Annotated in this window: 52 protein-coding genes and 1 tRNA gene (1 of these 53 running past the window's edge); 6 read left to right on the forward strand and 47 right to left on the reverse strand. The window is 35.4% G+C overall.

Features of this window, described 5'->3' with window-relative positions; genetic code table 11:
• Positions 1-442: 442 nt before the first annotated feature.
• From H8718_RS08185 to H8718_RS08230, 10 genes are all read right to left on the reverse strand, one after another.
• The gene (locus H8718_RS08185; protein ID WP_249332533.1) at positions 443-2,446 is read right to left on the reverse strand and encodes a hypothetical protein; all 2,004 of its coding nucleotides are present in this window, start codon (positions 2,444-2,446) and stop codon (positions 443-445) included.
• A gap of 618 nt (positions 2,447-3,064) precedes the next feature.
• Positions 3,065-4,894, reverse strand: a complete 1,830-nt coding sequence (glmS, locus tag H8718_RS08190) for a glutamine--fructose-6-phosphate transaminase (isomerizing) (protein WP_249332534.1) — start codon at positions 4,892-4,894, stop codon at positions 3,065-3,067.
• Positions 4,895-4,961: 67 nt separating this feature from the next.
• Positions 4,962-5,129 carry a hypothetical protein gene (locus tag H8718_RS08195; protein WP_177671550.1) on the reverse strand — a complete coding sequence of 56 codons (168 nt, stop codon included), beginning with the start codon at positions 5,127-5,129 and terminating at the stop codon, positions 4,962-4,964.
• A 107-nt stretch (positions 5,130-5,236) separates the two neighbouring features.
• Complete coding sequence (locus H8718_RS08200; protein WP_177671551.1) at positions 5,237-6,160, reverse strand: DUF2935 domain-containing protein; 924 nt, start codon at positions 6,158-6,160, stop codon at positions 5,237-5,239.
• A 78-nt stretch (positions 6,161-6,238) separates the two neighbouring features.
• Positions 6,239-7,294, reverse strand: coding sequence for a Gfo/Idh/MocA family protein (locus tag H8718_RS08205; RefSeq protein ID WP_249332535.1), 1,056 nt, complete (start codon positions 7,292-7,294; stop codon positions 6,239-6,241).
• A gap of 29 nt (positions 7,295-7,323) precedes the next feature.
• A complete protein-coding gene (locus tag H8718_RS08210; protein ID WP_249332536.1) occupies positions 7,324-8,289 on the reverse strand; it encodes a sugar phosphate isomerase/epimerase family protein in 966 nt (321 codons plus the stop codon).
• 15 nt (positions 8,290-8,304) lie between these two features.
• Complete coding sequence (locus tag H8718_RS08215; protein ID WP_249332537.1) at positions 8,305-9,027, reverse strand: sugar phosphate isomerase/epimerase family protein; 723 nt, start codon at positions 9,025-9,027, stop codon at positions 8,305-8,307.
• A 13-nt stretch (positions 9,028-9,040) separates the two neighbouring features.
• Positions 9,041-9,817 (reverse strand): sugar phosphate isomerase/epimerase family protein, encoded by a 777-nt coding sequence (locus H8718_RS08220; RefSeq protein ID WP_249332538.1) that lies wholly within the window; start codon positions 9,815-9,817, stop codon positions 9,041-9,043.
• Positions 9,818-9,951: 134 nt separating this feature from the next.
• A complete protein-coding gene (locus H8718_RS08225; RefSeq protein ID WP_249332539.1) occupies positions 9,952-11,037 on the reverse strand; it encodes a Gfo/Idh/MocA family protein in 1,086 nt (361 codons plus the stop codon).
• A 55-nt stretch (positions 11,038-11,092) separates the two neighbouring features.
• Entirely contained in the window at positions 11,093-12,094 is a 1,002-nt protein-coding gene (locus H8718_RS08230) for a LacI family DNA-binding transcriptional regulator (protein WP_249332540.1), read from the reverse strand.
• A 223-nt stretch (positions 12,095-12,317) separates the two neighbouring features.
• Here H8718_RS08230 and H8718_RS08235 point away from each other — a divergent pair, with 223 nt between their 5' ends.
• Together H8718_RS08235 and H8718_RS08240 are read left to right on the forward strand one after the other, a co-directional pair.
• Positions 12,318-13,622 (forward strand): LysM peptidoglycan-binding domain-containing protein, encoded by a 1,305-nt coding sequence (locus tag H8718_RS08235; protein ID WP_249332541.1) that lies wholly within the window; start codon positions 12,318-12,320, stop codon positions 13,620-13,622.
• Positions 13,623-13,807: 185 nt separating this feature from the next.
• A complete protein-coding gene (locus H8718_RS08240; RefSeq protein WP_249332542.1) occupies positions 13,808-15,547 on the forward strand; it encodes a right-handed parallel beta-helix repeat-containing protein in 1,740 nt (579 codons plus the stop codon).
• A gap of 88 nt (positions 15,548-15,635) precedes the next feature.
• Here the strand turns inward: H8718_RS08240 and H8718_RS08245 are convergent, their stop codons facing one another.
• From H8718_RS08245 to H8718_RS08255, 3 genes are all read right to left on the reverse strand, one after another.
• Entirely contained in the window at positions 15,636-17,009 is a 1,374-nt protein-coding gene (locus tag H8718_RS08245; RefSeq protein WP_249332543.1) for an MATE family efflux transporter, read from the reverse strand.
• 101 nt (positions 17,010-17,110) lie between these two features.
• The gene (locus tag H8718_RS08250) at positions 17,111-17,662 is read right to left on the reverse strand and encodes a TetR/AcrR family transcriptional regulator (RefSeq protein ID WP_177671560.1); all 552 of its coding nucleotides are present in this window, start codon (positions 17,660-17,662) and stop codon (positions 17,111-17,113) included.
• A gap of 106 nt (positions 17,663-17,768) precedes the next feature.
• Complete coding sequence (locus H8718_RS08255; protein ID WP_249332544.1) at positions 17,769-20,135, reverse strand: FN3 associated domain-containing protein; 2,367 nt, start codon at positions 20,133-20,135, stop codon at positions 17,769-17,771.
• A 200-nt stretch (positions 20,136-20,335) separates the two neighbouring features.
• Here H8718_RS08255 and H8718_RS08260 point away from each other — a divergent pair, with 200 nt between their 5' ends.
• Positions 20,336-22,177, forward strand: coding sequence for a family 20 glycosylhydrolase (locus H8718_RS08260; protein ID WP_249332545.1), 1,842 nt, complete (start codon positions 20,336-20,338; stop codon positions 22,175-22,177).
• 95 nt (positions 22,178-22,272) lie between these two features.
• On the opposite strand, the gene H8718_RS08265 is transcribed toward H8718_RS08260, so the two are convergent.
• Positions 22,273-23,931 carry a ribonuclease J gene (locus tag H8718_RS08265; RefSeq protein ID WP_249332546.1) on the reverse strand — a complete coding sequence of 553 codons (1,659 nt, stop codon included), beginning with the start codon at positions 23,929-23,931 and terminating at the stop codon, positions 22,273-22,275.
• 219 nt (positions 23,932-24,150) lie between these two features.
• Here H8718_RS08265 and H8718_RS08270 point away from each other — a divergent pair, with 219 nt between their 5' ends.
• Together H8718_RS08270 and H8718_RS08275 are read left to right on the forward strand one after the other, a co-directional pair.
• Positions 24,151-24,858: a DNA alkylation repair protein gene (locus tag H8718_RS08270; RefSeq protein ID WP_249332547.1), complete on the forward strand. Its 708-nt coding sequence runs from the start codon at positions 24,151-24,153 to the stop codon at positions 24,856-24,858.
• A gap of 199 nt (positions 24,859-25,057) precedes the next feature.
• Positions 25,058-25,975 carry a DUF2935 domain-containing protein gene (locus tag H8718_RS08275; RefSeq protein ID WP_249332548.1) on the forward strand — a complete coding sequence of 306 codons (918 nt, stop codon included), beginning with the start codon at positions 25,058-25,060 and terminating at the stop codon, positions 25,973-25,975.
• Positions 25,976-26,120: 145 nt separating this feature from the next.
• Here H8718_RS08275 and H8718_RS08280 read toward each other — a convergent pair whose 3' ends face one another.
• Genes H8718_RS08280 through H8718_RS08290 form a run of 3 tightly spaced genes read right to left on the reverse strand, consistent with a single transcriptional unit; the run spans position 26,121 to position 29,038 of the window.
• A complete protein-coding gene (locus H8718_RS08280) occupies positions 26,121-27,203 on the reverse strand; it encodes a Gfo/Idh/MocA family protein (protein WP_249332549.1) in 1,083 nt (360 codons plus the stop codon).
• A gap of 12 nt (positions 27,204-27,215) precedes the next feature.
• Positions 27,216-27,938 carry a ThuA domain-containing protein gene (locus H8718_RS08285; RefSeq protein ID WP_249332550.1) on the reverse strand — a complete coding sequence of 241 codons (723 nt, stop codon included), beginning with the start codon at positions 27,936-27,938 and terminating at the stop codon, positions 27,216-27,218.
• An 11-nt stretch (positions 27,939-27,949) separates the two neighbouring features.
• On the reverse strand, positions 27,950-29,038 hold the full coding sequence (locus H8718_RS08290; RefSeq protein ID WP_249332551.1) for a Gfo/Idh/MocA family protein: 1,089 nt from the start codon (positions 29,036-29,038) through the stop codon (positions 27,950-27,952).
• Between the two features lie 116 nt (positions 29,039-29,154).
• Here H8718_RS08290 and H8718_RS08295 point away from each other — a divergent pair, with 116 nt between their 5' ends.
• Positions 29,155-29,958: a helix-turn-helix domain-containing protein gene (locus H8718_RS08295; protein ID WP_249332552.1), complete on the forward strand. Its 804-nt coding sequence runs from the start codon at positions 29,155-29,157 to the stop codon at positions 29,956-29,958.
• A 47-nt stretch (positions 29,959-30,005) separates the two neighbouring features.
• On the opposite strand, the gene H8718_RS08300 is transcribed toward H8718_RS08295, so the two are convergent.
• The 30 genes from H8718_RS08300 to H8718_RS08445 form a co-directional block, all read right to left on the reverse strand.
• Positions 30,006-30,078 (reverse strand) — tRNA-Ala (locus tag H8718_RS08300).
• Positions 30,079-30,165: 87 nt separating this feature from the next.
• Positions 30,166-30,339: a hypothetical protein gene (locus tag H8718_RS08305; RefSeq protein ID WP_249332553.1), complete on the reverse strand. Its 174-nt coding sequence runs from the start codon at positions 30,337-30,339 to the stop codon at positions 30,166-30,168.
• A 42-nt stretch (positions 30,340-30,381) separates the two neighbouring features.
• The gene (locus H8718_RS08310) at positions 30,382-31,212 is read right to left on the reverse strand and encodes a hypothetical protein (RefSeq protein WP_249332554.1); all 831 of its coding nucleotides are present in this window, start codon (positions 31,210-31,212) and stop codon (positions 30,382-30,384) included.
• Positions 31,213-31,500: 288 nt separating this feature from the next.
• Positions 31,501-32,961, reverse strand: a complete 1,461-nt coding sequence (locus H8718_RS08315; RefSeq protein WP_249332555.1) for a sulfatase-like hydrolase/transferase — start codon at positions 32,959-32,961, stop codon at positions 31,501-31,503.
• Positions 32,962-33,093: 132 nt separating this feature from the next.
• On the reverse strand, positions 33,094-34,068 hold the full coding sequence (locus tag H8718_RS08320; RefSeq protein ID WP_177671569.1) for a substrate-binding domain-containing protein: 975 nt from the start codon (positions 34,066-34,068) through the stop codon (positions 33,094-33,096).
• The gene (locus tag H8718_RS08325; protein WP_249332556.1) at positions 34,043-35,824 is read right to left on the reverse strand and encodes a cache domain-containing sensor histidine kinase; all 1,782 of its coding nucleotides are present in this window, start codon (positions 35,822-35,824) and stop codon (positions 34,043-34,045) included. The genes H8718_RS08320 and H8718_RS08325 overlap by 26 nt, the downstream gene beginning before the upstream one ends.
• A complete protein-coding gene (locus H8718_RS08330; RefSeq protein WP_249332557.1) occupies positions 35,821-37,410 on the reverse strand; it encodes a response regulator in 1,590 nt (529 codons plus the stop codon). The genes H8718_RS08325 and H8718_RS08330 overlap by 4 nt, the downstream gene beginning before the upstream one ends.
• 267 nt (positions 37,411-37,677) lie before the next feature.
• The gene (gene fucU / locus H8718_RS08335; RefSeq protein ID WP_177671572.1) at positions 37,678-38,109 is read right to left on the reverse strand and encodes an L-fucose mutarotase; all 432 of its coding nucleotides are present in this window, start codon (positions 38,107-38,109) and stop codon (positions 37,678-37,680) included.
• A 326-nt stretch (positions 38,110-38,435) separates the two neighbouring features.
• A complete protein-coding gene (locus H8718_RS08340; protein WP_249332558.1) occupies positions 38,436-38,990 on the reverse strand; it encodes a BMC domain-containing protein in 555 nt (184 codons plus the stop codon).
• Positions 38,991-38,993: 3 nt separating this feature from the next.
• Positions 38,994-40,337 (reverse strand): 4Fe-4S dicluster domain-containing protein, encoded by a 1,344-nt coding sequence (locus H8718_RS08345; protein ID WP_177671573.1) that lies wholly within the window; start codon positions 40,335-40,337, stop codon positions 38,994-38,996.
• A 13-nt stretch (positions 40,338-40,350) separates the two neighbouring features.
• On the reverse strand, positions 40,351-40,629 hold the full coding sequence (locus H8718_RS08350) for a EutN/CcmL family microcompartment protein (RefSeq protein ID WP_177671574.1): 279 nt from the start codon (positions 40,627-40,629) through the stop codon (positions 40,351-40,353).
• A 20-nt stretch (positions 40,630-40,649) separates the two neighbouring features.
• Positions 40,650-41,243 (reverse strand): phosphate propanoyltransferase, encoded by a 594-nt coding sequence (gene pduL, locus H8718_RS08355; RefSeq protein ID WP_177671575.1) that lies wholly within the window; start codon positions 41,241-41,243, stop codon positions 40,650-40,652.
• Between the two features lie 107 nt (positions 41,244-41,350).
• Positions 41,351-41,626 carry a BMC domain-containing protein gene (locus H8718_RS08360; protein WP_177671630.1) on the reverse strand — a complete coding sequence of 92 codons (276 nt, stop codon included), beginning with the start codon at positions 41,624-41,626 and terminating at the stop codon, positions 41,351-41,353.
• Positions 41,627-41,773: 147 nt separating this feature from the next.
• Positions 41,774-42,064 (reverse strand): BMC domain-containing protein, encoded by a 291-nt coding sequence (locus H8718_RS08365; protein ID WP_177671576.1) that lies wholly within the window; start codon positions 42,062-42,064, stop codon positions 41,774-41,776.
• 21 nt (positions 42,065-42,085) lie between these two features.
• A complete protein-coding gene (locus H8718_RS08370) occupies positions 42,086-42,364 on the reverse strand; it encodes a BMC domain-containing protein (protein WP_249332600.1) in 279 nt (92 codons plus the stop codon).
• 41 nt (positions 42,365-42,405) lie between these two features.
• A complete protein-coding gene (locus tag H8718_RS08375; protein ID WP_177671577.1) occupies positions 42,406-42,711 on the reverse strand; it encodes a BMC domain-containing protein in 306 nt (101 codons plus the stop codon).
• Positions 42,712-42,719: 8 nt separating this feature from the next.
• Positions 42,720-43,919: a zinc-dependent alcohol dehydrogenase gene (locus tag H8718_RS08380; RefSeq protein WP_249332559.1), complete on the reverse strand. Its 1,200-nt coding sequence runs from the start codon at positions 43,917-43,919 to the stop codon at positions 42,720-42,722.
• Positions 43,920-43,929: 10 nt separating this feature from the next.
• The gene (locus H8718_RS08385) at positions 43,930-45,360 is read right to left on the reverse strand and encodes an aldehyde dehydrogenase family protein (protein ID WP_334299080.1); all 1,431 of its coding nucleotides are present in this window, start codon (positions 45,358-45,360) and stop codon (positions 43,930-43,932) included.
• The gene (locus H8718_RS08390; protein ID WP_177671580.1) at positions 45,332-46,243 is read right to left on the reverse strand and encodes a cob(I)yrinic acid a,c-diamide adenosyltransferase; all 912 of its coding nucleotides are present in this window, start codon (positions 46,241-46,243) and stop codon (positions 45,332-45,334) included. The genes H8718_RS08385 and H8718_RS08390 overlap by 29 nt, the downstream gene beginning before the upstream one ends.
• Entirely contained in the window at positions 46,240-46,575 is a 336-nt protein-coding gene (locus tag H8718_RS08395; RefSeq protein ID WP_177671581.1) for a glycerol dehydratase reactivase beta/small subunit family protein, read from the reverse strand. Before H8718_RS08395 ends, H8718_RS08390 begins: the two co-directional genes overlap by 4 nt.
• A complete protein-coding gene (locus H8718_RS08400) occupies positions 46,572-48,377 on the reverse strand; it encodes a diol dehydratase reactivase subunit alpha (RefSeq protein ID WP_249332560.1) in 1,806 nt (601 codons plus the stop codon). The genes H8718_RS08395 and H8718_RS08400 overlap by 4 nt, the downstream gene beginning before the upstream one ends.
• Before the next feature lie 8 nt (positions 48,378-48,385).
• The gene (locus tag H8718_RS08405) at positions 48,386-48,787 is read right to left on the reverse strand and encodes a diol dehydratase small subunit (protein ID WP_249332561.1); all 402 of its coding nucleotides are present in this window, start codon (positions 48,785-48,787) and stop codon (positions 48,386-48,388) included.
• A gap of 12 nt (positions 48,788-48,799) precedes the next feature.
• Positions 48,800-49,429 (reverse strand): propanediol/glycerol family dehydratase medium subunit, encoded by a 630-nt coding sequence (locus H8718_RS08410; RefSeq protein WP_249332562.1) that lies wholly within the window; start codon positions 49,427-49,429, stop codon positions 48,800-48,802.
• Between the two features lie 11 nt (positions 49,430-49,440).
• Positions 49,441-51,105 (reverse strand): propanediol/glycerol family dehydratase large subunit, encoded by a 1,665-nt coding sequence (locus H8718_RS08415; RefSeq protein ID WP_177671584.1) that lies wholly within the window; start codon positions 51,103-51,105, stop codon positions 49,441-49,443.
• Between the two features lie 16 nt (positions 51,106-51,121).
• A complete protein-coding gene (locus H8718_RS08420) occupies positions 51,122-51,916 on the reverse strand; it encodes a class II aldolase/adducin family protein (RefSeq protein WP_249332563.1) in 795 nt (264 codons plus the stop codon).
• Between the two features lie 189 nt (positions 51,917-52,105).
• Positions 52,106-52,888, reverse strand: coding sequence for a DeoR/GlpR family DNA-binding transcription regulator (locus H8718_RS08425; RefSeq protein WP_177671586.1), 783 nt, complete (start codon positions 52,886-52,888; stop codon positions 52,106-52,108).
• A 219-nt stretch (positions 52,889-53,107) separates the two neighbouring features.
• Positions 53,108-54,160 carry an ABC transporter substrate-binding protein gene (locus tag H8718_RS08430; protein WP_249332564.1) on the reverse strand — a complete coding sequence of 351 codons (1,053 nt, stop codon included), beginning with the start codon at positions 54,158-54,160 and terminating at the stop codon, positions 53,108-53,110.
• Positions 54,161-54,224: 64 nt separating this feature from the next.
• Complete coding sequence (locus H8718_RS08435; protein ID WP_177671587.1) at positions 54,225-55,262, reverse strand: ABC transporter permease; 1,038 nt, start codon at positions 55,260-55,262, stop codon at positions 54,225-54,227.
• Positions 55,263-55,275: 13 nt separating this feature from the next.
• A complete protein-coding gene (locus H8718_RS08440) occupies positions 55,276-56,790 on the reverse strand; it encodes a sugar ABC transporter ATP-binding protein (protein ID WP_334299081.1) in 1,515 nt (504 codons plus the stop codon).
• A gap of 182 nt (positions 56,791-56,972) precedes the next feature.
• A protein-coding gene (locus H8718_RS08445; protein ID WP_249332565.1) for a transposase crosses the window boundary here: on the reverse strand, positions 56,973-57,671 show its 3' portion. 414 nt of this gene lie beyond the right edge of the window; 699 of the gene's 1,113 nt are visible here — the last part of the coding sequence; its start codon lies beyond the right edge, outside the window; its stop codon occupies positions 56,973-56,975.

A 57,671-nucleotide genomic window follows, 5' to 3' on the forward strand; every position in this document is an offset into this window, starting at 1 on the left:
TTTTAACAACATCTATTTTTATTTCATATGAAATTTTTGATTTTCTTCCCATGAAAAATGCTCCTCCTTAAGATAACAGTTTTATTATTTAAACTGTCTACCTTAAGGGGAGCATATCAATTTTCTATGTGACCTTCTTTTTTATATGTCAAAGGAAGCCATCATAGATACAAAAGCTGTAACAGTTTGTACCTATGATAAAAGCCTTTCAAATCATAAATACAAACTTATCTATAATAGCCATAATAAAACTTATTCATTTCGAAAGTTTTGTAATTAATAGTTAAGTTCATTTTTATTCTCCTATAAATAATATTTACATAAGTTTAATCTATTCTAACTATATTGTCAAATGTTTTTTTAATTTATTTTTAATCTATCAAAAAGGCTACATAGTTTCCTATGTAGCCCCAAAAAAGGAATGGTTAATATGTGTTTGTTATTACTCTACTGTTACTTCAATTGTTTGAGTTGCTTCATTACCTGCATAATCCGTTACTGTAAGTGCAACATTATATGTACCAGATGTTGTTGTATCAAGTTCTGATAAATCTGCTACAACATTTGCTTTAAGATCTAGACCATCTTTATCTGTTGCTACTTCAACAAAATCATTACCCCAATTTACTTTTGATGTATCTTCATCTTTTGCAAGAGCTCTGTATCCTTCTTTAATAGTTAAAGTTGGAGCTTGTGTATTATTAGCATCATAAATAACAACATTAATTTTTACTGTACCTTCATTATCACTTGAATCTTTAATTGTTCCAACTACACCAGCTTTATAAGCACCTACTGTATTAAAGTCTGCTGCTGTTGTATCAAATACGATTTGTTCTTTATCAAGTTCACCATCTATATTGTCAGCTACAGTATAGTTTTCATTCCACTTGATGCTATTTGGATCTGTTCCCACTGGGAAGCTATATGTTTTACCTGCTTCAATTTCAGTGAAAGCTGGTGCAATATTATCTTTAACTTCTGTTGTATTTAAGAGTGCTTCTACGCTACTAATCTTATCTGTAACAATGTTTTTCTTAGCTTCAATGGCTACATCGTAGCTTGGTGAACCACCAATACCATAAATAGCATCTCCAGCAATACCCATGAAATCCCAATACACGCCTGTCATATTAGAGAATTCATTAACAAATGATTTTTCAATACTTTCAAAGTAGATTTCTTCCATGTCAGTACCAATTTCTGGATGGAAAAGGTCAATTGATAAGAATACTTTTTGCTCTTCACCCTTTACTTCTTTAGTAATTTCAGATTTCTCTTTCATATACATTTCATAAGTTTGAATAGCAAGAGGAATTTTTTCTTCATCCACACCTCTTAAGATTGCCCAAGTTTCTCCACCTGTACGTACTTGGCGGTAGTTAGGATCATCAAATTCCATATGATCTGGTCTTGGGAATGGAATGAAACCGATTGATTGTCCACGATCTGCTGCTTTAGCTGCTGCTTCACTTGAACGCCAGTCTTCAATATTTGTAAATACTGACTCCCCTTTATTAAATGGTTCTCCTTGTGCATTATATGGTCTGTTACTTGTACCTTCTTTTAATTCGCAAACTAAAAGTTTTTTATCAATAAGCTTTTGGACATAGGCTACGGCATCTTTTGTTGCTTGAGACTCTATTCCAAGGCCATCATCACCGTAGATGCTACCACCTGCAGAATGCATAGCTTGAATAAGGGTTTCTGTGTAGTCTGTTCTATAGGCATCAATACGTTTTTCTGGTCTTTCTGGAGCTTGGCTATTTGCATAGTGTGCTTCGATTTTTGCTAAGTAATCTTCAAATGTACTCCATGTCCATTTACCAGCTTTGTAAAGATCTGTTGGATAAACAGTTTTCCCATTTTCTTTTAACGCATCTACTTCTTCTATGTAATTGATATTATAGAAAAGTGGTGATAATGGTGTACAATGATCACCTGCTACAGCAAGGAAGTAATGTTTTCCATAAATAGGCGCTGGTGCATCCCCTTCAAAATATTCTAGATATTCATCAAGTGGTTGAAGAATATTTTGACCTAAAATAATCCCTTGTGAGTTTGCATAAAGGTTAACAACGTCTGCAACTGGATCATTTGCCATTACGCTTTGAAGTAATACTTCTGTTGTTTCTCCTGGGAACTGTACCCACTCGATTTTTACATTTAATTTATCTTCAACTCTTTGCATTGCCTCGAGTGCAATTTCACGATCTTCATCATTCATTGCATAATTCCCTGTAACAGGGTCTTTATAATCTGGATTCATACTATTACCAGCATGTGAACCAATACGAATGACTACAGGATCTCCCTTTTTATTATCTGCTTCTTGTTTTGTATCAGTTTGTTCCTTACTTGTAGGTGATCCACTTGGACTACATCCTGTTACAGTTACACCCACTGCTAAACCTAATACCATAAGTTGTTTTAATTTTTTTACCATGTATCTTCCCCCTTGTACTCATAGTGTGTTTTAAATTAAGTAACTTTCTATAAATAATATACCATAAATTATTAATAATTTAAACTAATTTTGAACAATATTTTATATTTTTTTATAAATTTTAAACTATTTATAGTAAAACTAAGTAAAATTTGTACATAATAAATTATACACTAAACATTTATATAGTTATTTTGTATGTTTTATATTTGTTTTTTTAAGCACTTTACCAACTATCATTTAAACACGCTTTTACAAATGTTAATTTATATAAAATTTAAAATATTAATTCAAGTCTATCTAGAGTTACTTTTGTTAAGTTGCTTTTATTAAAAACCTTAGCTTATTTTGCTTTAGCACTTTCTATCAAGCATTTCATATCTCTTTTACTTTAATAAATCTTTTATATTCACAATTCGCAAAATACCTGTTAATCCGAAAACATACCCTCGCAGTATCCTAAAAAAGAGGTATAACATATTGAATAGAATATGTTATACCTCTTTTACATTCTCTGTAGACTTTAGCAATCTATTACACTTGCCATTTCTTTAAGATCTCATTGTGCCTTATCTAGCAGTTGAAAAATGGTTTCCGTACCTACATTTTATTTATACTTTATTCCACCGTAACTGATTTAGCTAAATTACGTGGTTTATCTACATCATTATTTTTAAGCGTTGATACATAGTACGCAAGAAGCTGACTAGGTACAACAGAAAGAATAGGCATAAATAAATCTGGGGCTTTAGGCAATTCAATAACCTTATCTGCTACTTCATGAATATGCTCTATGCCTTCCTTAGCAATAGCAATCACGTAGGCCCCCCTTGCCTTAACTTCCTTCATATTGGAAATCATTTTCTCGGCAAGCCTATCCTGTGTCACAATGGCAAGTACAGGTATACCTTCTTCTATAAGTGCTATAGTACCATGCTTCAATTCTCCCGCTGCAAAAGCTTCCGTATGCATATAGGAAATCTCCTTAAGCTTAAGTGCAGCCTCCATAGCTGACATATAGTCTAAACCTCTACCGAGATAAAAGGCACTTTTAGCTTCTAATAAAGTTTGTGCAATTTCTTTAACTGTTTCTTTTCTACTTAGTATTTCTTCTACTGCTGGTGTAAGTTTTTCAATTTGCTCTACTTTTTCTCTATAGTCATTATAGGCTATAGTATCCTTAATACGTGCAAAGTGAAGTGCCAGCATATAAAAAGCTATTAGTTGCGCTGTATAAGCTTTCGTAGAAGCTACTGCAATTTCTGGACCAGCCCAGGTATAGAAAACATCATGTGATTCTCTTGCTACGGAAGAACCTACTACGTTAGTAATGGCAAGCACTCTTGCCCCTTTTCGTTTAGCTTCTCTCACTGCTGCAAGTGTATCTGCTGTCTCACCAGACTGAGAAACTGCAATAAGTAAGGTATTCCCATCTATAAAAGGATCACTATATCTAAACTCTGAAGCAATATCTACTGTAACAGGCACATGTGCAAGCTTCTCAATAGCATACTTACCTACTAGTCCTGCATGATAGGCTGTACCACAAGCTACAATATAAACTTTCTGTATCTGCTCAAACTCTTGCTTTGATAGCTTAATATCATCTAATTGAATCATTTTGTTAGAGTCTAATCTTCTTGCAAGTGTTTCATGAATAGCACTAGGTTGGTCATAGATTTCTTTCATCATAAAATGGTCGAAACCATTCTTAGAAGCTGCTTCAATATCCCAGTCAATATGGGTAAGTGTTTTTTGTACTAGGTTTCCTGCATAATCTTGTATACGTAGTTTACCCTTCTCAATAATAGCAACCTCACCATTATCCATATAATAAACATCTCTTGTTACCTTTAAAAGGGCTGGAATATCTGATGCTATCATATACTCCTGGCCTTTTACACCAATAACAAGTGGACTTTCATTTCTTACTGCTATAAGTGTATCTGGCTGATTGCTACTGATAATCCCAAGTGCATAAGCTCCTTTTAAACGTTTAGCTGCATTATAAACAGCGTTTACTAAATTACCTGCTTCATAAAAATCTATAAGGTGAGCTATCACTTCTGTATCTGTATCAGATACAAACTTATACCCATATCCTATTAGTTCTTTTTTAAGCTCCATATAATTTTCTATAATCCCATTATGCACCACGGCAATAGTACGGGCCTCATTCAAATGAGGGTGTGCATTTACTTTAGAAGGTGCCCCATGGGTTGCCCATCTTGTATGACCAATTCCAATATGCCCTTCTAAATTTTGCACGTGCATGGTTTCTTCTAAGTTCTTTAAACGTCCTTTTTCTTTCGCGTAGATTAAATGACCTGAGTCTTCTATAAGGGCAATACCTGCTGAATCATAACCCCTATATTCAAGCTGTGAAAGTCCATCTAAAACCATTTTTGCTGCATAGTCTTTTCCATAATAACCTACAATTCCACACATATTTCATACCTCCTGATTATTTATATCAGGGGGAATTCACTCAAGATGTTTTGTCCTATAAGTCACCTTATAGATTTGTCATCTTGTAAGGGTGTGATCCCTCTAGAGCATCCGCCGAATTTTCGATAACTCTAGCCCTCGTCAACTTAATTTTTCTTATTTGATTAAGTTCTGGCGCTTCATTATTTTCTGTTCCCCCTTGTGTAATAGTAATGTACTCTAACATTTTATGCAAGATTTTCCCCGTTGTTCCTTCTAGGAAATTACATCCATCTACGTAAAAATACAAAAAAGCACTTACTAGAATCAGTAAGTGCTTGAATAAGTCATTTCATATTTGGCTTATCTGCGTCTATTCATAGGCCTTTGCCTTAATAATCTAATATAATGATTGGCTTCTCTTAAAACATGGTCTGCAAGGAGTGGTAAGATGATAGAGCGTATCTTACACGCTGCTATCCCTTCTGTTCCAGCTTGCTTAAAGTCTTTAAATCTCATTGTTTCCCTTAAAGTTTCATCTGTTACACTTGCTAGCGTTTGATCTGTAGCATTTCTCGCTCTTTCAAGTAAGACCGCATACTCATTTGCAAAGTTATCTGATGTATCAATTAATTGATTCTCAGTCGGGTCAAGTAAGCCTCTTATAAACAAAGCATGCTCCATCATAATTTGATCCCAAAATAGCTCCGTTTCGCGAGGGTCCTTATTATCAATATCTTGACCATTTTCAATATCATTTAAGTAATCACGATATAACCTTGCCTCTCTTAAAATATGTTCAATAAGTAAGGGGTAATTAACAGTAAAAACATTACAAGATAATACGTCATTTAATAATTGGGTCTTAAAGTTAATGAGTCCATTAAGCACGCCACTTATACCTTGATTGATCCTCCTCACACTATCTACCATTGCAGGTGTAATATTAGGATTAGTACCGCTGTGCAGCTGTGCCTCTCTTACAGTAATACTCTGATTGATTGGGATCCCCGTAAAATTTTGTGTTTTTTGTTCAGATCCTAAAGTAAAATCAGTAACAATTTCACCTGAAGATAATACCATTGGCCTTATTACCCCACTACTAAGGTCTACAGCACGGGATAAAAGCCTTTCAAAATTTGTTTTATACCTATCTGCTTCTCTTGCTAAGTTTGCATTCTTTGGTGTAAAGCCCGCTTCTAAAAATAAAGCATGCTCCTTCATTATTCTTGCAAAGAATAAGTGTAGTTCAAGTGATAAGACTACATAGCGTTGATCACTAAGCATTTAATCACCTCAGCATAATATCTATACTATTCTATTAATCTTCTGAGTATGATATGCCCTTCTTTATCAAAATCTCTATTAAATATAGCACTCTACACTGGTATTTTTTTCAGCAGATTCAAAAATAGCATCAATGACGTGCATAACACGTAGACATTCTTCTGGTTTTACAATAAGCTCTTCTTTGCCTTCTAGTACGCCTACAATATTTTTGTAATAATCTGTCCATTCTGTTTGTACCTCAGGCAACGGAAGTGTAATCGTTGTCTCACTTGGTCTAGGAGCCATAGTACGTGTAGGTCCGGCTTCTGTATAAACAATAGTATCTGCCCATTCCATTGCTTCTTCACTATTAAGCTTAACAATCTTACCTGTGCAGCTCCAGTCTTCAACGACAGCTGTTCCTTCTTCACCAATCATATGCCATCTACACTGATTGATAAAGCAGTTAGTTGCCACTTCTACAATGGCTGATACACCATTTCCAAATTTCAGCATTACTTTTAGGTTATCATCTACTTCTTCAGAATAAATAGATTGAAGATCTGCATATACACCTATAACAGGTGCTTCTACCATCCATAACAGCTGATCAATAAGATGTACACCCCAATCTAAAAGCATACCTCCTCCGTTTCGTTTAAATGCACGCCAGCCATGCATAGCTTGCCTAGAACCTTGTACACGGTTTTCAATCATACATACTTTTCCTATTGTATTATCTTCTACAATTTTTCTTACAATCGCATAATCTTTATCCCATCGTCTATTTTGATGAACAGAGAAAAGCTTACCTGTCTCATCTCTAACAGCAATAAGTTCCTCTAACTCCTTAGCATTCATCGTTACAGGTTTTTCACTTACTACATTTTTGCCTTTTCTTAAGCACTTAATCGCAATCTCTTTATGTACATCATTTGGTGTAGCAATAGTAACTAAATCAATAGATTCATCTTCTAGCACTTCATCTAAGCTCTTATACCATTTAAGTCCTGCTGCTTTTACATTTTCCTCTACTTCAAGTCTAATATCATAAGCTCCTACTACTTCAATATCTTCTATACGTTTTGTAATATTTTCATAGTGCCATGTACCCATGCCACCAAACCCTATAATGACTAATCTATGCTTCATACAGTTTTCTTCTCCTTAGCTTTTTTTATTTAAGCCCACCACATTTGTCCTGTCTCTTCATAAACAAGCACTTGTTTAAGAAATTCTACTGCTTTTGTTAAACCTTCATTTTGACTCATGAGTCCATCTTCATGTTCAATACTAATGGCATAGTCATAACCTACTAACCTTAAAGTAGAAATAATATCTTTCCATACGGCATAATCATGGCCATAGCCTACACTTCTAAACACCCATGAACGATTTAAAATATGACCATAGTGCTCAGTATCTAACACACCATTAAGCGCTGTATTATAAGTATCTATCTTTGTATCTTTAGCGTGGAAATGGAAAATAGCATCTTTCAGCTCGCGAATCACAAGACATGGGTCCATACCTTGCCAGAATAAATGGCTAGGGTCAAGATTAGCCCCAATTTCAGGACCTACTGCCTCACGTAATCTAAGCATACTCTTTGTATTATATACAGCAAAGCCAGGGTGAAGCTCTAGGGCAATTTTATTAACACCATGTACCTTAGCAAAAGCTACTGTTTCTTTCCAGTAAGGAATGAGAACTTCATTCCATTGGTAATCTAGAACGGCTAGAAAGTCTTCTGGCCAAGGACAAGTTACCCAGTTTGGATATTTAGCCCCCTCATGATCACCAGGACAGCCAGAAAAAGTATTGATTTGATGAATTCCTAACTTTTCTGCAAGCAAAATAGTCTTCTTAATGGTTTCATCAAAAGCTTTAGCAATCTCTTTTTGAGGGTGTACAGGATTACCGTGACAACTTAAGGCGCTAATTTCTAAACCATACTTTTGAATCGTTTCTTTAAAGGTTTCTAATGCCTTTTCATCATTTAAGAGTATGTCTGGATTGGCATGACTATTACCTGGATAGCCCCCACATCCAACCTCAATCATCTGAATGCCTTTTTCACTAAAATAAGCTAAAGCTTCATCCAGACTTTTATCACTTAACAAGCATGTAAAAACACCTAATTTCATACCTTGCATCCTCCCCTAAAATTGATTTTTAATGCAGATCATACTTCTTTCAATATCCTTTAGGCCTGTAGGAGACGGCTCATCATTTTCAACAATCACCCACTCTATAGGCCATTTTTGCATAAGTTCCATCACTTGTTTCACTGGCGCTGTCCCTTCACCAATGGCTTTAAGTTCATTTCCTATGCCATCTTTAAGATGAATAAGTTTCACTCTATCTTTGTACTTCATCAAATACTCTATAACATCTACACCTGCATGATGTACCCAATAAGTATCTACCTCTGCATAAAGTCCTTCACATTTCTCAAATAGAAGGTCCAATAAATAATTTTCTCCTATTTTCTTGAACTCATGGTCATGATTATGGTAAAGGAGTATCATATCCTCATCTTGTAGTCTTTGAACTACCTTCTTAAGCTGAGCTACTAACAACTCTAGACTTTCTTCATCTTTCACCTCTGACCAAGGACATACTATATTAGAATTTCCTATAGTTTTGTTGTAAGTAATGACTTCATCTAAATGGTCTACTAACTGCTCAATGGATGTATGACTGCCTACAGGTGTAAGTCCTAACCTATCTAGCTGATTTTTTAAGACATTTGCTGGGATATCAAAAAATCCTGCAAATTCTACACCTTCATATCCTAATGCTGCTATTTTCTCTAATGTTCCTATAAAATCTTTACCTGCTTCTTCTCTTACTGTATAAAGCTGTACGGCTAACTTACTCATCTAAAAGCCTCCTTTATAAAATAAGCTTTTTCATATAATTAATGGTAAAGTCTACTCCTTTTTTACCTAGTTCGCCTCGCCAGTTTTCTGAATGCGGCTCTATACTTAATCCACCATTATAGCCTTTAGCATAAAGAATAGACATAAAAGCTGGCCAATCTGTCTGATCAAGGCCTGCTGGTGGATCATCAAATCTTTCCCCATCTACAATAAGTGCACCTTTAATATGAACATGAATAAAACGATGTGCCCATTTCTTAGCTTCGCTTAAATAATCTCCCCCTGCATAAATACAATGTGAAGTATCATACTTAATATAAAGATCTTGCAAATAGCCATGAATAAGTGACCAAGTTGGGTCTGAATGAATAAAGTTATTCCATCTACAGTTATAAGTTGCAATTTTAACACCAAGCTGCTCGCCATATTCCATAAGTTTTTCAAAATACTGAATGGCCAGTGTACAATTTTCATAGTAGGAAAGATCTGCTACATAATTACAGCCCGTAATGTAAATATTACAATTTAAATAAGCTGCCTTTTCAATAAGTGCATAGTCTATAGCAAGTTCTTCTTCTCTTATCCCTTTAGTTGTGATTTTATCCTCGCCCCATCTTCCTACAGATCCAATAGGCATATGGTATTTTTCACTATAAGCTTTAATGCTTTCTACATGATCTAGAAACTCTTTATGCCTGTTATTAACACATAACTCTATAAATGCTAGACCTTTATTTTGGGCTTCTTTAAAGTCTTCTTCCTTAATCCAACTAATTATTCCAAGTTTCATTTTGCTCACCTCGTCTATTCATTTTTAAGTAATCTTTCACTCTATGCTCTTCCTCTTTTGTATCTCCTTAATGCACGCAATCTGCACATTCTTATTTTATGTACCCTTATTACTCTATTTGAATGAAGCTACGTTTATACGTTAAATAAAACAGGCTTTCCTGTTTTAGCAGACTCATAAATAGCTTCTAAAATCTGTGTAACGACTAAAGCTTCCTCTGGTTTTACAAGTACATCTGTATCATTAAGGATGGCATCAATCCACATTTTAGCCTCTACATCTTGCGGCTCTAATGCCTTGCCATCATAGAAATCTACACCGCCAGCACCTAAACCAGGTTTTTCAATATATTGTTTATCGTATTTAACCCCATTAATACGAAGTCCGTCTTTCATATCTGCTCCAGCCTTTGTACCACAAAGTGAAGTTTGTGCTTCACCTACATCTAGTGTATTAAGTGCCCAGCTAGACTCTAGTACAATGGTTGCTCCATTTTTCATCTTAATGAATCCAAAAGCTGAATCCTCTACTGTATATTCTGCTGGATCCCAGTCTCCCCATGCATTAGCTGTTTCTGTTTGGTTCCCTAATTTCTTAAATACACTTCCCACTACCAGTTCAGGTTCATAGTTATTCATCATCCATAAAGTTAAGTCTAAAGCATGTGTACCAATATCAATAAGTGGTCCTCCCCCTTGTTCCTCTTCATTTAGAAATACACCCCAAGTGGGTACAGCCCTTCTCCTTAAAGCATGTGCTTTTGCATAGTATACTTCACCTAATGCATCATCCTCACAAGCACGTTTAAGATACATACTGTCTTCTCTGTACCTGTTTTGATAACCGATTGTAAGCTTTTTGCCCGTGCGTTTAGCAGCTTCTACCATTGCTAGGGCCTCCTCGCTTGTCTTTGCCATAGGTTTTTCACACATAACATGTTTGCCAGCTTCCATAGCATCTATGGAAATAAAAGAGTGTGAGCGATTAGGTGTACATACATGTATCACTTCAATGGTTTCATCTTTTAAAAGCTCTTTGTAATCTGTATACACTTTAGCTTCTGCTGTCCCAAAATTCTTACAGGCTTTTTGTGCTCTTTCTTCAATAATGTCACAAAAAGCTACAAGTTCTACATTTTTAAGTTTAGAAAGTGCTGGCATATGTTTCTGCGTTGCAATGCCTCCACAACCAATAATACCTATTTTTAAAACTCTATCCATGTCTTTCACTCCTTTAAAAATTTATGATTTTATAAATTATTTTAATAACTTAAATCTATTTTTTAAGTGTATGCGTAGACTCTCTTATGACCAGTTCATGTGCAAGAGTCACATACTCTTTGGATGCATGAATATCTTGAATTTTATTAAGTAGAAGCTTCGCTGCCGTCTCTCCCATTTCAAAACGTGGCTGACTAATGGTGGTAAGGGTTGGATGGTAGATTTTAGATACAAAGGTATTATCAAATCCTATTACATCTACATCCCTCCCTACTTTCTTCCCTAAATCTTCTATTCCTCTTATAACACCTACTGCCATACTATCCGCTATAGTAAAAATAGCAGTGGGGCTTTCTTTAAGACTTAATAAATCATGTGCTGCCTGCATGCCTGATGAAGGGATATAATCTGTCTTGTAAAGATAGTCCGAAGCTAAGTTGATATGGTGCTTTTGCAAAGCCTCCCTAAATCCTGCTTCTCTTAAAATAGAAGAAGTATAAGGCTTTTTACTTGTTACCATAGCAATTCTTGTATGACCAAGTTCAATAAGGTAGTTTACTGCATCATAAGCTGCTTTTTGGTTATCAATACTGACCCAGCTTACTAGACTGCCTTGTATATATTCACTACACTGCACAATGGGATAACAAGCTTCTACTTCTTCCAGTTCCGCCTGACTTATTTGCGGTGCAAAAAAGATAATCCCATCTACAAGTTTTGTCTCCAAAAGTCTAATATTCTGCCTTTCTATATCTGGATTAAGATCCGTTACCCCTACCATTACGTTATAGCCTGCCTTAGCGACTTCATATCGAATCCCTTTAATAATAGTGGCATAAAACGTATTGGATAAGGTAGGTAGTAGTACTAAAATATTTTTAGTATAAGACCTTCTTAAATTTCTACCCAGTAAATTAGGTGTGTAATTAAGCGCTTCTATTACCTCTTGAACTTTTTGTTTAGTGTCTGGCTTCACCTTGGGATCGTCATTAAGTACTCTAGAAACTGTTGCTACAGAAACTTGAGCAGCTTTTGCGACATCTTTTATGGTTGCCATTATACGCCCCCTTATTTTTACAGATTCAAAAATGTAATCCATTACATTTTTAATTAATTATATCTCTTCTGAAAACTTTTACAATATATGTTTATTATTTTTTTATTTTTTATAAATATTTTATATATATTAATTTATTTATTGTGCATTATTTTTATAGTAATAGCTTAATCACCTCTTTACCTAACTTGTCATAGTATAACCCTATAAGGAGGTGCATCTTATGCAACATTTATTTAGATATTTCCCAATCCTAATTCTCATTTTATTTTCTACGCTTTCATTTACTATTTTCGCAAATGAGCCTGTTCTAAATGGTATAGACATTAGTGAATGGCAAGGTCCTATCGATTTTGAGTCAGTCAAAGAAGACGGTATAGAAGTGGTCTATATAAGAGCTGGCGAAGGTGGTAATTATGAAGATGCCTATTTCATGTCTCACTATGAAGGTGCTAAAGCAGCTAACCTTAAAATAGGTTTCTATCATTATGTTATAGCTACTTCTACTGAAGAAGCTAAAGAGCAAGCTCGGTACTTTGCCAGCCTTATAAAAGATAAGAGAATGGATTGCCGTCCTGCTATGGACTTTGAAAACTTTGGTAACTTATCCAATAATGAAATTAATGCTATTGCAAAGACCTACTTAGATACACTTACTCAGTTGACTGGTATTACCCCCATGCTCTATACAGATGAGTATAATGCTGCTAACCTTTGGTCGTCTTCTCTTAATCACTACCCTTTATGGATTGCAGAATATGATGTGATAACTCCATCCTCTCTGGGTCCTTGGGAAAACTGGTCTGGATTCCAGCATAGCGATACAGGAAGTATCAATGGTATCGTTGGTAATGTCGATTTAGACTACTTTAAAGAGTCCGCTTTTATTACAGCAGAAGAATCCCCTATTCCTTCCGAAACTCATCCTACACCTGACTTAAAGCCTACTCCACCCCCTGTAGTTTCTACTTTCTCTACCTATATTGTTCAACCTGGTGATACACTATCTGCTCTTGCACTCCGCTTTCATACGACTGTCCAAACTCTTGTTAACCTCAACCATATCGCTAATCCTAACCTAATCTATGTAGGGCAAATTCTTAAAATACCAGACCTTCAATCAGCCCCAGAGTCTTCTGAACCTACACCACAAATGCCTGCTCCTAGCCAGCCTTCCTCACCTAGTGAACAAAAACCCGAGGCCCCTTCCTTCATTTACTACACTGTCCAAAGTGGAGATAACTTATCCACTATTGCTTTAAACTATCATACGACTGTCAACACTCTCGTAAGACTTAATCACATTATGAACCCTAATTTAATTTATATAGGTCAGGTTCTTAAAATCCCTACTTCGACTACTAAGACATCTCAGCCTACCTTCATTACCTATATTGTTCAAGTAGGTAACACCCTTTCAGGTATTGCTATGCGCTATAACACCACCGCCTCTGCCCTAGCAAAACTAAATCATATTAGCAATCCCAATTTGATTTATGTTGGCCAAACACTTCTCATTCCTCACTAACACTATTCTTAGGATAAATTAAAAAGAGTTGTAGCCTATGATTTTATCATCTACTACAGCTCTTTCGAATTTATGTTTACAGTTCATTTTTGTATGTATTATAATATAAAATAGTAAAATTGATTGATTTAGATTTAATTTTATTTCATATTTATAATTTATTACATAATCAAGGAGATTTCTTCATGCATTCAACAAAAAACATATTCGCTAAAGACTATGGTATCTTACCAAATCAAAGTACAGACTGTACTCAAGCTTTTTACAAAATGCTTACTGACCATCCTGAAAATGCTTGCTTTATTTTAGACCCAGGTACTTATCACTTCTCCTCAGAAGAAGCCTTAAGAGGAGACTATTATATCTCTAATACAGATGTAGAAAATCCTCGTCATCTATCTATTCTTTTAAAAGATATGAAAAATATTACTATAGATGGTAACGGTAGCCTCTTTCTACATAAAGGACAGACCATTCCTTTTACTGTAGACCATTGTGATACAGTAACTTTAAAAAATATTACCATAGACTGGTCTATCCCTCTTTCTGCTGAAGGCCTTATTGTGGATGCCTGCAAAGAATGGACAGATATGAAGATAGATAGTGATCTCTTCCCTCACTTTATTAAAGAGAATTGGCTCTACTTCAAAGGCGAAAACTGGGAATCTCCTTACGGCTCTTTCTGTCAGTTTGACCATACAACAAAAAAAGTAGCCTATGGTACAGCAGACTTATTCCAAAGTAGCAAACAAGAACAACTCGAAGATGGTACTATTCGATTTTATGGTCCTTTTGACCCAGTTCCTACACCTGGTAACTACGGCGTACTTAGACATAATAGACGCTTGCACCCTGGCATCTTCCTTAATCAAAGTTCCAACCTACATCTTGAGCACATTACTATTCACAACACTGGCGGTTTAGGAATTTTGGCACAGTTTTGTGAAAACCTTGCCTTCGATCATATACGCTTTGAAGCCAATAGAGCTGCTGGTAGAAAAGTCGTAAGTGGACATGATGATGGTCTTCACCTTTCTAACAACCGTGGTGAAATTACTGTCGAGCACTGCTCCTTCTACGGGCTTATGGACGACCCAATTAATGTACATGGCACAACAGTTAAAATTACAGAAATAGTAGATACACATACTCTTAAAGGTATTTTTGTCCATTATCAAGCAGTAGGCTTTGATTGCTGGGCTGAAAAAGGACAAACTATTTCCTTTATCGACCACCTCTCTATGGCATCTCGTGGCACAGGTACAGTAAATCATTTTGAACTTCTTTCTCCTAAAGAGTTTATCATTACATTTGATACACCTGTTCCAAATACCTTCCAAGTAGGTGACGCTCTAGAGAATCTCACTAACTCACCTTCTTTAATATGTCGCAACAACTACTTTGGAAGTTGCCGTGCGCGCGGCGTACTCGTTTCTACACCTAAGAAAGTCCTTATTGAAAACAACGTGTTTGAATCCGCTGGTTCTGCTATCTTGATTGCAGGAGATGCTAACTTCTGGTATGAGTCCGGTGCATGTAGCGATGTACTTATTCGCGGAAACCATTTTGCAGACTGCTGTATGACTTCTATGTATCAATTCTGTGAAGGGATCATTAGTATCTGCCCAGAAATTCCAAAGCCAGAACTTCATAAGCCATTCCATAGAAACATTAAGATTACAGAAAATACTTTCCAGTCTTTTGACTATTCTGTGCTCTACGCTTTAAGTGTTCAAGGATTGGAATTTAGCCATAACCGCATTATACGTAGCTATGTCTATGAGCCAATGGACCGCAAACATCATATGATTAACCTTGAATACTGCTCTAATGTAACTTTACATGATAATCATCTTATTGGAGATGTACTTGGTCAAGATGTACATACTGTAGGTATGGAAGACCACTCTATTTTATTTAAATAAATTTTAAAAGGAATAGCCTTCTAGTATATAAAAAGCCCGTATGAGGTAGCTATAAGCTCTACCTCATACGGGCTTTTATCCTATACTTTTATATACTATTTTTAGCTGAACGAACCATCATCATAGCAATAATAGCTGTAATGAGTTCTGTAATCGGCATGACTAACCATATACCTGTTACACCTATTAGGAGTGGTAATAAAAAGACAAGTATAGTACAAATTATAATTCCCCTTAATAGACAGATGATCAATGAAAGCTTCGGTTTTAAAACAGATTGGAAGTAGGTACTGTAGAAAATATTTAAACTCATCATAATGAGAGCAGCAAAATAAATTCTAATAGCACCTCTTGCCATATCGAGTACTTCAGTAGTAGGTTCAATAAAGATCTGTACTACTATGTCTGGGAATAAAAATCCACTTAAGAAAAGTACTATACCAATGATGACAACAGTAATACTTCCTAGTCTTCTTACACTAACTACACGTTCACTCTGATCAGCGCCATAGTTAGTCGCCATAATAGGCTGTGCCCCTTGAGAAACACCATTGAAAAGAGACATAGCTACAATGGCACTATTAGCCATAATACTGTAAACAACTACGCCTACTTCTCCTACATATTTAAGAAGCTGTAAGTTAAAGAGTAAAATAACAATACCACTTGCCACTTCAATAAGGAAGCTTGGAAGTCCACTATGAAGAATGCGGCCTATTATATTAACCTGTATCTTTCCTTTTAAAAGCTTCATCGTATTTTGTTTACTCATAAAGTGAGTGAGAAGTAGGGTTACAGACGTTACAGAACCTATAACAGTAGCAATAGCACCACCGGCCATTCCCATGCCTAATATAAAAATAAAGATATAGTCTAAAATAATATTGGTTACACCACCTGATATAACGGCAACCATGGCACGCTTTGGTGCGCCATCATTACGTACAAAAGCTTGTAGTAAACTTGAGAATAAAAATACTGGGCAAAATCCTACTAAGTATTGAGCATAACTTGTAAAAAGCCCAATGTTTACTGACGTACACCCTAACATGTATCCAATAGGTTCTAAGAATACTAAACCTAGTACTGTAAATAAAATAGCTAGAATAGCTCCACTTAAAGCAGCATGCGTAAAGTAAGTGTTAGCTAGCTTCTTATCACCACTACCATTGGCGACAGACATCAGAACTGCGCCCCCTACGCCTAATAAAAGCCCCGTTCCAAAGAACAAAGTAAAGAGTGGCAAAATAAAGTTGAGTACAGCAAGCCCATCCTGCCCTACACCTTTTCCAATCATAATCGTATCTGCTAATACATAAATAGAGGTAACAAGTGTGGCACTAATAGATGGCAATAAATATTTAAAAAATAATTTCTTTGGGTCATCATGAAGTAAATCCATTTGCTGCATAAAATTAATCCCCCAGTCAGCAATAAAGTTTTTCGTACATTTGTACGACATTTCATCACTCTATCATATCTAGATCTATCTGTCAATTAACTTCTGATACAAATTGACTTTCATATAATTAATAATGACAACACTATTTCACCACTTGCTTATTAACTATATAAAATATCAATGACCTTATCTGCCATAGCCTTTACATCAATACTTGCTTCATCTAAAAGGAGCTGAATAGCAAGCCCATCAATCATAGCAAGAAGTAAACTTGCATTAAGAGTCTCTTCTTTACCATGAGCTTTGATCTCACCATAAAGATACTCCTGAAACTGCATACGCCATACGCTATATTTTTCTTTCATCTTCTCTAGCATGGTGGTATTTTGTGCAAAAGCTTCACCTAACAAATAATAATTAAGTTTCATAAAATATGCATTAGATGTCGCCTCTCTAAGAATTTTCTCTAGGGCTTTTTTCTTCTCTTCTAATGTAGTACTAGAAAAAGCCTCTTCTAATACCTTGTCTTGTTTCCCTGAAACCATCTCAAAAATGTCAAAGAGCAGTTCTTCTTTATTGGGATAATGATACGTAAAAGTACCTATACTTATGCCTGCTGCCTTTGCAATGTCTCGTACAGATGTCTCTTTAATCCCTTGCTCTAAAATAAGCTCAAAAGTTACATCTATAATCTTCTGCTTTCCTTTTTTCACATCTCTTCTCCTCTTATTCCTTCTCTGTCCTCTTTATTTTAACAGATTTATCTCCTACACCGCCTATACTTTCTTATTTTTATCAAAACTTTTCCTAAAATTCATTTCATTTACCTTGTACAATAATCTCATCTGCAAAGATAAAGTAGAATTTATAAGGTTTAGCTTTCACTCTTACATATCTTGCTTGTTTATTGATTGTAGCTACAATATCTTTAATCTCTATATCTGGGTCACCACTTTCAGCCTGTACATTTTGAGTAAAGACTTCTTCAAAGTTTTCTCCATCTTGTGATGTATAGAAAGTGATGTATTCTGGATAGTATGGACCTGAACGTTTACTTTGCATAAGACCTATATTAATACCTGTTAAATCACGCATTTGCCCAAGGTCTAAAGTCACATCGAACAAGTCTGTTGTAATAAGCCAGCAGTTATCCACATAGTTTAGGCTTCCTTTTTCCCCATCAATCAGGTCATTTGCCCCATTACGGTTAAAGACCTTTCTATCATCAAACTTTGTAGGGCTTGTAATAGATTTCACTGGTAGGGTATTAAAGTATTTAGCCTCTACCGTATCACTTGCAAGGCGACCTTTACTAAAAGCACGTGCCTTTACAACACAGTCTTCACTTATAGCTATAGGTGCTGTATAAAGTGTATCTTCCTCCGTTGGCTCCTCACCATTTATGGTATAGTGAATGGTACTCTCTTCATTTGGATTCACCATAGTACAGTAGGCCACTTCATCATACTGCTTAACTTTTGCTTTATGGGAAAGAACGGGCTTAATGAGTTTTACATTTTTAATTTTTTCTTCATCAATAGCTACAGGTGCTTCTACCTGTGCATCAAAAGCTTTGGCATCTTTTAAATAATCTTCACTAAAGACTTCAAGCTCTTTTAAGTTTTCTTTTTGTGACATAATAAGTGTACAACCCTGCACTGTAGGTGTAATGAAAACTTGGTCTTCTACCTGCATACATGTAGCATTTTCTACTGTAAGTGCATAAGTAAAGCTTTCATGTTCACAAACAAGCTTATGCTCCTGTATACTCTTAAGCACTGGTAAGGTATTGATTCTAATGCCCCATGCCATAGGTTCTGCATGACTCTCTTGGTTAAGTTCAAACTTCATGGCATCTTCTGTATGGGTAATCACCATCTTTGTACCTGCTTCTATCTGCCATGTAGCTATCCAAGTTTTATCATCTTCTTGGCCTTCAAAGGAGACCCCTATACCCTTTATCACTTCACCTGTTTCAGTGTTGATAAAGTCTATACTTGCCCTTTTCTCTTTAGTACTCCAGTAGCAAGCATTTAGAATTGGTAATGCATCAAAGACACTTTCATTATTATCAATATAATCATTTAGATACCTTGAAGCATAGGCTTCATCAAAAATGTAAAGGTCACGAATACTAAGAACGCCCCTATCGAGCATTAAGCTACTACGGTAAAAACGACTGCTGTACCAAGTTGTTTTTAAATCAAAAGTTTCATTCCAATCTGTTGTTGCTGTATAGGTTACAGGTGGTGTAAGCTGGTACTTCCTTTTAAACCATAAAGAAGAGTCCCTTAAGCTCTCTACTCTGATTTTATTTAATTTTCTAAGAGCTGCAATATGGCGCATTTGCATTTCAAAACCTTCCCCTACATTCCCCCAGATAAAGCTGTTTTCCTGTCCAGCTTGTGTATAACCATAGCCTAATTGTTCTTCTTCTGTAATGCACTCAAAGAGCCATTTTACCCAAGTTTCAGACTGACCACATGTCCAAGCCGGTTCTAATGTATAAATACCACCTGCACCTTGTCTAACTTCTGCTTCAAAGTTATAGATAGGATCTGGCCCAAGTAGCTTAAAGATTGGCATATCTACTTGCATATCATGTGTTTGAGCTGGTATGTACTCATTTACTTTACTTGGATAGTAGGCACCATTTACATAGCCTCCCCAAAGTGTAAAGCCATCAATACCCTTTTGGTCACGGCAAAGGGCTCCCCCTACTACGCCATATTTTTCTTTAGCATATTCAAAGGTTACAATATCCATCACCCAAGAACCAATTGTTTTTGGATAGTAGCCGTATACTTCTTTAAAGTCCTGCATATAAACATCTAACAATCTTTTACGTTCTTCTGGTAAGTAAGCAAGTGAATAGCCCGCTTTAACATGAAGATCAATGACATCACAGCCCTTCCAAGTTACACCTGCTTTATCTGCCATCTCCTTTGTAATTTCCCACCAAGCACCTACTTCATCTTTTTCATCTATCATAGATTTGATCAGTGCTGTATATCTTTCATCTACTACAGCATCATGCTTGAGTGCATAAGTAGCTGGTAATTGATGCTGTTTTAAAATTTCCATTTCATTTTTTAAAGTATCAAAGTCTTCTTGTGTAAAAATACCATCATTGTATGTAGATTTTCTAATAAAATGATAAATATTAACTAGAGCTTGTTTTTTCATATTTTTCTCCTTTATTATTACTACTTTAAACTAAGTTTTATAATACATTATATTTAGTCTAATTAAAACAACTTATTGTATATAGTTAGAAATTAATACAAAAATTTTTATATACTTTTATTATATTTTGATGAATAAATCTATTTTTTTGTTATAATAATTTTAGAACTTTTTTCTATTAAAATCTTAAGGAGACTTGTATGAACTATAATATTATTCCAGAACTGAAAAATGTAAGCCTTAATACTGCATCCATTAAACTTAGCGACTACATATTGACAGATATGCTTACAAAAGCACTTCCTATAAGTGAAGGCATTTTACGTGAAGGTACTTATACAGGATGTGGTACTAAATCCATTACTTTTTGCAACGCTTCTTTTGAACACAAAGATGCCTATAAACTTGTTCTAGCAGAAGAAGAAATTACAATCCATGCTTCTTCTGACTGCAGTTTACTTTATGGGCTTATGACACTTTCTGAACTTGACCGTTTAAATAAAGGTACTCTTACATGTGGCATAATTTATGACTATCCCGATATGCATTACCGTGCTATCTCTGATGATATTTCTCGCGGACAAGTTTCTACTTTTGAACACTTTAAAACCATTATCCGCAAACTTGCACGTTATAAATACAATGTATATATGCCTTATATTGAAGATGTCTTTAAACTTAAATGCTGTCCTGATTGGGGTAAATACTCTGATGGTTTAACAGGCGAAGAATGGAAAGCCCTTACTGAATACGCAGCGAAGTACCATATTTCTGTACGACCTATTATCAACTTACTTGGACATTTTGATAAAAATGCTTCTATTGCTTCTTTACAACCTATTACAATTCATCAAGAAGACGGTTCTATTACAAGTGTTATTGACCCACTTAATCCTGCTGTCAAACCATTAGTTTCAAATATTCTTGATGAAGTGGTAGAAGCTTTTGGACCTGGTATTATTCATGTAGGTGGTGATGAACCTTGTGCCATTACCGAAGTTTATGGCAAAGAAAAAGGTGGACAGCTTTTCATTGAATACTATACATGGGTGCATGATGAACTGGCTAAACGTGACTGTTCTATGATGATGTATGCAGATTTCTTTGCACCACCTTGGGGTGATTACTCTGTAGGCCTTGAACGTGCTCTGGAACTCCCACAAGGCATTAACTTCGTCTTCTGGGATTATGCAGCTCGCGCTAGCTACCCTTATGTAGAAAAACTTCATGAGATTGGTCTTACTGTAACCGTATCTCCTGGTACTTGGACCTGGAATAGATTTGCTTGTGATATGAAATTATGCTGGAATAACACCGCAGGACTCCTCCTGGCAGCAGACGGTCAGTCTACACATATGATTATGTCTTGTTGGGGAGATGGTGGGGACTGCTCACGTGAACTTAACTGGCCAGGCTTTCTTATTGGTGCTAACTGCTCATGGGCAGCCAAAACAACTTATACTTTCGAACAATTCTACGATATTTACCATGCTGTTTTCTTTGGCCTTAATAAGGAAGAAGCTGCTTCTCTTTACAACGTCTATCATTATGATAGCGTCATAGGTCTTAAAGATAACTTTATCTTCAAGCAAGAAATGTTTAAATCTGCTTTAGAGCCTATTACTTTTGCAGAAAAAGAAAAAGCATATCTTCTTATTGATGAGATGACAAAAGCATTAGAACTGATTAAATCTCTCAAAACACGTATTCAAGAGAAAACAGCTTTAGATGCTCTTTACTTAAGTGCTAAACGTATTCTTTTCACTGCTAAAAAAATCAGCTACTTACCTTGGGCACCACTTCAAAATAGAGAAGAAGCTATGAGCTATATCTCTAATGTATTAGAACTTGCCTCAGAGGTTGAAAACATTCGTCAGTACCACGAAAAAGTATGGTTTGATACAAATAGACGCTCTGACTGGGGATATGTAGAAATGCTCTACCTCGACCTTAGAGATGAACTTCAAAGACTAGCTAGACATATGGCACATGATAAAAACTTCCGCAAAAATTTAGCTTTCCATGTCTTTAAAGCAGATTAGAAGAATAAAAAGGGGCTGCTTAGCCCCTTTTTATTTACTCTTATTACTAGTCCTTATTACAACTACTCATTAGACTCTTTCTTCTTACCTTATTTTTAGACCTCCATAATAATTGGTAAGATAGTTGGTCTTCTCTTCGTCTTTTCATAAAGGAGCTGCTCTACTACTTTTTTAATGTTAGCCTTTAACATATACCATTCTACCATTTGGTAAGCTAGGCACATCTCGAGTTCTTTAGTAGCTGCTACTCTAACTGCTTCAATAAGCTCCTCACTATTTTTAGCGTATACAAAGCCTCTTGTAATTACATCTGGTCCACCCATTATAGAGTAAGTTTCCAAATCAATGGCGGCTACTACTATCAACATACCTTCTTCTGCTAAATGCCTACGGTCTCTTAGAACAATATTACCTACATCACCTACACCAATACCATCTACTAAAATATTGCCTGCACGTACACGCCCTGTTACAGCTGCCTTTTCACGGTCAAGTTCTAATACATCTCCATCCTGCATAATAAAAATATGATCATCTTTCATACCCATTTGTTTAGCTAAATCTTTATGGTGTTTTAAATGTCTATACTCACCATGGGCCGGCATAAAAAATTTAGGATGGGTTAAAGACTGCATAAGTTTAAGTTCTTCTTTATAAGCATGTCCAGATACGTGTACATCTTCTATAGCTTTATAAATAACTTCTACACCTTTTTTATAAAGTTCATTAATAACTCTTGAAACCAACCTATCATTGCCTGGTATTGGTGATGCAGATATAATAAATAAATCATCTGGCTCAACCCTAATCATACGATGATTACCAAAAGCAATACGTGCTAAAGCAGCCATTGGCTCTCCTTGACTCCCCGTCGTAATAATGGTGAGCTGATCTTGTGTATACTTACCCATATCTTCAAGGTTGATTAGAGTGTTATCTGGTATCTCTAAGTAACCTAATTCTCTTGCTACCTCTGTAATACGCTCCATACTTCTTCCACTAAAGGCTACCTTACGGTTATGTGCACTTGAAGCATGTATAATCTGCTGGATTCTATGAATATTAGAGGCAAAAGTTGTGACAATAACACGCCCCTTCACACCATCAAATAGTCTCATTAAAGTTTTACCAATTGTTTGTTCAGAAGGTGAATGTCCGCTACGCTCAACATTTGTACTATCTGCTAAAAGGAGCAATATGCCTTCCTTACCCAGCTCCCCAATCCGTTCAAGGTCCATAGTCTGTGCATCAACAGGTGTATAATCCACCTTAAAGTCACCTGTATGAAAAATAATCCCTTCTGGTGTATGCACAGCAATACAGCATGCCCCTGCAATACTATGTGTACTTCTTACAAATTCCACTTTTATATCTTCAAGTTCAATGCAATCTCCTGGTTCCACACTATGCATCTGACAGCTTTTTTCTAAACCATGCTGCTCTAACTTACTTTTAATAAGCCCTAAAGTAAGCCTTGTCCCATAAAGTGGCATATTCATCTGCTTTAAAATATAAGGAACTGCACCAATATGGTCCTCATGCCCATGGGTAAAGAAAATACCTTTTACTCTGTCTTTATTCTCTAGAAGGTAAGTAATATCCGGAATAATTAAATCAACCCCATACATCTGCTCATCTGGAAATCCCATACCGCAGTCAATCACTACAATATCATTTTTATATTCAATTACCGTAATATTTTTACCAATTGTCCCAAGTCCACCAAGTGGAATGACTTTTACTTTTTCACTCATACTATATCCTCACTTTATAATCTTTTCGTTAGATATAGTATGTGTTTTTTATATAAAAAAACACGAGTTTCTTAAATTTTAGAAACTCGTATTTTTTAAATTTTCTGTTTAACTAATACTTGAATATTTGTTATTAAACAATCCAACACGTAAACTTGACTTAACTCTCAATCACTGTATAATTTTTCTTAAGATATTTAAACTGCAAAGGATGATTCTGTGGATATTCAAACAATTTTACAAGAGCTCGAATTACTAAGTACAGAAAGAACTAAAAAAACCTACATACGTAATGGTGCCCATGAACCGCTTTTTGGTGTTGCAACAGGTGCAATGAAACCCCTTGCTAAAAAGCTTAAGAAAAATCAAGGCATTGCAGAAGAGCTTTACGCAACCGGCAACTATGATGCCATGTATCTTGCAGGTATGATTGCAGACCCAAGTGCTATGTCTGAGGCAGATTTTGACCGTTGGATGGGCACAGCTTATTTTTATATGATTTCCGATTATATCGTAGCTGTGACACTTGCTGAAACAGACATTGCTCAGGCTGTTTCTGATAAATGGATAGCAAGTGGCAAAGAATTATTTATGTCTGCAGGTTACAGCTGTTATTGCTGGCTCTTAGGCAACCGTAAGGATGAAGAATTTGATCAAGAAAAACTTAATAAAATGCTCGAAATTGTAGAAAAAACTATTCATAATAGCCCAAATCGTGCTAAATACGCTATGAACAATTTTGTTACCACAGTAGGTATTTCTTATATGCCACTACATGAAAGAGCAGTTGCTGTTGCAAATGCAATTGGCAAGGTAGAAGTCTCTTCAGTTAAAACGAAATGTAATGTTCCTCTAGCTTCTGAAGCTATTCAAAAAGCAGTGGATAAAGGACAATTAGGATTTAAACGTAAAAATGTTAGATGTTAAATTTTATATTGCATTTGCTTTCTAAACATAGTTTATATAAAAAGCTCCATACAGTTTTTTTAAGCTGTATGGAGCTTTGCTGTTATTTTATAAGAATAAAGTACTATATCTTCCTTTTTATTTATGTTCACTATTTTATTCATTACACATATTATATTATTGCATGGTAATATTAAAACTTTAGATAGGGGGATAAAATATGTTGTCTGATCAATGTTTTATAAAACAATCTTTAAATATTAACCTATTCTTTTTGAGAATTATGAAAGAACATGCCTTTTTTTTAGAAACATCTATACTTGAGAAAAATGCTGACCTACAACAAGAGGCAAGGAACTTTCAAGAAATTTTTAGTGACCTTCTTGTAAGAACTATCAATCTGGCTTGTGGCGTAGTTGATTTGCGACCTGATGCCCTCACAGAACATACCTTAGATGCTGAAAAAATGTCTGAACGTCTAACCGGAGTACCTATAGATACAAGTATAACGAGATTAGAAATGGAACTTTCATGTTGCCGGGATGATAATCAATTTAATCAATCATTAGTTGAAGATATTTTTGAACTAAATTGCAATGCTATTGAAGCTACTAAGGCAATTTGTGCCTTTAAATCTAACGCTTTAAAAGCGGTTTTAGAGTGTAAACTTTATACTACTGCCTATCCTTTATTAATAGATCATATTAGAAGAGAAGCTAAACTCTTTATGTCTCTATTAGTAGAATTACAAAAAAGAGAAGATATCGATATAATTGAAGATGCACTTAATCAAGAACCTTTCTGGAACAGAATAATGGCCGAACATTCTAAGTTTTTAAGAGGACTATTAGATCCTACTGAAGATAATTTAATTGAAACTGCCAATGATTTTGCAAATGAATTTGATGAATTAAGAAGGGAAGCTTTAGCTGCATCTGATAGAGCTTGTATGCTTCAAAATGTTACAGAGGACAGTTTAGAAGCAACTAAGAGACTTAGAAACTTTAAAGACCAGGCAACTGAAGGTTTATTAGCCTGTGAAATTAGCTCTATTGCACTACCATTATTAGCAGATCACATACTAAGGGAAGCTAATCACTACCTCATCTTATTGCATAAATATGATGCAAATCTATAAAATAAGTTACAGGTTTATTTAGAATTATGATATTTAAACTTCAATAAAATTTTCCACTATAAAAATACTTGTATAAAAAACTCATATCCAATCGGATATGAGTTTTCGCAATTTTTTCAGAAACTTATTGTATAGCCCTTTGTCATTATTTATTCATTGGTAATAACTCAAATACTGATTCTATAGTCACATGTTCTCCCATGTTTGCACTTCTTTCAAATCCTGTCATTACCTCTAGTACATGATAGGTTAAGTTACTACTCGTTTTTGCCTTTTCTCCTTTTCTAAGTGCCTGTGCCATCTCAAAAAGCCCAAGTCCTCTGCTATTATCTACATAATCAAATACTATTGGAAACTCTAAAAATTCACCTTTACTTGGGCGATACAACCTTATAGGACCTCCAAAAGTATTAGGATCAGGTACAGATAATGTCCCTTCTGAACCATAAATTTCAATGTGTGGTACTTCTGCTTTGTACACATCAAAGGTTGTAAAAATGGTTCCTATTACACCACTCTCAAAAGCCATCATGCCTGTTACATAAGTTGGTACATCTACATCAATAATCTCCCCACAATGAGGCTGGCTTGTAATTTTTCTTTGTGGGAAAGAAATCTTTGTCATTCCAGAAACCTGCTTGATACCTCCTAATAAATTTACAAGTGCTGAGATATAATAAGGCCCCATATCCATCATTGGTCCACCACCATGTTTATAATAAAATTCTGGGTCTGGATGCCAAGATTCATGCCCTCTACATACCATAAAGGCTGATGCACCTACTGGCATGCCTATATAGCCATCTTCAATGAGTTTACGACAAGTTTGAATTCCCCCACCTAAAAATGTATCAGGCGCACCACCTATTCTTAAGTTTTGCTCTTCGGCAATCTTTACAAGTTCTTTCCCCTCTTCGAACGTAGCACCTAGAGGTTTTTCAGAATAAACATGCTTTCCTGCTAGCAGTGCTGCTTTAGATACCTCAAAATGCTCATAAGGACGTGTTAAATTCAATACGAGTTCTATACTTTCATCTGCAAAAAGGTCATACATGGTCTCGTATAACTTTGGAATGTTATACTTTTCCACTGCTCTTTCTGCTTTTTCTCTTACTAAATCACATACACCTACTATCTCTATGGCGTCTTTAAATCTTTTAGTTAAATTATCTAGATAAATACCGCTAATGTCTCCGATCCCTACAATTCCTATCCTTACGCGCTCCATCCCTTATTCCCCCTAATACATCTTTGCATTATTTTCGAATCGTTTCGTGGTAAGGTTCTGCTTAACAGCTATACCCTTACCCTCTGCTGCCCATAGCATCCCTCGTAGCATCATCTCTTGCGCTTCTGGTGCATGATCAAATACATTATCTTGATGTCCTAATGAAGTATAAAATACTCTTCCATTTCCCCAATATTTAATCCATGCAACAGGCATATCTATAGGCTTATTGGCGCTATGATAATAATTAACTAATGGAAACTTTGTTGTGGCTAATATCTCTATAGCTGGGTCAACATGTAAGTAGTAATGTTCACTTTTCACTTTGAAATCTTCTATTCCCTCTACGATGTCATGTGATCCTTTACAAATATTAACAGTGTATTCTATACCATCTCCTCCTGGATGGCTTACCCATTGCCCTCCAGTTATAAACTGCCATTCGGTATCTTGTCTAAAGGCATCACACATGCCCCCATGACATCCAGCAAGTCCTACCCCACTTCCAACAGCTTGAGATATATTTTGCACATATTCATGTTTAATTTCACCCATCGTCCAGCAAGAAATAATTAAGTCTAAAGTTTTAAGATAATTTACATCAGCTAGACAGTCTAAATGATCATAGATTTCTACTTCAAATCCTTCTTGACGCAATAAAGCCGCAAAACGCTTTGAAACTAAATCAGGCTGGTGACCATCCCATCCACCTTGAAAAATCAATACTTTTTTCATACTTTTCCCCCTTATATACGACAAGCTATGCCGCATCCTCTTGCTTGTGCTTCAAAAATGATATCAATAACCTTCATCACTCTTAACACCTCTTCTGGCTTAACAATAAGCTCTTCCTGCCCCTCTAGGACACCTACTATATTCTTATAATAGTTCGCCCAGTCTACACTTACTTCTGGCAATGCCATCTCTTTTGTTGTATGCTTTGGTCTAGGTGCCATGGTTCTTGTAGGCCCTGCACTTGTATAAACAATCTCATCTTCCCATTCCATTTCACTATCTTCTTTAATCGTTACAATCTTTCCATTTCCATCCCAATCTTCTATAATGGCTGAGCCCTCTACACCACACACATGCCAGCGTGGCTGAGTAACTAAACAATTCATGGCAACCTCAACTAAGGCAGTGATACCACTCTCAAATCTTAGAAGGACATCAAAGTGATCATCTACTTCAGGTGCAAAAATATTATGTAAGTGTGCCTCCACTGAAATTACTTCTTCTGGGAACATCCATAAGAGCTGATCAATCATGTGTACTCCCCAGTCTAGTACCATACCTCCACCATTTACTTTATATCCACGCCAGCCATGTAAGGCACGCCTAGAACCTTGAACTCTACTCTCAATACGATAGAATTTGCCTATTAAATTTTGGTCATAAATTGCTTTCATTATCCGATAATCTTTATCCCATCTTCTATTTTGATGAATAGAAAATAGTTTTTGTTCTTGTTTACTAACCTCTATAATTTCTTCTAACTCTTTTGCATTCATGGCTACAGGTTTTTCACATACAACATGTTTACCTGCTTTAAGACAAGCTATAGCATAGTCTTTATGAAAATTATTAGGCGTTGCAATTGTCACTATGTCAACAGTCTTATCCTTTAACAACTCCTCCACACTTTTATAGGCTCTTAGTCCTTTTTCACTGGCTTTTTGCAACATTTCTTCTCTAATGTCATAGGCACCTACAACCTCTATTTCCGGTAAACTTTTTCTAATATTCTCATGATGCCATCCACCCATACCACCATATCCGATAATAGCTAATTTATAACGCATCGCACATTCCCCTTTAATTAAATTTGAGTTCATTCTAGCACTCCTAATTAAAAATTTCATGCCACATACAATAAAATTCACGCCATATATTGCTATATTCTTTAGGCTATAAGATAATAAAGTAAAATACTTGAAAGGCGAGTGTATCAATGAAAACTTTATCCTATCCCAAAGGTTTTTATGAGTTTTTTTCCAATCAAGAATCTCATATAATTCGCTCAGAGTATGTTCAAAATCTTACTTTTTTACCTCATATGCATATACAAATCGAACTACTCTATATCGTTAATGGAAGTATTCTCATTCAAATAGATAATAACAAGCAATTACTCTCTTCTGGCTCTATTGCATTTATTCCACCTCATAAGATCCACTCTTTTCATACAGAAAAAAACAGTCTTTGTATTTTAACTATCTTTGATCCTATTTTGATACCTGAAATAGATTACCTGCTAAAAAAAAGTACGCCTTCTCACCCTTTTATTTCAGATGTCCCTCATCTACTTAGCCTTAAGCACTACTTTCAAGCACTCACTCAATCATCTTCTAATAGTTTACTTAGTAAAGGTTATCTCTCTATTATTTTAGCTTCTATTCTCAATGAACTAAGTTTTATTGACACAAATACTCAACATAACCATACAATTCAAACAATCTTAGACCATATTTATATGCATTATCAAGAGCAAATTTCTCTTGATACCATTGCTACTCATCTAGGAATTTCTAAATTTTATATTTCTCATCTCTTTAATACACAGATTGGTTGTAGCGTACCTAATTACATCAATTACCTACGTATCAACCTTGCAAAGCAATTACTCTTTACAGATAAAAACATTACAGAAATTGCTTATGAATGTGGGTTTGAAAGCTTAAGAAGTTTCTATCGTGCCTTTACAACAGTTTGTAACACGACACCTCGTCAATACATAAAAGAACACCAAGAATAAAAATAACCCTCGAACCTAGTTATTTCTAAGTTCGAGGGTTTTATTAATGGAGATGAGGGGAATCGAACCCCCCACCTCTTGAATGCCATTCAAGCGCTCTCCCAAGTGAGCTACATCCCCTTTTTACTTTTATTATAGTAAAAATTTTCTAATTTTAAAAGTATTTATTTTAACTTTTACTTTACCGGCCTTCTCCCTTATTAACCCCTATTCTTCTCCATCATCACTACACGGACAAATACTGTGCATTAAAAGTGCTAACTCTTCTTTTAACAGCGTATCACAGTACTTTTCGAAATGCTCCTCTGAACAAAAATAGCCTATTTTATGATTATAGCCTTTATCTTCGATAGGCTGATTACAATACATACATTTTTTCATCTAGTCTTTCCTCTCTTTGATCAAGATTTCCTAATAACTCTTCTAAGCTTCTACTTTATCATTCCACTGAACCTGACTTGGCATCATATTATTATCCTGTAAATAGGTATAAATACTATTCTCATAGGCTTCTAATACTTTGCCACTCATCTTACCATATTTCCATTTTATACTTTGTGTACAAAAAACGTATTTGACTCCTTTATAATAACATTCATCTACCTGAGTAGAACCTTGCTCATAGACATTTTTTACATTTTGCCCTATCTTTTTAAACTTCTTCTTAATAAAGCTACTTGCACTTCCATATCCAAAACATACAATCTTTGGATTATAATACTCTACCTGTTTTAAGAATAATTGAAAAATCTTATCGCTTAATTTTTTATTCTTTAGTATAACATCTTGAATTGGTTTAGAATTTGTGCATTTAAAATATAAAAGATCTGCAAAAAGTACATAGTTAGAAGAATTCTGCCTATGTTCATAAAGATACTCTTTAATTTCCTCTTCTAAAGTATATTTCTCAATGTATTTATTAAGATAATCCTCCTTCTCCCACATCATACTATGCCCTTTAAAAAGTTCATAACGTGGTTTATAGTAGGTCTGATGTGTATATTTCTTGTTATCCTTAATCCATTTGAAAGTCTTATCATTCTCTGGCGCATTAATCCACTTTAAAAAATTAATATCAGGATCCTCATACTCTCCTATACTAATAGAAGGATTAAGCCCCATAACCAATACACTTTTTTCTCCCTCCTCTAACTCTACTTTTATAAGTTCACGATTTCTATCACCTGTATAACCATCATCATTGATCGCTTGAATATCTAATTTTATAATGTCTTGATTGATTTCATTGGACAAATCTTGTATTTCTTGAAAAATTTTTTTTGCACATATATTAACTCCCTTATATAATTCATCTGTAATTAGGCTTTTAGTTATATTATATGATAATATTAAACTATATCAAATATAAAATATTTTAAAATAAAAGGTTGAGTCTTCATTTCAAAACTCAACCTTTTATTTTATACTCTATTCTATTTTATACTCTATTCTATTTTATACGTATTCGAAGTTCTATGGAGTATCAAACCATTTGAAGACGAAGCAAAGTGTTGCACTTGCTAAAGCTGTATAACCTACTCTTTATTCAGTAATCCATTTAATGGTTTCCCATACTTCTACGCCGTTATTCTTTTGAGGTATACCTGGCATACTTCGGCCTTCTTTTACATACTTAGTTAAAAGTTCTTTAAGTTCCTTAACTACTTCAGGATGCTGCTCATAAATATTATGTTGCTCCTTTATATCCACTTCTAAGTCATAGAGCTGAACATGTGGGAGCTGCCTTTCTACTTCCGAATTAGGGACTGGATAGCTCCATCCTCCAGACCCTTTACACATCTCTAGCTTATACTTACCTTTACGAATAGATAAAGACCCATCAATACTTTGGTGAACAAGGGCCTCTCTTGTATACTGATCTTGTCCTTTCCATAACCCTAGTTCACTTACACTATCTTCTCCCATATTATCTGGCAATATAACACCTAGTAAATCTGCCATAGTAGCCATGAAATCAGCAAGACAAACTGTCTCATTACATTGACTTCCTGCTTTAATAACTTCTGGCCATTTGATAAGAAGCGGGATACGATGGCCCCCTTCATAAATATCTGCCTTATGACCTCTAAAGATATAGCTTGGATTATGTCCTTTTTCCGCTAGCTCCTTATAATCTGCTGACGGCGAACATCCATTATCTGATGTATAGATAATAATCGTATTTTCTTCTAATCCACATGCTTTTACTTTCTCCATTACCTTACCTACCATGGCATCACACATCATAACAAAGTCACCATATTCATTAGTCCCCGATTTACCTATCCATTCCTTGGTAGGTAAAATAGGTGTATGTGGTGCAGGTAATGGGAAGTAAATAAAGAATGGTTCTTCTTTATGTTCCTCTATAGTCTGTACAACTTTATCTGTAAGATGTGGCAGCACTTGTTCATGTTTAAAGTTTGGCGCTGTAGGCCCTTCTCTCCAAAAACGCTTACCAGAATCACTTGTAACCTTAGTAGGCAATTCTACTACTTTATTATTTTCAATATAAACATATGGTGGCATATCTAAAGATGCACTAATCCCATAATAATAATCAAATCCAAAATCAACAGGCCCATTTTTAATAATTCCTGTATAATCTACATTTTCTACTACCCCAAAGTCTGGTACACTTTTAAATTCCCCATGACATGGCCAGTCCATTCCCAAGTGCCATTTACCAATACAAGCAGTATAATAACCTGAGTCCGATAAAAGATTAGCTACAGTTTGTCTACCATCTTCTATAAGATGAGGTGTATAACCTCCTATTACACCTGTTTTAAGTCTTGAACGCCAATTATAACGTCCTGTTAATATGCCATATCTTGAAGGTGTACATACAGCTGAAGTTGCATGTGCATCTGTAAAACTCATGCCCTCCTCTCCTAGCTGATCAAAATACCTTGTCTTAAATGGGCATTTTTCATTGAGATAAGAAATATCTCCATAGCCCATGTCATCTGCTAATATATAGATAATATTAGGTTTTTTCATGTCAATTCCCCCAATAACTTTATTCAATATCTCCTTCTTATTTTAACTTATTATGATATACACTTCTATAAATTTATAAATTATTATTAATAATTGTTTTAATTTTAAATTGTTAATTTAACACAATAAATTTTATCTAATAATAGGATATAAAAGTTTTTGATTTTCTGTATCATAAAGGGTATCCGCTGTAATCAGTTTATAACCCGTGTCTGTGTCTTGCTCTACTTTTTTACCATCAAACAAATCAACTGCAACTTTTACTCCTAGGTATCCCATATTAAAAGGTTTCTGCACCAGTATAGCCTCTATTATGCCTTTTTCTAAAGCTTCTATAATAACATTTGAACTATCAAAACCTACTACTTTAATTTTCTTACTTAATCCTAACTCTTCAATTGCTAGACAAATCCCCTCTGTCATGTATTGATTAGCTCCTACAATTCCTTTAAGATTAGGGTATTGTTTTATAATCTCCTTTGCCTTCTTATACGCACTTTCAGTAGTCCCTTCTGTATAAACTGTAGGTAATTGCTTCACCTTAGCCTGCCCAGCCATAACTAAGTCATAGCCTTGTTCCCTTTCATTAGCTGTACTTGCCCCCTGTACAAAGTTAAGCATGATAACTTCACCTTTATTGTTAATACTTTCTAAAAGATAATGGGTCAACTCTTGTGCCGCAGCTACATTATCTGTAGCTACAATCTCTGTCTGTCCTACCACACTAGAGTCTACACTCACTAAAGTAATCCCCTTTTTCTTAGCATTTTCCACACTAAGTGCTAATCTTTCCTTATCTGCCGCTGCTAGCAATATAATATCTGCACCTTCTTCTATTTTGCTATTCATAATTTCAACCTGCTTATCAACATCTTTTTCTTCTAAAGGCCCCACATATTCAAAGGGTATTTCTTCTTCTTTAGCTGCAAGTTGTGCTCCCATTCGGATGGTCTCCCAAAAAACATACTCACTCTGTATAGATTTAGAGACGAGCACAATTTTATTTGGCTTTTTAGAAGACTGATAGCTACTATATCCTATAAAAATAAGTATTCCTATACTAACACCTACTATAAACCATTTAATAATTTGTTCTATTTTTTTCATTCCATTCCCCTATTTCTATCACCGGTATTGTAATCCTTACCTTAGTCCATTTACCATATTCACTTTCATAACTTAGTCCATAATCCTGTCCAAAATACACCTGTATGCGTTCATGAACATTCTTAATAGCTACACCACCTTTTGTAATAGATGTAGAGCTTGGCGCTTTAAGGATATTTTTAATTTGTTCACGAGACATGCCTTTTCCATTATCATAAACTTCTAGAATAATATTATTTCCCTCTCTAAATCCCAAAACTCTAATATACCCCCCTTCTTCTAAATCCTTAATACCGTGATAGAGAGCATTTTCTACCAATGGCTGTAACACAATTTTTACTATCATCTCATCAAAGATATCAGGTGATACTTCAATCGTATAAGTTAATTTACTAGCATAACGTATTTTTTGAATCTGTAGATAATGCTTAACATGTTCTACTTCTTCATAAATAGTAATAACCTCTTTACCTTTGCTTAAACTTAATCTAAAGTACCTTGCAAGTGCTGCTGTCATCTGTACAACTTTCTCACATTCCTCTCTTTCTCCTAACCAAATAATAGTATCTAAAGAGTTATATAAAAAATGAGGATTTATTTGAGATTGCAGTACCTTTAATTCGCTTTTCCTTAGTTTCTTCTGATTATCTTCTACTTGTTCTATAAGCCCCTCAATCTTATATACCATCTCTTTAAAAGAAGCGGTAAGACATTGTATCTCTTCTGTGTCACTTTGTGTATCTATCTCTACACCTAATTTACCTAGTTCTATTTCTTGCATATGCTCTGTAAGTTCTCTAATAGGTTTTGCTGTTTGACTTACAATGCGTTTGGAAATAAGAAAAGCTACAACCAAGGCAAGTAGTGTCAATATAATAAGCGGAATAATAATTTCTTGCTTTGATACAAGTAACTCTCCAATATAGGATACGCCAACTACTCGCCATCCTACTTCCTTCAGGCTATGTACTGTTACAAGACGTTTATCCTCTAGAACCTCTGTAAAACTACCTTCTTCCTGTTGCATAACACGTGCTAAATCTTCTTGCAAAATTCCTGAATAAATAAGCTGCTGCTTAGGGTGATAAATCATCTCTTGCCCCTGACCTACAATATAGACATATCCCTTTTCCCCTAATTGGATATCATTACACATGTCCGTTAAATTTTTATAGCTCATATCAATCAGTACAATACCTAGGATCTTATTTTCTTCCATAATGGCAGCACTTAAAGAAAATACCCATTTCCCCTCATTTTTAAGATAATTTTGCGTATGAGAAGCTGAAATTACAGGCTTTCCTTGTGCCTCTACTGCTTTTGTATACCACTCCATTTGTTTCACATCGATATAGTCTTTAATAGCATTTGAGGCACTATCTGTAAGAACTAATCCATTTTCTCCAAAAATATTAATACTTACCACGCCATTACTACTTCCTCTATTCCTCATCTCTTCAAGGAAATAACTTTTTCGTACAGCTTTTTGATTAAGCGGTTCCTTAAGTTGGTTAATTAAACTCGTATCTTGACTTGAAATCATCCACATAACCTCTCGCATATGATCGATATAGGATTCTATATTTCTACCAAGCTGTTTAACAATCTCATATGCATACACATGCGTGTCTTTTTCTACTATTTCTGACATTTTATAAATAAAAAATATATCTAGCATAATAACAATAATCATAATTAAAGAAAAAAAATAGGTCATCAGTTTACTCTGTAACCTATAAGACTTTTTATTTTTCATTTTCTCTCTCGTTCTCCACTTATTTTTCTATATTCTGATGGACTTTGCCCTACTGCTTTTTTAAAAGTACTACTAAAATAATGAGGATCTGCATATCCTACTGCCTCTGAAATCTCATATGTTCTAAGTGGTGTATATTTTAAAAGCCTCTTTGCTTTTTCGATTCTATACTCAGTAAGATATTGTACAAAGGTCACTCCTACTTCCCTTTTAAAGATATTACTAAAATGACTGGCACTAATATGTACACTATCACATACCATTTTCATAGATAAATCAGGCATATTATAGTTTTCTTCTATAAATCCTAAAATATTTTTTATATGCACTTTATTAGGTTTAGCTTGATCATTAATATAATTCATACATCGTTCGTAAAGTCCCTTAATCCATATTTGCATATCGGATAATGTCTTAAAGTTTTTAATCTCTTCTGTTAAATTAATACCCTCAGAAAATATTTCTGTAATACTTGGATCAATTTCCATAAACTTTTTAAATAAAGCACATGCAAGATTCCCCCAAAGTTCCTCTATATCTTTTACAGCCATCTTTCTTTTTCTAACTTCATTGGCTATTTTATTAATCACCTGCTCGAAAGCCTCTTTTTGTTCAATACTCTTTATCACTTCACTCTCCCACTGTACCCACTGTGCAAAGTGTACCTTAGTGACTTCATAAGGCTTGCTGTTCTCAATAATCTTATTAGTTCCTTGAAAGAACCTACTCAGCAACGCATAATAAGCCGTTTGATAAGATGTGCTAATTTCTTCTATTTGATTAACTAAAATGCCTACCCCTATAGTTACCGTAATACCTATTAATTCTGTTATAGCACACTTAATATACCGAATTGCCTCATCATACTTATCTTTAGGGTTTTCCTTTTCATCTGTAAAATAGAGAACTGCATTACATTCTTCTAGTTCAAAAAGTATTCCCCACTTTTTATTCACCACCATTTCACTTACAATGTTTTGTATTGCAAAATAGGTGAGTTCCTTGTTTTCAATCTGATTATCTGCATCTATTAAAAAAATACCATAAAAAGCTTTATTATAAGGTATATTAGCTTTAATGCATTTTTTAGCAATCATACTACTTTCAATTTCAGTGAAAACAAGTTCTTCTAAAAGTTTTTGCTGAATAAGTGGTATAGATTGTTCTATTTTATTGAGTACATCTGCTTCTTTTCGAATCTGTTCTCTTTCTTCATCTAATTTCCCCACTATTGCATAAAGGAGGTTGACCATTTCAGACTTTGTAACAGGCTTTAAAATATAATCTTGTACACCCATTCTTAAAGCTTGTCTTGCATAGTGGAATTCATCATACCCACTAATTAATATAATTTTAATTAATGGATAATTCTTGGTTAAAATATGCGCTAAGTCCAACCCATTTAACCTAGGCATATTAATATCTAATAACACGATGTCCGGTAACATTTCTTGTATGAGGAGTAAGCCTTTTTCTCCATCCTCTGCTGTCCCAATGAGTTCAAGTCCTAATTCTTCCCATGGAATAAGATCTTTCATTCCATCTCTAACTACGGCTTCATCGTCTATAAGTGCAATCTTATACATAATTCCACCCATACCTTTCTACTCATTCTCTCTTTGTTTCCGTTTTAGTACACTTAGTTAAATTAAATAAATTTATTCAATATATTTTTAACTTATTGTATATAATTATATATTATTTTTATTTATAGGTCAAAATTATTTTTATTTTCATATAATAATAACTTAATTAAAACTCTTTATTGGCATCATTAAAACCATGTTATTTCCTACATAATAAAAGAGGTGAAAACTAGAAAATTCGTTTTCACCTCTTTTATTAATCCTATATTAATCTACAACCACTCCTTTTTTAAGGATAATATTAGCATACAAAGCACTCTCACTTGTTGAAACAATAGCATAAGCTTTTTTGGCTCTTTCATAAAAATCAAAGCGTTCAATAAACTCAATTTTAGCTTCTTTACCATCATAAGCGGCTATAACTTGCTTATATTCATCCCAAATGGTAGGGACTACAGTGTCTCCAGGCACTACAGACATAAGGCCTACAGAATGCTGCGCATAGGTGTCTAATGGAAAGAAAGGAAGTATAGCTTCTAAAAGTTCTGTTACAGTATGACCATCACATCTTACTAACCTTTTTGCATAAGCTGCAGAAGGAAAATTCCCATCAGCAAATACAATCTCATCTCCATGACCCATTTCCATCATAATCTTCATAAGTTCTGGCGTAATAATTGGCGGTATTTTCTTTAACATAAATTCACCCTCACCTTAACATTTTTTATAAAGTTGTCCAAAATTTTTGGACGAAATACTTTTTCTTCTGGCACGCTGTGCATAGCCACTGGAATTCTAAGCATTGATGCTAATGGAATAAGATCTGCACCAATATGTTCATAGCTAATTGCACCCTCCTAGTTTAATAAAGCCTTGTTAATTCTATTATTAAAACTGGTTTTATTATACCAATATAAGTTTCTAAATACTGGGTATTTTTTTATGTAAAAAGTTTATTATTTTGCACTCATTAGATAGCTGTATAAAAATAAGGAGGAATTTTCATCCTTCCTTATTTCCTCTCCTTAAAGCATTTCCCATAATACCGGGTCTGGACTTGGAATAACTGCACTATGTAAGAATAGCCCTTCTTCTACAAGAATCGATTCTGCTTTTTTCATGGAGGCCTCTACTGCGGCGATTTCTCCTGCAAAAATAGCATAAGATTTACCTGTCATCCCCCTTGCAAGCCTTAACTCAATAAGCCTTACAGGACTCGTTTTCACAATTTCATCTGCTACACCTACCATAGAAGCTACAGCATAACCTTCTAAAATACCTATAGCAGCTAGATTTTCTTTATCACAGGTTCCATAAATAGCTGCGAATAAACTTTGATCTGGATTGCCTAATAGATAAGAATCTACAAGCACTTCATCAAAAGGTGCTATTCTACCTACTTTGACTGCTGCTTCTACAGAAGATAGCTTACCTGTAAACATGACAAGATATTTCCCTGGACATACTGCCTGCATCATCATCATCCGTATATCAGCCGCCTTTAGCATACTATCAGCCGCTTTCATACCGATAGCTACTGATCTATATTCCATAATCCCTAATGATTTATATTCATCCACCTACTATCTTCCCTCCTTATCATCTAAGCTTTCTATTATAATTTGATCTTCTTGAACGCAAAGAACCTTGCCTGTAACACTTGCATGGATATTAGCACTTATGCCTCCCTCATCCATTTGCGCAATTAAACTACCTACTTCTACTTGATCACCAGCCTGTACCAGTACCTTTGCCTTTTTACCTATATGCTGGCTAGTTGAAATCGTTACTCTGGATGGTATGAGTGTGATTTCATCCCACTGGGCTTTTTGGTCATACTGACTAAGTCCTATTCTACTCGTTAATCTACTTGCTACCACTTTTGTACCTATCTCCTTCTTAGGTATAGGATTAAGATCTTTAATTCCTCTTTCACCATGGGCCAAAAGCTCCTTTTTAATAAGTGCCATAAACTTACTTGGTGAAAGTTCATGGTGGCAAGCAAAATAAGAACATACGTTACATCCACAACAGCCTAGTGCTGTTTCTATCCCTTCATAATGTGTTGTAAGTCCATTAGCAATCGCATTCATCACCTTATGAGGTTCTACTTTATGTCCTAATCTATTTCTTGGGCATAAATCTGTACACATACGGCACTGTGAACATGAAGACATCGCTCTTTTAACTGCACTCATATCAGGACTACCTTTAAGTTTATGAAGTATATGATCTTGAGGTAATATAAGTATACCCTTTGTGGTTTTTGTGATAAGTGTATCTAAATCTCCAAACTGCCCCATCATAGGACCTCCTACTAGAATACTCTTATCTTCTAGATCTTCTATTCCTATAAGCTTAAGGAGTTCTCTTACCTTTATTCCAATAGGTGCTTTAACTACCTTAGGATTTGGCACTACACCTCCTACCGTCATATAGGTATGGGTCACAGGTTCACCATTCCTTAAACACCTTTCTATATTCAGAAGTGTTTCTACATTGATTTCTACTACTTTTTGGCTAACTGGTAATTCACCTCGTGGAATAACTCTTCCTGTACATTCATAAATTAAAGTAACCTCATCGCCAACAGGATAAATATTATCCACTGCTTGAATATGTATTTCGGGATATCTCTGGGTATAATCCCTAAGTGTACTAATTAGCTCGTTATACTTTTTCTTAATACCAATAATACCTTGTTTAATCTCACAAATTTCTAGTAGCTCATGTAAAGTATCAATAAGCTCTTTCCCAAAGTGTGTAAGAATCTGGTAATCTGTATAAAGTAATGGCTCACATTCTGCACCATTAATAATCAAATAATCCATCCCTTTAGCTAACTTGAATTGTGTAGGAAAACCAGCTCCTCCAGCTCCTACAATTCCTGCCTTTGCAATCTGCTCTTTTAATACTTCATAGTTCATATACCCACCTCCTTTACAATCTATCTAATATAAAATTACTGCCTTCATCTACAATACCTACAATAGCTGCATCTACTGGGGCGCGGTCATGACTTGTTGCATACCTTGCACTAGTGCCTGTTACAACAAGTACAGTCTCCCCTACTCCTGCACCCACCACATCTATGGCTACAATTGTATTTTTTCCCTCTGCTGTCTTCTGTAAGGATTCTACAATTAAAAATTTATTTCCTACTAGCGCTTCATGCTTTCTTGTAGAAACGATACTCCCTACTACCTTACCAATAATCATTCTCGCTCACCCCTTTATATTTAGCTCATAATATATGCTGCACTTTTACAAGTTACACCTAAAGCATTGGCTTCATCTGTATCAATATGCATTTCTAGTGTGAAACTAGGATCTACTCTAATTTGTACATGATTTAAGATCCCCTCACGCTCTTCACCAATACGTACGCTAATCACCTGATTATTATAAAGACCAAAGGCTTTGGCATCTTCTGCATTCATATGAATATGACGTTTTGCTATAATACACCCTTCACTTAGATGAACAGCACCCTTCGGTCCTACAAGAGTAATAGGTGCAGACCCCTTAATATTACCTGATTCACGAATAGGTGGTGCAATACCTAATTTAACTGCATCTGTCTTTGCAAGTTCCACCTGAGTCTCTTTTCTAATAGGCCCTAACACACGTACATTTTCAATTACTCTTAGATTGGTTCCTACAAGTGTTACCCTCTCTTCAGCTGCATATTGTCCGCCCATCAGTTCTTTTTTAGGATGAAGCGTAGCACCTTCTCCAAATAAAATTTCTAGATGTTCCTTTGATAAATGCAGATGTCTTGCAGAGACTCCAATCGGTACTGTAATGATTTGTTCTATATTACAATGCTCCAACCTTGCTACCTCCTTGAAATTTGCAGTTTTCTAATTGTTTATGAAGTAAAAGGCAGGAGAAATGATTTCTGCCTGCCACTTCTAGGAATTCGTTTGTACTTTATAAATTAAAATTTAGGAAGAATTTTTTCAATGTCTTCATGTGGTCTTGGAATAACATGTGTTGCAACAACTTCACCAAGTCTACCTGCTACTGCTGCGCCTGCTTCTACTGCAGCTTTAACCGCACCTACGTCTCCCCTTACCATAACTGTTACAAGACCTGAACCAATTTTTTCTGTTCCAACTAATGTTACATCTGCTGCTTTAAGCATAGCATCTGCTGCCTCTGTAATTGCTACTAAACCTCTTGTTTCAATCATTCCTAATGCCTGACTACCCATAATCTTTTTCTCCTCTCTCACTTTAGCCACTTCTGGCCTATTTTCTTCTACTACTTTAACTGTTTCTAAACTATCCCCAGTATCCTCTGTTACCTGAATACTTTTCTTTTTAGTTTTTGGTGATTTTTCTTCTGCCACTTTTTTCACCTACACTCTCAGTTTTCTTGCACTATGTAAAAGTACTTTTTGTACTTCTTCATGAGGGTTATTAATGATTGCAACTGCCGCTACTTTACCCACTTTCTCAGTTGCTACTTTACCATACTCAATAGCTTCCTTTACATCCGCAACACTTCCTTGCACTACAATGCTTACAAGCCTTCCTCCTAGTGCTTTTTCTGTTGTTACCAATGTTACATCAGACGCCTTCGCCATAGCATCTAACGCAACTATAGAGGCCACATTGGATGCTACTTCTAAAATGCCGATTGCTTTCATCCTATCACTCTCTTTTATGCCTTATTTTTGTATTGGTAAAATACTTGCAATATCCCCATGTGGCCTTGGAATAACATGTACTGCTACTAATTCTCCAAGTCTCCCCGCCGCATCTGCGCCAACTTCTGTTGCAGCTTTTACAGCACCTACATCACCTTGTACCATAACTGTAATAAGACCTGAACCAATTTTTTCTGTTCCAATTAATGTTACATCTGCTGCTTTCACCATTGCGTCTGCCGCCTCGATTGCTGCTACTAAGCCTCTTGTTTCTACCATTCCTAATGCTTCTTGTTTCATCATACATTCCTCCTATATTCTTTTATTTAGTATGGTTACTTTTATAAACAATTAATTGCTAGCATCTTTTCTAAGCCTTCATCCGGGCTTGCAATAACACGTGCTACTACATAGCCTGCAAGTTCTTCACTTGCTCTTTTGGCTGCATCAATACCTGCTGTGACATCTGCTACATTTCCTCTTAACTTTACCATAATAAGTAGTGGCACTTCTAAACTCTCTGCATTAGCAGGTTTATTCTTATCAATGTACTCTACCGTTACATCTGCTGCTTTACAAGCTGCATCAATAGCATAGAGCGCCGTGGCTAAACCATAAATTTCAATTAACCCTACTGCCTTTCCCATATGGCCTCCTACCTATTGACATAAGCTACTTTAATACCTTGTAACTTCATATTCACTTCCATGGCTTCATTAAGCTCATCTAAGCTAAATTTATGTGTGATCAGCTTTTCTACTGGAAGACCAATTCCTTTTGCTCTTCTTAGGAAGTCAAGTGTCGTTACATAGTCTTTAAATGTATAAGTCCATGACCCTACTACTGTAATTTCTTTTTGGCAGAAATCCCAATGAGGATTAATAGTAGCATTTCCATTATCTACAAAGAATCCAACTTCACAAAGGCCACCACCTCTGCGGATGAATTTATAAATATTTCCTGCTGCACTTGGTACTCCTGTACATTGGAAAGCAAAATCTACTCCACCATCTGTTACTTCGTGTACTGCGTCACACATGGTTTCAAAATCCTTATAGTTTTTAAAATTAAAAGTATAATCTGCTCCTAAGTCCTTAGCATAACCAAGTCTTTGGTCATCCCCATCTATTGCAATAATGTTTTGAATGCCCATTGTTCTTAATACAGTAAGTACTAAAAGTCCAATTGGTCCACACCCTTGAATGAGTACTTTACTATCAAAACGAAGTAGTTGAGTTGTTTTTGCTCTTTCTACTGCATGAACTGCAACAGCAGCTGGCTCAATAAGAATACGCTCATCGAGCCCCATATCACTTACATTAAAAATAGAAGAATTTTTACGAAGAATAATATAATCGCCAAACCATCCATTGAAACGGTATTCATCATCTGGAAGAAGACCATATACTTCTGCTTTGCTACTTAAGTTAGCGCGTTCTGGTTTAAGTGTTGTAAACTCATCACTACCTGCAAGTGTTACAGAAGTTACAACTTTATCTCCTACACGAAGTGGCTTGCCAACCATATCTTTTGTAACATTTTTACCGATTTTAATAATTTCCCCTGTTCCTTCATGGCCAAGCACAACTGGAATAAGTCCAAATGGATCGTTTTTGTATTCATGAACATCTGTTCCGCATACACCACATCCTTCAATCTTAACAAGCACTTCATCATCTGTAATTTCTGGAATATCAAAAGTCTTTACTTCAATTTTTTGTTTTTCTACTAAGTAAGCTACCCTACCTGATTTTCCATGACCCACTGAAGAAGCTACTTGAACTTCATTGTTTTGTAAACTTGCCATAACTTGTTTAACAATTTCTTCAATATTATTGATTGTATACTTTTCCATCATGCTCCCCCTATCTGATATATAAAGCATTAGACATAACGCATCTACGTGCTCTTGTAAAGCTTAATGCATTCGTTAATCCTTCTCCTGTTTTACTTGCAATTGTAAAGGTCGTAAAACCTTCACCACCAAATCCTATACCTGCATAAGACGGTGCGTTTTTTACAAAAATAGCTGTATCTAACGCCTTGCCATATTTAGTTAAGTTGTTGACATTAGAAGAATGCATATGAGCTGAGTGCCTATTACCACCTTCAAGTAGGACTGCTGTCTCTATCCCTTCATCTACATCTTTTACTCTAACAATGCCTAAGATCGGCATCATCAATTCTTCTTTAATCAGAAGATTTTCTTTACATCCTTCAAAGATAATACATTTTGTTTGCTCTGGTGCATCAATTCCAATTGCTTTTAAAATGACTGATGCATCTCTTCCTACGAAGTCACGATTAAGCATATACTTACCATTTTTTTCAATTAGTACTGTATTTGCAAGACGATTGATTTCTTCTCCTCTTAGCATATAGCAGTCATTTTCAGATAACATATAATAAATGAGTTCATCTGCTACTTCATCTACTACAATAACTTCTTTCTCTGCAATACAAGGAAGGTTGTTATCAAAACTTGCACCGTTTACAATATCTTCTGCCGCTTTTCTTATATTAGCTGTTTCATCTACAAGTACTGGTGGATTGCCTGCGCCTGCTGCCATTCCTTTTTTACCACTTTGTAAAATGACTTTAACTATACCAGGACCACCTGTTGCTACAAGTAAATCAATATCTGGATGTTTAAACAAAATGTCTCCTGATTCTAAAGTTGGTTTACGAATGCTTACTGCAAGATTTTCAAACTCTCCTACTTCTTTTGCAGCCTCATTAATAAGGTTTACTGCAAAGTTAGCTGTTTTAGTAGCACCTGGATGAGGATTAAATACGACTGTATTACCTGCTGCAATCATACCTATTCCATTGCAGAATACAGTTTCAGATGGATTTGTAGATGGTGTAATAGCACCAATTACGCCATAAGGTCCTCTTTCTACAAGTGTTAGGCCTTGATCACCGCTCCAAGCATCTATTTTGATACATTCTGTTCCTGGTGTCTTCTTAGCTACAAGTTCGTGTTTTAGAATTTTATGTCCTACTTTTCCCATGCCTGTTTCTTCAACAGCCATTCTAGCAAGTATTTCTTTATTAGCCATGATTTTCTCACGGATTTTATCAATAATCTGATCGCGTGTTTCTAGAGGCATTTGACGTAACTTCTTTTGTGCTACTTTTGCCGCTGCAATTGCTTCATTCATATCCTCAAAAATCCCTAAGTGATGGTTAGAACTTGGAGCTATCCCATTCATTTTCATCACTACATTGGCTACAATTTCTTTTAGTTGTGCGTCGTTCACTTCTTCACCCTCTTCCAAATAATCCTGCTCCATACTGGGCAAGTTCTATATCTTGTCTCGCACTTCCACCACTTACACCTATTGCACCTATTACTTTTCCATTAACTTTTATTGGATAGCCACCACCTAATGTAATAATCTTTTCATCTAGCATGCTAACAAGCCCCTCAAAATCGGCTCCTTGTTTAACAAGTTCAGCGATTTCATGAGTTCCCATCTGCAAGGCTACTGCAGAAAATGCCTTTTTAATAGCTAGTTCATAGCTAATAACAAAAGCCTCATCCATAGCCTGCATACTTATTGGTCTTCCACCTTCTTTAACAAGGGCTACTACTACTTTTATCCCCTTCTCTTTGGCTTTTTTTATAACCATTTCTATTACCTGATTGGCTACCTCTAAGTTCAATGTTTCTAAATTTAATATTGGATTTTCCTCTATGTATCTTGCTAACATGAAAAGATAATCAGATAATCTATTGATATAGCGCTTTACAACGCCTTCAACACCTTTACAAGTAATAAGGAGTCTCTCTGCTCTTCTTGCAACTGTTCTAGCAATATCTATATCTGCTGAAAGGGGCGTTTTACCTGGTAATATAAAACCTTGAAATTCATGAGACTTCGATTCATAGTCATCAATACTTCTTTCTATATTTTCTATATCTATTTCTATACTTTCTGCTTCAGCTTTATCGTAGCCTGCGACAATCCCCATAACGATAATGAGTCTTTTCTGGATATAATGGAGTTCATCTACAACTTGCTCTTCTTTAATCTGACTTTTAATCTTTCCTAGATGACTTGTTAGTTCATCTATTGTTCCCAATGCCTGAATATAGGGGTGATCCTTAGGTACTCTTGTACCGTCTAAAAGACTGGTCTCCCCATTATCTCCTGTTTTGGTATAAACCTTCATAGCTCTCCTCCTATCATCTGAGTAAAACTATTTCCTTTTACATACCTGGCAGCATTCTGCCCTAGTGTTCTATAATCTGTATTTGTATGCAATAAGGCCTTACCTCTTAATTTATGAGTTGTAAGCACTGCCTGGCTTTTACAAATTCCTATTCCCACTTCAAGCTGACTTGCTTCTGCTGCCTCCTGTGCTAATAAATGAGCTGGTTTAAAAGATTTTTCCGTCACTACCTCAGCTAGCACACTCTCTTCTTCTATTCCGGCTAAAATTTCTATAAGTATTTGATTGTCTAAGTGATTATCTATTTTTATAACAATTGTAGGTTTTATCATAGGACTTTTACTTTCGAAAGTACCAAACCTGTTGCTACAGCATTTCTTGGTCCTTCTACTCCTCTTATTTCACCTTTACCAACTACAATACCATAGGGAGTTAAATACTCTAGAAGCATTTGTGGTATTTCAAAATCCATTGCACTTCCGCCTACTAGTACTACGTTTGGAATTTGAGTCAAATCATTACCTTTAGCCACACTTTTTAGTGCTCTTAAAGCATTTTGTATAAATACTTTTCTTTTGGCTTCTTTCCTAATTGTGACTATTTTTTCTAAGCTATGTTTTGTTTCTATTGGGATAAAGTCTTTTTCTTTACAAATTACAACTTTTCCAAATATCTTAGGTGATAGAGGTTGACCAAAAAACTTGACCTCACCTGTTTCAAGGCGTATATGAAAGAGACTTTCTACCTTAGCAAGAGGATATCTCTTAATATCTTCTGCTACAGATAGATTTTCCAGCCCTAATTCTGTATTGATTAACATTGTAATAAAATTACCTGCTCCACCTAAGTGAGTGACTTTGACTTCACCTGTTTCTTCTAAAATGGCAGCGTCTGTAGAACCTCCCCCTAAGTCAAGTATGACTAATGGAAAGGTAGTTCCCTTCGTAGTAAGGGCTCCTAAAGAGGCCATAACACCTTCTACTCCAGCAACTTGTGTTGTGACTCCTATATCATCTTCTAAAGTCTTAGCAAGTTCCTGCATAGGAAGCCCTTTAGATTTAACCATAGCAGCTAGTGCAACGGCTCTTTCCATACTAATCTCTCCGGCTAGCGCACCTTCTACACTCATAGGTACAAGAACATCTACAGCTAAAGCATCTTGAATATGAACATTGGCACTTTTAGATAACTTTCCTATTTCCTCTTTCATATGTTCAATCATATGACCAATATTACTTTCCTTAGTGCCAGCCATATCTAAGATCTCTTGATCACTATCTATTGCATGCATCATTTCTTCGCTACCTCTATCTACATCCACCATACGTTTAGTCCCATCTACAAAGTAGATTGTAAGCGTTCCAGCCGGTATTTCTTTTTCTTCCACCTGACCTTTTGGACTCCTAATAACGACAGCTGATCTGGTGCCAATAAGACTTTTTGCAATAGGAATGATCCTTCTTGTTTCCTCAGGTGTAAGATTAAAAAGGTTAGCAATGCCATACGGATTTGAAAGTGTTTGAATTGTACCGCCTTCAGATGCTACTTCTATAACACAGGTGTTACCTAAAGGAATTTTATGAATAAACTTTACCTCATCTATTATAGGTATAGGATACTTAAGCCTATTATAAATAAGAACTGCTTCATCTTTTTGGACAATTGCACCCTTTATAGAGTGTCTTGATGCATTAATCAACTTTGCTGCTTCTTGATAACCTATATGACTCCCTATAATCACAATGTAGTCCTCATCTTCATATGTATCTTGCAGTTCTTCAAGCAAAACAGTCTTACCTTTTCCTAAACCCTCTCCACTTGGTGTATTGGGATTATGTCCGATCATAGTGGATTCTGTAATGATAGTCTGTGTGATTGTCTCCATTGCCATATCCCCGATAACAGGGGCAGCCTCATTTAAGAGAATCAAATCGACGTCTTTTACATTTTTATTTATTTTTCTTAGCGCTTCTTGAAGAACTTCCTTAATGCCTCTAATATTGTGCAGGGTCCCCTTCATACCTGTAGTAGGTACTAAGGCACTGCTTTCAAATACAAGTTCTTCCTTTAACCCTAATGTAGCAATACATACTTCCGTTGTAGAATTACCAATATCAACCCCTGCTACTCTCATAAGCTTACCTATTCCTTAGCAAGAATGTTTCGTTTTTTATAGACCTCTAAGGTCTCTTCTACAAAAGCTGCACATAAAGGTGCATCATACTCTTCTTGAAGCATTTTAATAATAGTTTGAAGCTGCGCCTCGGTGGATCTATAGGGTCTTAGCCTATTATAGATTTCTAATATTTTTGCATCAGGTACACCAATAAGTTCAGAAGCTCTTACAAAATTTTCAGCTTGCTGTACCTTTCCTTGATCTAAAGCTACCTTTGCCTGCAAAATTAATGTATCCTTTGAAATAGAAAGATCTTCAATACCTATATCCCCTTTAATTACTTGTTCCATTGTAATATCTTCTAATTTTTTACCCGTCTTGGTTTTAATTAATTCAGGTCTTTTTTCTATCAGTGGATATAACTCCAAGCAGATCCCTCCTTATGATTCAATAACATACACTTCTATAGGCTCTGCACGATCTCTTACTAATTCGGTCTCAACTGTATGCATGAGTGCTGCCTTCACTTGATATTTAGGCCTTACCATTGGGTCATTTTGAGTAGCAATAGGTATTACTCTCTCGCCTTTTGCATATTTAGCTGCATTCTTACCAATGATTCTGTACAATTCCAAAGTAAGTAGCGGTGCTTGTGGAAAAAGTTCCAAATTTGTAAGCGGATAAAGATCCTTTTGATGAATCACAGCTGTTCCCTTTGATTGTAAGCCTATTGCAATTCCCGATCCCATGAGCTTAGCTGTATCATTCCCCATAAAGCACACATCTGAAGTTCTTAGAACTCTCACAACTTTAGGAATCATACCTTCCTCTTCTATACCTGCCATGATTTCTTTTAATACATCCATCACATTTAACCCGTTTATTGTATGATGAATCTTCTTTCCAAAAGCTGGTCCTATACCAATTCCTACTTCTTTTGGGTTATGCCCTTTTATCGCCTGACTACCTTCTTGCAGCCACGTACCAGAACTTCTTCCTTGCATTTTTTGATTCATTTCATCTACGACTTTTTTGACCACATTTTGTATTTGCTGATCTGTAAGTTGCATGCCTTCACCTCCTACAGTGCATCAGGTGAGATGATATGAGGGATGTTTTTAATTTCTTCCCATCTTTCTTTACTCATCTTATACCCTGTTCCTGGCCCTTTATATTGATTAGGGAAATTCACTGCACTCTGGACTTTAAACTGTTCATCCAAAATAGCTGCAGTATGAAGGTAATCTCCTGTAATACGCTGTTTAAACATATTAAGAAGACTTTCCGCTACATCACTAAAGCCACCCTTGTGAAGTGCTTTGATAATCTCCACACCTGTTACTTTCTTTTTCATCATCTCATCAATAGCAGCAAGATCTGCTACTGTATCTCTATCTCTAACATCATCGCTTGAATGTGCATAAGTAATAGCTTCTACTTCTTCATCTGTTACTGGTGGAAACCCAAGCTCTTTAAAAATTACCTGCATAGCTTTTGCTGCTCTATTCCTTACCTGTATCACATCTTCTTCTTTGACAGGTCTAAGGCCACCATCTACCTTTAGATCACGTTGAAGAACATTATAGTCATCAAAGTCTTCTGCATCAAAGTTAGAACCTGCAAACATATTATCCTTATTAGGAGTACCACTGTATCCCGAGAAAATAAAATCTGTACCTGGTAGCATTTGCATAAGCATCCTTGCAGTTCTTCTAATATCTGAGTGAGAGAAGGTCTGATCATTACTTGAAGCAACTTCTAAGTCTAGGATTGCTGCAATAAGGTTTTCTGCTAAGATTGCTCTTACGCCTGATGGAACCGATGAAGTGATTCCAACACAGCTTACTGCTCCATTCTGAATACCTTGTACACCAGCTCCTTTTGTCACCATCAAACACCTTGTTTCTAGATAAAGCATAGACTTCTGTTCCGCATTACCCATAAGTACTTCTGAGCCTGTACCAGAAGTATATCTCATCTTAAGACCACGTGATGCATAAGCTGATGCTAAGAAAGCCTTTGAAAATGGTGTATCATCTCCATCTATGAACACTTTTTCTGTGCCATAAACAGAAATAGTTTCTGCATAAGTAGTTAATCCTCTCATACCAAGTTCTAACTCTACTGCTTCCTCTACTGCACACTGTGTGAGTACACCTTTTGCGCCTACTTGTGAGCCGACCAGAAGACCAATGGCTGTAAACGGTGCATATCTTGCAATCCCTACAGTTGTTTCTTCCTCCCTAAAACCTCTTAAAGCTCCTTCAGCTGCATCTGCAGCGATTAACACAGGATTATCTTTAGCATTAGTAATATGGGCCTGATTAGCAGGATGGCTCCTTGCTCGCATTTTTTGCATAGCCATCATCATTTCTACTACATTTAGCTCATCCATTACCTCTGTGAGTTTCTTAGGTGTAAGTCCTTTTGCTATTTCAATAATTTCTTCTCTTGATACATGAATATCCACAAGCATTCTTGCTATTTCTACACTTTCAAGCTGCATACTTTTAGGGGCTATATTCTTGTCTATGTAATGATCTGCTATAAAATAGTCTATAAAATCGAAGGCTTCTCTTGGCTTTCCATCTAATTCAACAACTTGATTATGCTTAATTTTTATAGAAGCTACCGGATCATATGGACTTGCCATTGCAACAAAACCTTTCTCCGGCCATTCATTAATGAAACCATCTTGATTGACAGGGCGACCATCTAATACTTGCATTCTTTTAGAACGCTTCATAGCCATTCCCCCTTATTTACTTATTAAGTTGCGTAATAACTTCTCTTGTAATCTTTGCAATTAAGTCTTGATCATTTGTTGTTTCAGCTTTTACACTAGCACATATTGTTTTCTCTGCTCCTCCACAATCTTGGTTGCCATCAATACATGGATGTTTACCTGGAAGATTCATACCTTTTCTAAGATCTACAAGTCTTTGTACTTCGTGCGCTGGAAGCTCTTTTGGTCCACCCATCATTTGTGTAATATATGAAAGTTGTGCATAGAATTCTAACCCTTCCATTTTGAAGTAAGCACCAAGAAGATCTATACCCCATGCTAATGCACCATGATTTTCAAGAAGTACTGCATCATAACTACTAAAGAATGGTTCAATAGCATCTGGAATCTCTGGCGTAGATGGCATACCATATGGTGCTATTGGTACTTCACCAAGGAAGATTGTAGATTCTGGCATAATTTGTTTTGTTAAAGGTGTTCCACAGATTGCATGTGCTGTAGCATACATTGGATGTGCATGTACAACTGAATTTACGTCTGGTCTACATTTATAAACTCTAAGATGCATTTTAATTTCTGAAGAAGGTTTATGAATGCCATCTGTTTTAAGTACATTACCCTCCATGTCTACTTTACAAATCATGTTTGGTGTCATAAATCCTTTGCTTACTCCTGTTGGTGTACAAAGAATTTCATTTGGTGAAATTCTCACTGAAAAGTTACCATCATTAGCAGCAACCATTCCCCTATTGTATACTCTTTGCCCGATTTCACACATTTGTTTTCTGATTTCAAATTCATTCACTAACATACTTAGCCTCCATTTTTTGTTTTATGCTTTTTCTTGTTGTTTTTCCTTTAATTAGTTTTATACTACCACCACAACTCACATTTTTCAATATTATTTTTATTAAATTATAAATTTATTTTTTTATTCAAAAAAAATACCACAAAACAACTTGTTTCATACATTTAAGTTGCTTTGTGGTATTTCTTATTTTTATTCTGCCACAATAATTTTGATTTTATTTTTAGCACAGGTTTCTTCCCACTCTTTATCAAGTGGCTCATCTGTTACAATATAACTTACTTCTTTTAATTCCATCAATTTATGGATCGTACTCTTATTGATTTTGGCATGGTCTACAGCCAGAATAACCTCTTTCGCTACAGCAATGAAGCTTTGCTTTATTTCTTTTTCTAGTTCATTAGATTCCATAACACCTCTTTTAAGGTCAATACCCTTACAAGATATAATGGCTTTATCTGCATAATAATTTAAAATATTGCTTTTAGCTGTAGGACCTATTAAGGAGAGAGATGTACTTCTAAGTGTTCCACCTGTAGAAATAGCCGTTACTCCTTTATACTGGCTCAGAATAGTCATTGCACTTACACTATTTGTTATAATGGTAAATGTCTTATCTTGCGGCAACTGCTTTGCAACCTCTAAACACGTCGTACTTGAATCTAAAGCAATAGTCTCCTGATTCCCCAACAAACGTGCAATAGCCCTTCCTATCTTTTCTTTACCCGTGGCATTTTCTTTTATACGATGATCAAAGGATGGATCTTCCATATCCTTTTCTTTTTCCTCACTCCGACTTACAAGTAGTGCACCACCATATGTTTTTTGGACAATACCTTGTTTAGCCAGCTTTTCTAAATCTCTTCTAATTGTTTCCTCTGTTACTTCAAACTGTTTACTAAGTTGTACAACTTTAACTGTTTTTTCTCTCTGAATAAGTTCTATAATTTTTCGTTGCCTCTCTAATGCTAACATGTCTCCCCCCCTACTTTTACAATGCTATGTTGTTTTTATTTGTTTTTCATTGTTTCATTTGATTATATCATCGTTACTCTTTCCAATCAATACTTTCAGCTACTTTGCACCCTATAATAAGACACGCCTATAAAGTCTTCTTTATATTATAGCAAAATCAAACTTTCCTGTAATATAAAAAGGGCTATTGCTCATGCAATAACCCCTTTATGAATCGGTTTATTCGTAAATAACAGCTTGGATTTCTGGTGTATCAATATTGGTTTTATCAAACCATTTGAATCCAGTATCAATGAATTCTGGGTTTTCTTCACCTTTATAAGCTTTATAAGCTGCTTCAACAGCTTTATATCCAATACCTACTGGATCTTGTGTAATAGAACCTGCTGCAACACCACTATTGATCGCATCAATCATAATTTTACCTGAATCAAAACCTACAATTGTAATTTTACCAACTTGATTAAGTTCTTTTACAGCGTTGATAACACCTGCTGCAGATCCTTCGTTTGCACCATAAATCCCTTTAACATCTGGGTTCGCTGTAATGATAGCTTTTGCTGCTTCTGTTGATTTTGCATGGTCTCCATCACCATATTGTGGTTCTAATACTGTAATATTTGGATATTCATTTTTCATTGTATCCATGAAACCATCACGTCTATCTTTTGCTGATTGGCTTGTTTGACCATGCACAACAAGACCTACCTTACCTTCACCACCTATAAGCTCTGCCATTTTATGTGCTGCTGCAGCAGCCGCTGCATAGTTATCTGTAGCACACGTTGTTTTTACAATAGGGCTATCTACACCTGAGTCAAAACCAATTACAGGAATACCAGCTGCATCTGCTTGCTCAAGGTATGGTGTAGCTGCTTTTGAATCAAGCGCAGCTAAACAAATTGCTTGTGGATTCTTAGCTAATGCTGCTTGTAACATTTCAAGTTGCTTATCAATTTGATCTTCCGTTTCTGGTCCTTCAAAAGTAATGCTTACACCTAACTCTTCAGCTGCTTGTTCAGCTCCCATTTTAACTGCTTGCCAGAATTGATGCTGGAATCCTTTTGATACGACTGGAATGACAATTTCCGCTTCTCCCTCTGTTTTCTCTTCGTTTTTTTCTTCTACCTTTTCCTCTGTTTTTTCTTCTTGTTTAGAGGTTTCTGTTTTTTGCTCATCTTTTGGAGCTGGCTTATCTGTTGAACATCCTGTCATAACGCCCATAGCCATTGCCACACTTAATCCTAATACTAATAATTTTTTAATTCTCATATCTATTTCCTCCCTTATTGTTTAAATACTCTTCTATTCTTCATCCTCTTTCGAGAATCTAGAATCAGTTTTTCTGTTTTCTACGCATTAAGTCGAGTAATACAGATACAATTAGTACCCCACCAATGATAACTGTCTGCCACTGTTGTGGCACAGCCATAACCTTTAAACCATTTGTAAGCGTACTCATAATAAACGCGCCAATAACTGTTCCTAAGATTGTTCCAGAACCACCACTAAGAGAAGTTCCTCCAATAACTACAGCAGCAATTGCATCCAGCTCATAACCTTGACCAAGAGCTGGTTGTGCTGACCCTAAACGAGATGCCATAACAATACCTGCAATACCTACAAAAGCACCACCAAGTGTGTAGATAGCAATTTTCCATGCATTAACGTTAACCCCTGATAATCTTGTTGCTTCTTCATTACTCCCAATTGCAAAATCATAACGACCAAGTTTCGTTTTATTTAAGATAATACTTGCAATAACAATCATTGCTAAGAAAATCCATACTGCATTAGGAATAACAACATCACCAAATTGAATACCATTTCCTAAAGCAATGTCTCTAAATACAAATGCACTAGGATTTTCCGGTGTTTTATCTGGGAAGTATACAGGTGCTGCATCTGAGATAACTAAAGATAAGCCTTTTGTTACCATCATCATCCCAAGTGTTGCAATAAATGGCGGCAACTTAAGTTTTGAAATAAGTGTACCTGTAACACATCCACAAAATGCTCCTGTTACAACGGCAATAATACAGCCTGCCCAAAGTGGTAATCCCCAATTACTAATACTTACTGCAGCCATAACTGAAGAAAAGGTCATAACAGTTCCTAATGATAGATCAATCCCTCCAGTAATAATGATAAAAGTTACACCTAAAGCTAAAATACCATTTACACAAGTTGCCAATATAATAGAAATAACATTATTAGCTGTTAAAAAGAATTCTGATGCTAATGAAAAGAATATAAATAAAATAATAAGTGCGGCAAACGCTAATACTTTTTGTGCAGCTGTACCATTTAAAAAGTTTCCTAATCCTTTTTTTTCAGTTTTTTCTTGGTTAACAAGTATATTTAAATTGGCCATTCCTAATCCCCCTTTAATTTTCTCTATTCGTTGCATATTTCATGATACTTTCTTGATTAGCGTCTTCTATAGCAAGTTCACCTGTCACTCTCCCTTCACACATAACAATGACACGATCACTCATACGCAATATTTCTGGAAGTTCTGAGGAAATCATAATAATAGACTTTCCTTCCTGTACAAGCTCAGATAGTAAATTATAGATTTCACTCTTAGCACCAATATCAATTCCACGTGTAGGTTCATCAAAAATGAGTACATCACAGTCTTTTAAAAGCCATTTTGCAATAACAACTTTTTGCTGATTACCACCTGACAGATTTTTTACTATCTGTCTACTACTTGGTGTCTTTATAGCTAATTTATTAATGTAGTCATTAGTAAGCTGTGTAATGGTTTTAAAATTTGTAAATCCATACTTTGTAAACTTCTCTACACAGGCAAGAGATACATTCTCTTCTACTGTTTCACTAATTGTAAGTCCATAACGTTTTCTATCTTCTGAAAGATAACCTACGCCATGTTCTACAGCATCTTTGGGCTGGCGGACTTTAACTTCTTTTCCTTTAATCAAAATTTTACCACTCTCTAGTTTATCTGCACCAAATATGGCTCTCGCTACTTCTGTTCTTCCAGCTCCCATAAGTCCTGCAAACCCTAAAATTTCTCCTTTATGTAACTTGAAGCTTACGTCTTTTATAGTTTTACCCCTATTAAGATTTTTGACCTCTAATACAACTTCTCCTTTACTATTTTTACTACTTCCTCTAGGATTATGGTAAATAGTACGTCCTACCATCATACTGATAATTTCATCAAGGCTTACATCCTTTGTATTAACAGTATTTACATAGCAACCATCACGCATAATCGTAATACGGTCACTAATTTTCTTTAATTCTTCCATCCTGTGAGAAATATAGACAATGGCAACCCCTTTAGCCTTTAAGTCTTTAATAATTTTAAAAAGCTCCTCTATTTCTGTATCTGTCAGTGCAGCAGTAGGCTCATCCATAATTAAAATAGAAGATTCAAAAGAGAGTGCTTTTGCAATCTCTACCATTTGCTGTTTAGCAACAGTTAGTGTACCTACCTTTACTTTTGGGTCTAGGTCAAGGTTCATCCTATCGAAAATCTCTTGTGCCTTTTTGTTTGCAACTTTATCATCTACAAACAGCTTTCCCATTCCCATAAATTCTCTTCCTATAAAGATATTTTGAGCAGCAGTCAAGTGGGGCGCTAAGTTCAATTCTTGATGGATAATGCTAATACCTAGCCCCTGTGCAACTTTTGTACTAGAAATATCTACTTCTTCTCCCTTATAAATAATTCTTCCTGCATCTTTGGTATAGACACCTGTTAGAATCTTCATAAGCGTTGATTTTCCTGCACCATTTTCACCTACGAGTGCTAACACTTCCCCAGCATTTAACTCCAACCTACAATGATCTAAAGCACGTACACCTGGAAATGATTTATCTATTCCCTCCATGACAAGTAATTTATCACTCAAAAGCTTCACCCCCATTGTTTAAATAAGCCGATTATCTTGATCAACTTATATTCATTTTACTGTTAAACAGACCCTATTTTAATTCAATATCTTATACATATAGTTTGAATTTTTACTATTTTCTATAATCACTTGGTTACTTTTTCATAATAAAATAACCTAAAACTTAAAAATTTATTTAAGTTCTAGGTTATTTGCTAATCAATAATTTCTTCTATTCCTTCATACACTTCTTGACCAAATTCATGAATAAGTAAATTTTTATTGACTTGATAAACTGGTCTATAATCTTCTTCCTTAAATATATAATTGTGCGCTTCTTTATGAATACATCTAAGCTCTACATCCAAATCCTTATAACTTCCCCATCTACCATATTCCTTTGCAAAAACCTCATCCAAAGCTGAAGTAAGCAAAATAATTTTTTTCTGCTTATCTGTAATTAGTTCTATTATTTCTAAGGGATACATTAAACAAGATAAAGGGCACAAGTCATAACTAGGAATATGCTGCTCCAATGCATACTTATGGGCTAGGCATTTCCATACCCCTTCATGCTCTACTAATAAAGAGCAACGTCCCTCACATTCACGAATAGAACCTTTTTCTCCTAAAAAACCACCTAACGCTTCTACTTTCTTATAGTAACTTTCATCTAACTTTTTCATTTCTTCTATTATATTAGGCATATGCTGTATAAACATTTTTCTATTTTTAACACTTAAATCACAAGGACTACCGGAGCAGCATCCATACTTATGAATTTTAGTACACTCAAAACAATTTAGATTAATCTCTGTATTAAGTGCCTGTACATCTACTAAGAAAACACTCTCTCCATAATCTATAATACCTAAGTTTCTATGAGCTAAATACATTTTAAAAACATCTAGATC

Source organism: Zhenhengia yiwuensis (assembly GCF_014384995.1).
GTDB classification, from domain to species: Bacteria; Bacillota; Clostridia; order Lachnospirales; family Cellulosilyticaceae; genus Zhenhengia; species Zhenhengia yiwuensis.

Bases quoted from the DNA above. Each gene is read 5' to 3' on its own strand.
- H8718_RS08185 (WP_249332533.1), bottom strand. From the start codon at position 2,446: ATGGTAAAAAAATTAAAACAACTTATGGTATTAGGTTTAGCAGTGGGT.
- glmS (WP_249332534.1), bottom strand. From the start codon at position 4,894: ATGTGTGGAATTGTAGGTTATTATGGAAAAGACTATGCAGCAAAAATG.
- H8718_RS08200 (WP_177671551.1), bottom strand. From the start codon at position 6,160: ATGCTTAGTGATCAACGCTATGTAGTCTTATCACTTGAACTACACTTA.
- H8718_RS08205 (WP_249332535.1), bottom strand. From the start codon at position 7,294: ATGAAGCATAGATTAGTCATTATAGGGTTTGGTGGCATGGGTACATGG.
- H8718_RS08210 (WP_249332536.1), bottom strand. From the start codon at position 8,289: ATGAAATTAGGTGTTTTTACATGCTTGTTAAGTGATAAAAGTCTGGAT.
- H8718_RS08215 (WP_249332537.1), bottom strand. From the start codon at position 9,027: ATGAGTAAGTTAGCCGTACAGCTTTATACAGTAAGAGAAGAAGCAGGT.
- H8718_RS08220 (WP_249332538.1), bottom strand. From the start codon at position 9,817: ATGAAACTTGGAATAATTAGTTGGATTAAGGAAGAAGACTTTAAAGAA.
- H8718_RS08225 (WP_249332539.1), bottom strand. From the start codon at position 11,037: ATGGATAGAGTTTTAAAAATAGGTATTATTGGTTGTGGAGGCATTGCA.
- H8718_RS08230 (WP_249332540.1), bottom strand. From the start codon at position 12,094: ATGGCAACCATAAAAGATGTCGCAAAAGCTGCTCAAGTTTCTGTAGCA.
- H8718_RS08235 (WP_249332541.1), top strand. From the start codon at position 12,318: ATGCAACATTTATTTAGATATTTCCCAATCCTAATTCTCATTTTATTT.
- H8718_RS08240 (WP_249332542.1), top strand. From the start codon at position 13,808: ATGCATTCAACAAAAAACATATTCGCTAAAGACTATGGTATCTTACCA.
- H8718_RS08245 (WP_249332543.1), bottom strand. From the start codon at position 17,009: ATGTCGTACAAATGTACGAAAAACTTTATTGCTGACTGGGGGATTAAT.
- H8718_RS08255 (WP_249332544.1), bottom strand. From the start codon at position 20,135: ATGAAAAAACAAGCTCTAGTTAATATTTATCATTTTATTAGAAAATCT.
- H8718_RS08260 (WP_249332545.1), top strand. From the start codon at position 20,336: ATGAACTATAATATTATTCCAGAACTGAAAAATGTAAGCCTTAATACT.
- H8718_RS08265 (WP_249332546.1), bottom strand. From the start codon at position 23,931: ATGAGTGAAAAAGTAAAAGTCATTCCACTTGGTGGACTTGGGACAATT.
- H8718_RS08275 (WP_249332548.1), top strand. From the start codon at position 25,058: ATGTTGTCTGATCAATGTTTTATAAAACAATCTTTAAATATTAACCTA.
- H8718_RS08280 (WP_249332549.1), bottom strand. From the start codon at position 27,203: ATGGAGCGCGTAAGGATAGGAATTGTAGGGATCGGAGACATTAGCGGT.
- H8718_RS08285 (WP_249332550.1), bottom strand. From the start codon at position 27,938: ATGAAAAAAGTATTGATTTTTCAAGGTGGATGGGATGGTCACCAGCCT.
- H8718_RS08290 (WP_249332551.1), bottom strand. From the start codon at position 29,038: ATGAACTCAAATTTAATTAAAGGGGAATGTGCGATGCGTTATAAATTA.
- H8718_RS08295 (WP_249332552.1), top strand. From the start codon at position 29,155: ATGAAAACTTTATCCTATCCCAAAGGTTTTTATGAGTTTTTTTCCAAT.
- H8718_RS08305 (WP_249332553.1), bottom strand. From the start codon at position 30,339: ATGAAAAAATGTATGTATTGTAATCAGCCTATCGAAGATAAAGGCTAT.
- H8718_RS08315 (WP_249332555.1), bottom strand. From the start codon at position 32,961: ATGAAAAAACCTAATATTATCTATATATTAGCAGATGACATGGGCTAT.
- H8718_RS08320 (WP_177671569.1), bottom strand. From the start codon at position 34,068: ATGAAAAAAATAGAACAAATTATTAAATGGTTTATAGTAGGTGTTAGT.
- H8718_RS08325 (WP_249332556.1), bottom strand. From the start codon at position 35,824: ATGAAAAATAAAAAGTCTTATAGGTTACAGAGTAAACTGATGACCTAT.
- H8718_RS08330 (WP_249332557.1), bottom strand. From the start codon at position 37,410: ATGTATAAGATTGCACTTATAGACGATGAAGCCGTAGTTAGAGATGGA.
- fucU (WP_177671572.1), bottom strand. From the start codon at position 38,109: ATGTTAAAGAAAATACCGCCAATTATTACGCCAGAACTTATGAAGATT.
- H8718_RS08345 (WP_177671573.1), bottom strand. From the start codon at position 40,337: ATGAACTATGAAGTATTAAAAGAGCAGATTGCAAAGGCAGGAATTGTA.
- H8718_RS08350 (WP_177671574.1), bottom strand. From the start codon at position 40,629: ATGATTATTGGTAAGGTAGTAGGGAGTATCGTTTCTACAAGAAAGCAT.
- H8718_RS08360 (WP_177671630.1), bottom strand. From the start codon at position 41,626: ATGGGTAGTCAGGCATTAGGAATGATTGAAACAAGAGGTTTAGTAGCA.
- H8718_RS08365 (WP_177671576.1), bottom strand. From the start codon at position 42,064: ATGAAAGCAATCGGCATTTTAGAAGTAGCATCCAATGTGGCCTCTATA.
- H8718_RS08370 (WP_249332600.1), bottom strand. From the start codon at position 42,364: ATGAAACAAGAAGCATTAGGAATGGTAGAAACAAGAGGCTTAGTAGCA.
- H8718_RS08375 (WP_177671577.1), bottom strand. From the start codon at position 42,711: ATGGGAAAGGCAGTAGGGTTAATTGAAATTTATGGTTTAGCCACGGCG.
- H8718_RS08380 (WP_249332559.1), bottom strand. From the start codon at position 43,919: ATGGAAAAGTATACAATCAATAATATTGAAGAAATTGTTAAACAAGTT.
- H8718_RS08385 (WP_334299080.1), bottom strand. From the start codon at position 45,360: ATGGAGCAGGATTATTTGGAAGAGGGTGAAGAAGTGAACGACGCACAA.
- H8718_RS08390 (WP_177671580.1), bottom strand. From the start codon at position 46,243: ATGAAGGTTTATACCAAAACAGGAGATAATGGGGAGACCAGTCTTTTA.
- H8718_RS08395 (WP_177671581.1), bottom strand. From the start codon at position 46,575: ATGATAAAACCTACAATTGTTATAAAAATAGATAATCACTTAGACAAT.
- H8718_RS08400 (WP_249332560.1), bottom strand. From the start codon at position 48,377: ATGAGAGTAGCAGGGGTTGATATTGGTAATTCTACAACGGAAGTATGT.
- H8718_RS08410 (WP_249332562.1), bottom strand. From the start codon at position 49,429: ATGCAACTTACAGATCAGCAAATACAAAATGTGGTCAAAAAAGTCGTA.
- H8718_RS08415 (WP_177671584.1), bottom strand. From the start codon at position 51,105: ATGAAGCGTTCTAAAAGAATGCAAGTATTAGATGGTCGCCCTGTCAAT.
- H8718_RS08420 (WP_249332563.1), bottom strand. From the start codon at position 51,916: ATGTTAGTGAATGAATTTGAAATCAGAAAACAAATGTGTGAAATCGGG.
- H8718_RS08425 (WP_177671586.1), bottom strand. From the start codon at position 52,888: ATGTTAGCATTAGAGAGGCAACGAAAAATTATAGAACTTATTCAGAGA.
- H8718_RS08430 (WP_249332564.1), bottom strand. From the start codon at position 54,160: ATGAGAATTAAAAAATTATTAGTATTAGGATTAAGTGTGGCAATGGCT.
- H8718_RS08435 (WP_177671587.1), bottom strand. From the start codon at position 55,262: ATGGCCAATTTAAATATACTTGTTAACCAAGAAAAAACTGAAAAAAAA.
- H8718_RS08440 (WP_334299081.1), bottom strand. From the start codon at position 56,790: ATGGGGGTGAAGCTTTTGAGTGATAAATTACTTGTCATGGAGGGAATA.